53 protein-coding genes and 1 pseudogene (1 of these 54 running past the window's edge) are annotated in these 57,671 nt (G+C 36.6%); 29 read left to right on the top strand and 25 right to left on the bottom strand.

Going from position 1 to position 57,671, the window contains the following annotated elements; genetic code table 11:
* On the top strand, window positions 1-310 hold the 3' end of the coding sequence (locus tag BLW28_RS00270; RefSeq protein WP_073220279.1) for a glycosyltransferase family 2 protein. Its footprint begins 452 nt before the window's first position; only the last 310 of its 762 coding nucleotides appear in the window; its start codon lies beyond the left edge, outside the window; the stop codon is at window positions 308-310.
* 14 nt (window positions 311-324) lie between these two features.
* Here the strand turns inward: BLW28_RS00270 and BLW28_RS00265 are convergent, their stop codons facing one another.
* Complete coding sequence (locus tag BLW28_RS00265; RefSeq protein ID WP_073220280.1) at window positions 325-1,110, bottom strand: glycosyltransferase family 2 protein; 786 nt, start codon at window positions 1,108-1,110, stop codon at window positions 325-327.
* Between the two features lie 14 nt (window positions 1,111-1,124).
* Entirely contained in the window at window positions 1,125-2,228 is a 1,104-nt protein-coding gene (locus tag BLW28_RS00260) for a glycosyltransferase family 4 protein (protein WP_073220282.1), read from the bottom strand.
* Window positions 2,229-2,506: 278 nt separating this feature from the next.
* Here BLW28_RS00260 and BLW28_RS00255 point away from each other — a divergent pair, with 278 nt between their 5' ends.
* The 6 genes from BLW28_RS00255 (at window position 2,507) to BLW28_RS00230 (ending at window position 10,504) form a co-directional block, all read left to right on the top strand.
* The gene (locus BLW28_RS00255) at window positions 2,507-3,067 is read left to right on the top strand and encodes an L-threonylcarbamoyladenylate synthase (RefSeq protein ID WP_073220284.1); all 561 of its coding nucleotides are present in this window, start codon (window positions 2,507-2,509) and stop codon (window positions 3,065-3,067) included.
* 354 nt (window positions 3,068-3,421) lie between these two features.
* The gene (locus tag BLW28_RS00250; protein WP_073220286.1) at window positions 3,422-4,870 is read left to right on the top strand and encodes a CCA tRNA nucleotidyltransferase; all 1,449 of its coding nucleotides are present in this window, start codon (window positions 3,422-3,424) and stop codon (window positions 4,868-4,870) included.
* 60 nt (window positions 4,871-4,930) lie between these two features.
* Window positions 4,931-5,950, top strand: a complete 1,020-nt coding sequence (locus BLW28_RS00245; RefSeq protein WP_073220287.1) for a COX15/CtaA family protein — start codon at window positions 4,931-4,933, stop codon at window positions 5,948-5,950.
* Between the two features lie 167 nt (window positions 5,951-6,117).
* Entirely contained in the window at window positions 6,118-6,645 is a 528-nt protein-coding gene (locus BLW28_RS00240) for an IS1096 element passenger TnpR family protein (protein WP_073220289.1), read from the top strand.
* Window positions 6,646-6,778: 133 nt separating this feature from the next.
* Window positions 6,779-7,837: a nucleoid-associated protein gene (locus BLW28_RS00235; RefSeq protein ID WP_073220292.1), complete on the top strand. Its 1,059-nt coding sequence runs from the start codon at window positions 6,779-6,781 to the stop codon at window positions 7,835-7,837.
* Window positions 7,838-8,041: 204 nt separating this feature from the next.
* Window positions 8,042-10,504 carry a DUF5686 and carboxypeptidase regulatory-like domain-containing protein gene (locus BLW28_RS00230; RefSeq protein ID WP_317042253.1) on the top strand — a complete coding sequence of 821 codons (2,463 nt, stop codon included), beginning with the start codon at window positions 8,042-8,044 and terminating at the stop codon, window positions 10,502-10,504.
* Between the two features lie 228 nt (window positions 10,505-10,732).
* Here the strand turns inward: BLW28_RS00230 and lepB are convergent, their stop codons facing one another.
* The 6 genes from lepB to BLW28_RS00200 all read right to left on the bottom strand — a co-directional run bounded on the left by lepB (window position 10,733) and on the right by BLW28_RS00200 (window position 16,599).
* Complete coding sequence (gene lepB, locus BLW28_RS00225) at window positions 10,733-12,298, bottom strand: signal peptidase I (protein ID WP_073220297.1); 1,566 nt, start codon at window positions 12,296-12,298, stop codon at window positions 10,733-10,735.
* A 119-nt stretch (window positions 12,299-12,417) separates the two neighbouring features.
* On the bottom strand, window positions 12,418-13,122 hold the full coding sequence (gene dapB, locus BLW28_RS00220) for a 4-hydroxy-tetrahydrodipicolinate reductase (protein ID WP_073220301.1): 705 nt from the start codon (window positions 13,120-13,122) through the stop codon (window positions 12,418-12,420).
* 200 nt (window positions 13,123-13,322) lie between these two features.
* On the bottom strand, window positions 13,323-13,901 hold the full coding sequence (locus BLW28_RS00215) for a DUF5683 domain-containing protein (RefSeq protein ID WP_073220305.1): 579 nt from the start codon (window positions 13,899-13,901) through the stop codon (window positions 13,323-13,325).
* Entirely contained in the window at window positions 13,891-14,790 is a 900-nt protein-coding gene (locus BLW28_RS00210) for a ParB/RepB/Spo0J family partition protein (RefSeq protein ID WP_073220308.1), read from the bottom strand. Before BLW28_RS00210 ends, BLW28_RS00215 begins: the two co-directional genes overlap by 11 nt.
* Window positions 14,791-15,561: a ParA family protein gene (locus BLW28_RS00205; RefSeq protein ID WP_073220311.1), complete on the bottom strand. Its 771-nt coding sequence runs from the start codon at window positions 15,559-15,561 to the stop codon at window positions 14,791-14,793.
* 156 nt (window positions 15,562-15,717) lie between these two features.
* Window positions 15,718-16,599, bottom strand: a complete 882-nt coding sequence (locus tag BLW28_RS00200; RefSeq protein ID WP_073220313.1) for an SDR family oxidoreductase — start codon at window positions 16,597-16,599, stop codon at window positions 15,718-15,720.
* Window positions 16,600-16,938: 339 nt separating this feature from the next.
* Between BLW28_RS00200 and BLW28_RS00195 the strand changes: the two genes are divergently transcribed.
* From BLW28_RS00195 to BLW28_RS00185, 3 genes are all read left to right on the top strand, one after another.
* Window positions 16,939-17,571 carry a tetratricopeptide repeat protein gene (locus tag BLW28_RS00195; protein WP_159431775.1) on the top strand — a complete coding sequence of 211 codons (633 nt, stop codon included), beginning with the start codon at window positions 16,939-16,941 and terminating at the stop codon, window positions 17,569-17,571.
* 172 nt (window positions 17,572-17,743) lie between these two features.
* Window positions 17,744-18,124 (top strand): Rid family detoxifying hydrolase, encoded by a 381-nt coding sequence (locus BLW28_RS00190; protein ID WP_073220319.1) that lies wholly within the window; start codon window positions 17,744-17,746, stop codon window positions 18,122-18,124.
* 154 nt (window positions 18,125-18,278) lie between these two features.
* Complete coding sequence (locus tag BLW28_RS00185) at window positions 18,279-19,088, top strand: class I SAM-dependent methyltransferase (protein WP_073220322.1); 810 nt, start codon at window positions 18,279-18,281, stop codon at window positions 19,086-19,088.
* Here BLW28_RS00185 and prmC read toward each other — a convergent pair.
* Both prmC and BLW28_RS00175 read right to left on the bottom strand, forming a co-directional pair.
* Window positions 19,085-19,963, bottom strand: coding sequence for a peptide chain release factor N(5)-glutamine methyltransferase (gene prmC, locus BLW28_RS00180; RefSeq protein WP_073220325.1), 879 nt, complete (start codon window positions 19,961-19,963; stop codon window positions 19,085-19,087). The genes BLW28_RS00185 and prmC overlap by 4 nt on opposite strands.
* A gap of 36 nt (window positions 19,964-19,999) precedes the next feature.
* Window positions 20,000-20,486: pseudogene (locus BLW28_RS00175) on the bottom strand (GNAT family N-acetyltransferase).
* A gap of 27 nt (window positions 20,487-20,513) precedes the next feature.
* Here BLW28_RS00175 and ribD point away from each other — a divergent pair.
* The 3 genes from ribD to BLW28_RS00160 are packed head-to-tail and all read left to right on the top strand — an operon-like array spanning window position 20,514 to window position 23,099.
* The gene (gene ribD, locus BLW28_RS00170) at window positions 20,514-21,569 is read left to right on the top strand and encodes a bifunctional diaminohydroxyphosphoribosylaminopyrimidine deaminase/5-amino-6-(5-phosphoribosylamino)uracil reductase RibD (protein ID WP_073220327.1); all 1,056 of its coding nucleotides are present in this window, start codon (window positions 20,514-20,516) and stop codon (window positions 21,567-21,569) included.
* A complete protein-coding gene (locus BLW28_RS00165) occupies window positions 21,566-22,438 on the top strand; it encodes a DMT family transporter (RefSeq protein ID WP_073220330.1) in 873 nt (290 codons plus the stop codon). The genes ribD and BLW28_RS00165 overlap by 4 nt, the downstream gene beginning before the upstream one ends.
* Window positions 22,439-22,472: 34 nt before the next feature.
* Window positions 22,473-23,099, top strand: a complete 627-nt coding sequence (locus tag BLW28_RS00160) for an IMPACT family protein (RefSeq protein ID WP_073220333.1) — start codon at window positions 22,473-22,475, stop codon at window positions 23,097-23,099.
* 37 nt (window positions 23,100-23,136) lie between these two features.
* Here the strand turns inward: BLW28_RS00160 and BLW28_RS00155 are convergent, their stop codons facing one another.
* Window positions 23,137-23,535 carry an acyl-CoA thioesterase gene (locus BLW28_RS00155; protein ID WP_073220335.1) on the bottom strand — a complete coding sequence of 133 codons (399 nt, stop codon included), beginning with the start codon at window positions 23,533-23,535 and terminating at the stop codon, window positions 23,137-23,139.
* 204 nt (window positions 23,536-23,739) lie between these two features.
* On the opposite strand from BLW28_RS00155, the gene dnaA reads away from it, so the two are divergent.
* From dnaA to BLW28_RS00135, 4 genes are all read left to right on the top strand, one after another.
* The gene (gene dnaA, locus BLW28_RS00150) at window positions 23,740-25,167 is read left to right on the top strand and encodes a chromosomal replication initiator protein DnaA (RefSeq protein ID WP_073220338.1); all 1,428 of its coding nucleotides are present in this window, start codon (window positions 23,740-23,742) and stop codon (window positions 25,165-25,167) included.
* A gap of 95 nt (window positions 25,168-25,262) precedes the next feature.
* A complete protein-coding gene (locus tag BLW28_RS00145; protein WP_073220341.1) occupies window positions 25,263-25,697 on the top strand; it encodes a low molecular weight protein-tyrosine-phosphatase in 435 nt (144 codons plus the stop codon).
* 53 nt (window positions 25,698-25,750) lie between these two features.
* Window positions 25,751-27,133 (top strand): PQQ-dependent sugar dehydrogenase, encoded by a 1,383-nt coding sequence (locus tag BLW28_RS00140; protein WP_073220344.1) that lies wholly within the window; start codon window positions 25,751-25,753, stop codon window positions 27,131-27,133.
* A gap of 1 nt (window position 27,134) precedes the next feature.
* On the top strand, window positions 27,135-27,848 hold the full coding sequence (locus BLW28_RS00135; RefSeq protein ID WP_073220347.1) for an SAM-dependent methyltransferase: 714 nt from the start codon (window positions 27,135-27,137) through the stop codon (window positions 27,846-27,848).
* 4 nt (window positions 27,849-27,852) lie between these two features.
* On the opposite strand, the gene BLW28_RS00130 is transcribed toward BLW28_RS00135, so the two are convergent.
* The 4 genes from BLW28_RS00130 to dapF form a co-directional block, all read right to left on the bottom strand.
* On the bottom strand, window positions 27,853-28,515 hold the full coding sequence (locus BLW28_RS00130) for a peptidoglycan-binding protein LysM (protein ID WP_073220350.1): 663 nt from the start codon (window positions 28,513-28,515) through the stop codon (window positions 27,853-27,855).
* Window positions 28,516-28,740: 225 nt separating this feature from the next.
* Entirely contained in the window at window positions 28,741-29,784 is a 1,044-nt protein-coding gene (gene mltG, locus BLW28_RS00125; protein ID WP_073220353.1) for an endolytic transglycosylase MltG, read from the bottom strand.
* 23 nt (window positions 29,785-29,807) lie between these two features.
* On the bottom strand, window positions 29,808-30,341 hold the full coding sequence (locus tag BLW28_RS00120) for a GNAT family N-acetyltransferase (protein ID WP_073220356.1): 534 nt from the start codon (window positions 30,339-30,341) through the stop codon (window positions 29,808-29,810).
* Complete coding sequence (dapF, locus tag BLW28_RS00115) at window positions 30,338-31,111, bottom strand: diaminopimelate epimerase (protein WP_073220358.1); 774 nt, start codon at window positions 31,109-31,111, stop codon at window positions 30,338-30,340. Before dapF ends, BLW28_RS00120 begins: the two co-directional genes overlap by 4 nt.
* Before the next feature lie 246 nt (window positions 31,112-31,357).
* Between dapF and BLW28_RS00110 the strand changes: the two genes are divergently transcribed.
* Together BLW28_RS00110 and BLW28_RS00105 are read left to right on the top strand one after the other, a co-directional pair.
* Entirely contained in the window at window positions 31,358-32,746 is a 1,389-nt protein-coding gene (locus BLW28_RS00110) for a trypsin-like peptidase domain-containing protein (protein WP_073220361.1), read from the top strand.
* A 119-nt stretch (window positions 32,747-32,865) separates the two neighbouring features.
* A complete protein-coding gene (locus BLW28_RS00105; protein WP_073220364.1) occupies window positions 32,866-34,047 on the top strand; it encodes a DUF3095 domain-containing protein in 1,182 nt (393 codons plus the stop codon).
* Between the two features lie 15 nt (window positions 34,048-34,062).
* Here BLW28_RS00105 and BLW28_RS00100 read toward each other — a convergent pair whose 3' ends face one another.
* The 7 genes from BLW28_RS00100 to BLW28_RS00070 form a co-directional block, all read right to left on the bottom strand.
* Window positions 34,063-34,410, bottom strand: a complete 348-nt coding sequence (locus BLW28_RS00100; RefSeq protein ID WP_073220367.1) for an SdpI family protein — start codon at window positions 34,408-34,410, stop codon at window positions 34,063-34,065.
* Window positions 34,411-34,523: 113 nt separating this feature from the next.
* Window positions 34,524-35,006: a GNAT family N-acetyltransferase gene (locus BLW28_RS00095; RefSeq protein ID WP_073220404.1), complete on the bottom strand. Its 483-nt coding sequence runs from the start codon at window positions 35,004-35,006 to the stop codon at window positions 34,524-34,526.
* A 532-nt stretch (window positions 35,007-35,538) separates the two neighbouring features.
* The gene (locus BLW28_RS00090) at window positions 35,539-36,012 is read right to left on the bottom strand and encodes a hypothetical protein (RefSeq protein ID WP_143036804.1); all 474 of its coding nucleotides are present in this window, start codon (window positions 36,010-36,012) and stop codon (window positions 35,539-35,541) included.
* A gap of 267 nt (window positions 36,013-36,279) precedes the next feature.
* A complete protein-coding gene (locus tag BLW28_RS00085) occupies window positions 36,280-37,545 on the bottom strand; it encodes a cysteate-C-fatty acyltransferase (RefSeq protein ID WP_073220373.1) in 1,266 nt (421 codons plus the stop codon).
* A 180-nt stretch (window positions 37,546-37,725) separates the two neighbouring features.
* Window positions 37,726-38,949 (bottom strand): MFS transporter, encoded by a 1,224-nt coding sequence (locus tag BLW28_RS00080; RefSeq protein ID WP_073220376.1) that lies wholly within the window; start codon window positions 38,947-38,949, stop codon window positions 37,726-37,728.
* Between the two features lie 167 nt (window positions 38,950-39,116).
* Window positions 39,117-40,154: a cysteate synthase gene (locus BLW28_RS00075; protein ID WP_073220406.1), complete on the bottom strand. Its 1,038-nt coding sequence runs from the start codon at window positions 40,152-40,154 to the stop codon at window positions 39,117-39,119.
* A gap of 79 nt (window positions 40,155-40,233) precedes the next feature.
* A complete protein-coding gene (locus BLW28_RS00070) occupies window positions 40,234-42,369 on the bottom strand; it encodes a S9 family peptidase (protein ID WP_073220379.1) in 2,136 nt (711 codons plus the stop codon).
* 61 nt (window positions 42,370-42,430) lie between these two features.
* Between BLW28_RS00070 and BLW28_RS00065 the strand changes: the two genes are divergently transcribed.
* Complete coding sequence (locus tag BLW28_RS00065) at window positions 42,431-42,757, top strand: YbaB/EbfC family nucleoid-associated protein (protein WP_073220381.1); 327 nt, start codon at window positions 42,431-42,433, stop codon at window positions 42,755-42,757.
* A gap of 235 nt (window positions 42,758-42,992) precedes the next feature.
* Here BLW28_RS00065 and BLW28_RS00060 read toward each other — a convergent pair whose 3' ends face one another.
* On the bottom strand, window positions 42,993-43,979 hold the full coding sequence (locus BLW28_RS00060) for a stage II sporulation protein M (RefSeq protein ID WP_073220382.1): 987 nt from the start codon (window positions 43,977-43,979) through the stop codon (window positions 42,993-42,995).
* 35 nt (window positions 43,980-44,014) lie between these two features.
* Between BLW28_RS00060 and BLW28_RS00055 the strand changes: the two genes are divergently transcribed.
* On the top strand, window positions 44,015-44,743 hold the full coding sequence (locus BLW28_RS00055) for an RDD family protein (protein WP_073220384.1): 729 nt from the start codon (window positions 44,015-44,017) through the stop codon (window positions 44,741-44,743).
* Window positions 44,734-45,351, top strand: a complete 618-nt coding sequence (locus BLW28_RS00050) for a trimeric intracellular cation channel family protein (protein WP_073220386.1) — start codon at window positions 44,734-44,736, stop codon at window positions 45,349-45,351. The genes BLW28_RS00055 and BLW28_RS00050 overlap by 10 nt, the downstream gene beginning before the upstream one ends.
* 534 nt (window positions 45,352-45,885) lie before the next feature.
* Here the strand turns inward: BLW28_RS00050 and BLW28_RS00045 are convergent.
* Window positions 45,886-46,128 (bottom strand): hypothetical protein, encoded by a 243-nt coding sequence (locus BLW28_RS00045; protein WP_073220388.1) that lies wholly within the window; start codon window positions 46,126-46,128, stop codon window positions 45,886-45,888.
* Window positions 46,129-46,723: 595 nt separating this feature from the next.
* A complete protein-coding gene (locus BLW28_RS00040) occupies window positions 46,724-47,347 on the bottom strand; it encodes a hypothetical protein (RefSeq protein ID WP_143036803.1) in 624 nt (207 codons plus the stop codon).
* Window positions 47,348-47,711: 364 nt separating this feature from the next.
* On the opposite strand from BLW28_RS00040, the gene BLW28_RS00035 reads away from it, so the two are divergent.
* The 7 genes from BLW28_RS00035 (at window position 47,712) to BLW28_RS00005 (ending at window position 57,583) form a co-directional block, all read left to right on the top strand.
* Window positions 47,712-48,443 carry a LytR/AlgR family response regulator transcription factor gene (locus tag BLW28_RS00035; RefSeq protein WP_073220392.1) on the top strand — a complete coding sequence of 244 codons (732 nt, stop codon included), beginning with the start codon at window positions 47,712-47,714 and terminating at the stop codon, window positions 48,441-48,443.
* A gap of 1,992 nt (window positions 48,444-50,435) precedes the next feature.
* Window positions 50,436-50,600 (top strand): hypothetical protein, encoded by a 165-nt coding sequence (locus BLW28_RS15670; RefSeq protein ID WP_159431776.1) that lies wholly within the window; start codon window positions 50,436-50,438, stop codon window positions 50,598-50,600.
* 674 nt (window positions 50,601-51,274) lie between these two features.
* Complete coding sequence (locus BLW28_RS00030; RefSeq protein ID WP_083540776.1) at window positions 51,275-53,299, top strand: tetratricopeptide repeat-containing sensor histidine kinase; 2,025 nt, start codon at window positions 51,275-51,277, stop codon at window positions 53,297-53,299.
* 3 nt (window positions 53,300-53,302) lie between these two features.
* Window positions 53,303-53,983 carry a response regulator gene (locus tag BLW28_RS00025; protein ID WP_073220396.1) on the top strand — a complete coding sequence of 227 codons (681 nt, stop codon included), beginning with the start codon at window positions 53,303-53,305 and terminating at the stop codon, window positions 53,981-53,983.
* A gap of 732 nt (window positions 53,984-54,715) precedes the next feature.
* Entirely contained in the window at window positions 54,716-55,132 is a 417-nt protein-coding gene (locus tag BLW28_RS00015; RefSeq protein WP_234946496.1) for an endonuclease domain-containing protein, read from the top strand.
* Window positions 55,133-55,765: 633 nt separating this feature from the next.
* Window positions 55,766-57,256: a MauE/DoxX family redox-associated membrane protein gene (locus BLW28_RS00010; protein WP_083540779.1), complete on the top strand. Its 1,491-nt coding sequence runs from the start codon at window positions 55,766-55,768 to the stop codon at window positions 57,254-57,256.
* An 84-nt stretch (window positions 57,257-57,340) separates the two neighbouring features.
* Window positions 57,341-57,583 carry a DUF6520 family protein gene (locus tag BLW28_RS00005; RefSeq protein WP_073220400.1) on the top strand — a complete coding sequence of 81 codons (243 nt, stop codon included), beginning with the start codon at window positions 57,341-57,343 and terminating at the stop codon, window positions 57,581-57,583.
* Window positions 57,584-57,671: the final 88 nt, after the last annotated feature.

The raw sequence follows: 57,671 nt of genomic DNA, 5'->3' as shown, positions 1-57,671 counted from the left end.
TTTAATTGCTAATGGAAAAACGCTGAAACTAAAAAATCATTTACCACATCACACTTATAAATCTTTTGACGATTACACAGCTAAAATGCATCATTATAGCGAATTGCAAGCTGTTATGCTCTATGAAAAAGATAAGAAACCAACGCTTTATCACTTCTTTTTTAGACCATTCTACCGTTTTGGATATCAATTTTTCTTTAGGCTAGGTATTCTCGATGGAAAAGAAGGCTTTATACTTGCCTATTTAAGTGCGTTTTCAGTGTTTAAACGCTATGTAAATCTTTGGTTGATGTATAGAAAGATTGAATAGTCCAGGATGTTTATCTACAGATATTTATCAATCCCCTTTTCGCACCATTTGCTTTTTTCGATGAGAGTTTTCTCTTGTATCGTATCATTAATTTCGAAACGGCTTTGGTCCTTTACTTTGTGCCAAATATGATATACTATCCCACGATAGCGAAGTCTTCTTCCTAAAACACCATTATTCATCATTCGAATAACCAATTCAGAATCTTCCCTTCCCCAGCCTTCAAATTCTTCGTTATAACCATTTACGGCGATTACATCTTTTCTCCAAAACGATACATTACAACCTCTCATTTTATCTGAAAACTCATTCGTAGTTTGATAGAGATTACTGAATGCAGGAACACGAAGGTTACGGGTTCGTTTCTTAATTCCTTTGTTGAAAAAGCCAAACTTTATTTTTTGAGCGGCGAATAATTTTGGAAGAAACTCTTCCCGAATATTAACACGACTTCCAAAGAGATACACATTGGATTGTGCCAAAGCTTTATGGTCTCTTACAAAATCCTTATGTAGAATACAATCACCATCTACCTGAATCAAATAATCTCCCTCTGCAGCGGCGATTGCCGTATTCAATATTATCGACTTACGAAACCCTTTGTCTTCATGCCAAAAATGACGAATTGGAATTGTCAACTTCTTCTGAAAACTCGCTATACACTGTTTTGTTTCTTCCTTAGAACCATCATCGGCAATAAGTATTTCGTCAGGACTTTCGGTCTGATTATTAACACTCATTAAAACCAATTCCAGTGCCTCTGGCCAGTTATATGTTGAAATTAACAAAGACGTTTTCATGAAGCAATTTATATTTATTGTAAGTTTTTATAAAGATTTAAAGTGTGTTCGGCAGTTTTACTGGCATTAAACTTATCCATAAATAATTTATATGAATTCTTTCGAAACTGCTCTTGCAATGTTTGGTCTTCTAGAATCTGAATTGTTTTTTCGGCAAGCATTTTAAAGTCTCCCACCTCAGCAAGAAACCCGTTTTCTCCATCTACAATAACTTCTGGAATTCCACCCGATTTTGTGCTAGCAACAGGAACTCGCTTGTAAAAAGCTTCGTAAATGGTTAGTGGCAATCCTTCTCGTTCCGAACTCATTACGCATACATCAAACTGAGGTAAAAAGTCTGTCGCGTTGTTTTGAAAATCAGTAAACGTTACGTAATCCATTAAACCCAATTCATTTTGAAGCACTTTTATTTCCTCCGTCATTCCGGTAAACTCACCAATTTGAACCAAATGCACATTCGTTTTTTTAAGACTGTAAACCAAATGATGCATCATCCTTAAAAGTGTTGGTAAATCTTTGGCTGGCGCGTGGTTTGCGATGTTTCCTATTAATTGCTTTTCTGAAGGAATATTAAAAAGTGTTTTCAAGTTTTCTTCGCGAACAGGAACTAGTCTACTAACATTAATTCCGTCGTAAATAACAACAAGCTTTTCTCGGTTCTTCTTTTTCATTACCTCTTGCTCCATCGATTTTTTGACAGCCTCAGAAACACAAATAATACGATTGATGTTTTTATAATTGTATTTATAAATACTCAGCGTACTCATACTGCGCCCCATTCCTTTTTTAGAAAAAACGGTTGGAGTTTTTAAGTTATAAAGCAAGTCTGAAATCGTAAACAAAGTAACCGAATCGCTCGAATGAAGATGAAGCATATTGGGCTTTTCTGAATTCACTATTTCCTTCAAAAAACGAAAGTTTTTTTTCCGACTTAATTTTCCGTCCTTAGCTTCAATAAATGGAATGTTGTTTTCTAAACAGTATGCTTGCAAAGGCGCGTTCGGTCTTCCCATGACTATATTGGTTATGCCCAATTTCTCAAGTTCGGGTATTATATCCGCCATTTGCTGTTCATTGCCGCCCCAACTGCCAGAACCGTTAAGATGTATAACCTTCATTCAAATAAAATAATGATTGGTCTCGCAAATATATAGTAATTTTGTCGGCAAAGACTTCTGCAAGCATTCATCGTCGATGAGGAAATTTATTTTTTTCAAAATTTAGAATGTGAATTCAGAACTCGTCCTATCCAGATTCAACACAAAATATTGCTGAATCCTTTCTAATGAACCTAGAAATCAACTTTTATACGAAATGCCCTCGAACGTAAAAACTGTAGTATTTTCAGTAAACACAACAGTTGGGCATATTCCTATTTCTAAAATAGTTTATACCAATGAAAAATGAAATCGAAAATGCCCTAGCTGTCCTAAAAAAAGGCGGTATCATCCTCTATCCAACCGACACTGTTTGGGGTATTGGTTGTGACGCCACCAATTCGGAAGCTGTGGAAAAAATATTCAAACTTAAAAAACGCAGCGACAAGAAATCGATGATTTGTTTGGTCAACGATTACAAAATGTTGAACGAATACATTGAAGACGTCCCTGAAGTGGCTTATGATATTTTGAAATATGCTGCAAAACCAACGACAATTATTTATGATGACCCAATTAGAGTGGCAGAAAATATAATTGCTGAAGACAATTCACTCGCCGTTCGGGTAGCAAAAGATGATTTCTGTAAAAAGTTAATACGAAAGTTGCGCAGACCCCTTGTTTCAACCTCAGCAAACATTAGTGGATCAAACACCCCACAAAGCTTTGCCGAAATAGACCCTTTAATTTTGGAAGGCGTAGACTATGTTGTAAATTTGCACCGCGATAAAAAATCGGGGAAACCTTCGGCTATCATCAAGTTAAAAAACGATGGTTCGGTGACGGTGATTCGGAAGTAAGAATTGCCACGAACCCGCCTGCCGGACGGGCAGGTTCACGAATTTGAATGTGTTTTATTTGCGTAATATGAGCGAAATAATTTAGAAACAAGACTGAAGGGAAGCACGAAACACGACAGCCTGTCCTGCAAGGTTTTCAAAACCTTGTAGGTCTTTATCAGAAAAAGGAATTGCTTTTACCACGAATACACGAATTTGAATGTGTTTTATTTGCGTAATATGAGCGAAATTATTTAGAAACAAGACTGAAGGGAAGCACGAAATACAACGGCTTGTCCTGCAAGGTTTACAAAACCTCTTAGGCCTTTAATCTTAAAAACCTTTGCGCCTTGGCGTCTTTGCGAGAAAAATTAAATGACAAAACAAACCTATATATCGGCTTTAGAAAACCCAATATTCAGAACGGTTTCAGAAGCTTCAAAACATCTTAATCTAGAAAGTTATGTTATCGGTGGCTACGTTCGCGATTTTATCTTAAAACGAGGCGAAGCAAAAGACATAGATATTGTAGCAATTGGAAGCGGAATTGACCTTGCACAAGAAGTTTCAAAACTGCTGCCTGGAAAACCAAAGGTTTCAGTCTTTAAAACCTACGGCACCGCAATGCTTAAAACCGGTGGGATTGAACTAGAGTTTGTTGGGGCGAGAAAAGAATCATATTCTGAAGAAAGTAGAAATCCCGCCGTTGAAAATGGCACATTAGAAGACGACCAAAACCGTCGCGATTTCACAATAAATGCTCTGGCTTTAAGTCTTTCAAACGAAAATTTTGGAGCTCTTTTGGATCCTTTCAACGGCATTGAAGACTTACGAAACAAAATAATCCGTACTCCGCTAGATCCAGATATTACCTATAGTGACGATCCTTTACGGATGTTACGCGCTATCCGATTTGCTTCACAATTAGATTTCGTTATTGAAAAACAATCGCTTGATGCTATTTCAAGAAATGCTAATAGAATTAAAATAATTTCAAAAGAACGGGTTGTTGACGAAATTAACAAAATCCTACTTTCTGAAACGCCATCAAAAGGTTTTTCCCTTTTGCATAAAACTGGCTTACTACCCTTTATTTTACCCGAATTGGTTGCCTTACAAGGAATTGATGAAAAGGAAGGACAAACACATAAGGACAATTTTTGGCATACACTTGAAGTAGTAGACAATATTTCAAAAACCACAGATGACTTGTGGCTGCGTTGGGCTGCATTATTACACGACATTGGGAAAGCACCGACTAAAAAGTTTGATGAAAAATTAGGATGGACATTTCACGCTCACGAATTTGTAGGCGCCAAAATGGTTTATAAGCTTTTTAAACGCTTAAAAATGCCTTTAAACGACAAGATGAAGTTTGTCCAGAAAATGGTGTTGATGAGCTCCCGCCCTATTGCGCTTGCTTCCGAAGTTACTGATAGTGCGGTAAGAAGATTAATTTTTGATGCGGGAGATTATGTGGAAGATTTAATGACGCTTTGCGAAGCAGACATCACTACAAAAAACCCGAAAAAGTTTAAAAAATATCATAAGAACTTTCAGCTAGTTCGCAATAAACTTGTGGAAGTTGAAGAACGCGATCATATCCGGAATTTCCAGCCACCTGTAACGGGTGAGGAGATTATGGAAACGTTTAATCTAAAGCCATCTCGCGAAATTGGAATAATTAAAGACGCCATAAAAGAAGCGATTTTGGAAGGTGAGATCCCGAATGAATATGAAGCTGCTCGGGAATTTATGCTAAAAAAAGGAAAGGCTATTGGATTAGTCCCGTTAACCCCTGAGGGGGGAACGGAAAAAAAGTAATTCGTGTACTTGTGGTAAAAAACTCATAACTCATAACCCTGAACTCATAACCATAATTCCGTGGCAAACAAAGACAACAAAAAAGTAATCTACTGGCTCCTTACAGGATGCTTTTTGATTTTCGTAATGGTTGTAGTAGGAGGTATTACCCGTCTTACTCATTCTGGACTTTCAATTTCCAGTTACAATCTTATCTCAGGAACGATTCCGCCGTTGAACGAAGCGGAATGGGTTGCTGAATTTGAACATTATAAACAATTCCCTGAGTATCAAAAGAAACATTACCATTTTGAACTTGAAGATTTTAAACAAATCTATTTCTGGGAATACATTCACCGTGTTTTAGGAAGGTTATTAGGAATTGTATTCATCATTCCTTTCCTATATTTTCTAATTAGAAAACAGCTCACCACACCCACCATTAAAAAATCGCTTATTCTATTTTTCCTTGGTGGATTTCAAGGGTTTTTAGGCTGGTTTATGGTGAAAAGTGGGTTGATAGACCAGCCCGATGTTAGTCATTACCGATTAGCAATGCACCTTACTGCCGCTTTCATAACATTCGCATATACCTTTTGGGTGGCGATGGATCTGTGGTATCCGGTAAAAAAGCAAATTAACACTCACATCCGAAATCTAATTCGAATTGGACTAGCAATTTTGTTGATTCAAATAATTTGGGGAGCATTTGTTGCAGGATTGGGCGCAGGCTGGATTCACAACAATTGGCCAATGATGGCAGACGGAAAATGGATGCACGAAACCGTTTACATTGAGCAAACTCCCGTATGGAGAAACTTTGTTGAAGGTAAAAGCGGTGTGCAGTTTGTTCATAGATATTTAGCGTATATCGTGGTTGGCTTTATAGCTTATCTTTGGTACAAAACGCGTAATTTGGAACTAACAAAACCACAAAAAAATGGCATAAAACTATTGCTGGTTTTAGTGTTGGTGCAGTTTGTGTTAGGCGTTTTTACACTTTTATACCAAGTACCGGTTACTTTAGGAGTGTTGCATCAGGTTACAGCTTTCTTTTTACTAGCAAATATGACCTATGTACTTCACAGATTTACAAAATAAGAAACATTATAAGTGGTTGAATGAGGCCGATATTTTTATCCTAACCACTCAATACACAGTCAAATACTGCAATTTTTGACATTTTAAAAACTTAATCAAAACTAAAAACAGACGCACTTATCTGCTTACTTTTTAAGTAACTTTGCGCCCTAATAAAAGCTATACTCATGATTTACCGTTTCAGAATAATCCTCGATACAGACGAAGACGTTTTCCGCGACATCGAAATACAGGCATCTGCCACATTAGAAGATTTTCATAATGCCATTGTTCAAGCCTTTGGGTTTGACGGCCAAGAAATGGCGTCGTTTTATAAAAGCAACGAGTTATGGGAAGAAGGAGAAGAAATCTGTTTGTTCGATTTAGGCGAAGAACCAGGTAAAATTCGAATTATGAGTGATACTTTTTTAGATGAAGTGGTTTCAGAGGAAGAAACAAAATTAATCTACGTATACGACTTCTTAAGTATGTGGACATTTATGGTCGAATTGGCCGATATTGGCGAAGTTGAAGATGGCGTAATGTACCCGAACCTTATGTATGTTCACGGGCAAATTCCTGCAATAGCACCCGAAAAAGAATTCACTTCTGAAAAAATTGGTGGCGAAGACGATTTTGACAGCGATTTCGACGAAGAATTCGATCTAGACCCTGAAGACTATGACAGCCTAGGATTTGATGAAAACTGGAATTAGTAATTCAGTAGTCAGAACGCAGTGTTCTAAGAAATGGTTTTATAAATTAATTCGCCAATTGTTAATTCTTGAAAAAAACATTGCACTCATAACGCTGCACTCATAACTAAAACTAATAATTAGAAATTAAAAAATGATAAACCTATTCGGTACCCATATAGCATCTCTTTCTATTCATCGTGTTGGCAACAAGAGCCGAAACGAACCTATGTTTCTTTCATCAGACCCTTATAAGCTAGATGACGAGTTAACGCCGTTGATGAAAGAATTTTTTCTAAAGCCATTTCGTGAAAAAGAAGAAAACTATTTTCATTTTTCCCACGAGGCCGATTTAGAGTTTCACGAGCTTTACAATATTGTCTCTGCAATTTTTGAAAACCCGAACAGCGTTCACGAACTGTCTAAAAAAATCACTTCGCACTTATTTAACCAATCGGAGCATCCGCATATTAAAAATGGGGAGGTCTATGTTGCTTATCTTGAAAATGTTCAGCTAGACAACGTAAAAATGGACGCTATCGGAATTTTTAAAAGCGAATTAAAGCAGGATTTTTTACAGTTTTCAGAAAAAGAAAACCAATTGGATGCACTCCTTGAACAAGGCGTAAACCTCAACAAATTAGATAAAGGATGCCTTATTTTTAACGCTAATAAAGAAGAAGGGTATAAAGTGCTTTCGGTAGATAGCAATCGTTACGACACGCGCTATTGGATAGAGAACTTTCTTGCAGTAGAAGCCTTGGCCGATGACAACTTCTACACAAAGAAATACTTGAAATTTTGTCAGGATTTTGCGAAAGATATAGTGCTGCCCGCAGAAGACAAAAAACAAGAGGTTATGTTTATGAATAGAGCAGTTAACCATTTTGCGAAAAATGACAATTTTGAAGAGACTGCTTTTATGAATGAAGTTATCGACAATCCAGATTTGATTCCTGAATTCCAAAACTACAAAGCAGAAAAATCTCCTAAATATAGCATTGAAGATTTAACCACTTTTCCAATCGCCAATACCGCCGTAACTGCTGCGCGAAAAAAGATAAAAAACATAATCAACCTGGATACAAACATTCAGATAAAACTAGATTTTATCAACCCAGAAAGTGCCGATAAATTTGTTGAAAAAGGTTGGGATGAAGAAAAGCAAATGTATTATTATCTTGTGTACTTCAACAAAGAAGAGAAAAGCTAAACTTTAAATGATAGCGCAATTTAATTTGAACTCCAAGTGATTGCGCTATTTTTTTAGGCTAGTCTAAAACATAAACGTTGTGATTATTGATGAATTTGAAACGTAATTTTCGCTCCATTTTTTATTGATACTTTAAGAGCTGTTTCTTTGTATATTGCATTAACAAACCCACTATTAAATCTACATATGTTGCAAAAGTTTCTATTGTTGTTCATATTAATTTCAACCAACCTAACCGCACAAATTGCTGGAAAAGTAACCGACATTAATGGAGAACCGCTGCCGTATGTAAATATTTATCTTCAAGATAGCTATAAAGGAACCACATCAAACGACGATGGCAATTACTCCCTAAACATATCCGAAAAAGGGAAATATCAAATTACATTTCAGTTTTTAGGTTACAAATCGATTACCAAAACCGTTGCTCCTACTTCGTTTCCGCATATTTTAAATGTTACCCTCTTGGAAGAAACTACGAGTTTAGACGAAGTTGTTTTAAATACGCAAGAAGACCCTGCATACCGAATTATCCGAGAAACAATTGCGCGTAGAAAGCAAAATTTAGAGAAATTGAGTGAATACACCGCAGACTTTTACTCTCGCGGACTTTGGCGTGTAAAGGACATTCCTGAGAAAATTTTTGGACAGGAAGTCGGCGATTTCGACGGAGCGCTTGATTCCACACGCACAGGAATAGTCTATTTATCCGAAACCATTTCAGAAATAGCATATCAAAAACCAGATAATTTCACCGAGAAAATCATTGCTTCCAAAGTAAGCGGGAACGATAACGGGTTTAGCTTTAACAGTGCCCAAAGCGCCAATCTTTCGTATTACGAAAACACGATTGAAATGAACACCGCCCTAGTTTCGCCAATTGCATCAAATGCAATGAGTTATTACAATTACAAATTAGATGGTGTTTTTTACGAAGGCTCGAAACTTATCAATAAAATTAAAGTAATTCCTCGTCGCCCTAAAGATAGGGTTTGGCAAGGATATGTGTATATAGTTGAAGACGATTGGCAACTGTACGGTGTAGAACTTTCCACTACAGGCGCTGCGATACAAATACCCTTTGTTAGTGATTTAACAGTAAAACAAAACTACAAATACGATTCACAATACAATTTTTGGGTGAAAATTTCACAAACTATCGATTTTGGGTTTGGGATGTTAGGAATGAAGGGCGACGGGCAATTTATAGCTGTGTATTCCAATTATGACTTTCAACCTGAATTCACCAAAAAATCTTTTACCAATGAAGTGCTTTCATTTAAAGAAGGAGCAAATAAAAAAGATAGTCTATTTTGGAAAGGAATCCGCCCCGTTCCTCTAACTAACGAAGAATTAAAAGATTATGTAAGAAGAGACAGTCTTCAAGTAATTCGACGCTCAAAGCCGTACTTAGATTCTATCGATTCTAAATCGAATAAAGTGGGATTTTTATCGCCATTGACGGGTTACTCATTCAGAAATTCTTACGACAAATGGTCTGTTAATTACGACGGCCCAATAACTAAAATTAATTTCAACACCGTTCAAGGGTGGAATGCCAATGCAGGATTAAGTTATAGAAAGTGGTTCGACGATAACCAAACCAACGTGTTTATAGCTTCTGTAAAAGCCGATTACGGTCTCTCTGAAGACAGACTACGTTTTGATGGTTATATCCTTAGAAATTATAATTGGAAGGATAAATTACGCCTCTCACTAAGCGGCGGAAGTAAAGTTGCTCAATTTAACAGCACAGAGCCCATCTCTCCTATTATCAACACTGTCTCTACCCTATTCTTTGAAAGGAATTATATGAAGCTCTATGAGCTTAATTACGGACGGTTAGGATATAGTCAAGAAGTTTTCAACGGACTTCATATTTCGGCGAGTGCAGGTTACGAAAATAGAAAGCCCCTTTTCAACAATACGGACTATGTAATGATTCCGAATAACGATTTGAGTTATTCGAGCAATAACCCATTGGCTCCAACCAACTTTAACAATGCAGCTATTTCCGAACACAACATTGTGAAGTCTATAGTGAGTGCCCGAATCAATTTTGCTCAAAAATATTACTCCAATCCCGATATGAAATTCAATTTGGGAAGTAATAAATACCCTACGTTGAACCTTGCTATCGAAAACGGGATTGCAACTTCAGAAAGTCGTTATAATTTCACTCAGTTTGAGGCAGGATTACGACAATCCATTACTGTTGGAAACAAAGGCGAATTCAACTATAATTTAAAAGGAGGGGGATTTGCTAATGGCGACGGAATCTCTTTTGTAGACTACAAACATTTTAATGGAAATCAAACAAGAGTAGGAACTGCGCCAAATTATACCAATGTTTTCAATCTGATGCCTTATTACCAACTCAGCACGAACAAAAGTTATTTTGAAGGTCACCTAGAACACGATTTTAGAGGATGGGTTTTGGGCAAAATTCCAGGTATTAACCAGTTAAACTTTAATTTGATTGTTGGCGCGCACGTTCTTGGCACTGAACAACAAAAACCATATTCGGAATTTTCCGTAGGATTAGACAATGTTGGAATTGGAAACTTCAGATTCTTAAGAATCGATTATGTCCGTTCGTATTACAATGGCGAAAGTATGGGAGCAGTCGTTTTTGGTTTGAAGTTCTTGGAACTTGTTGGGCTATAGTACGTTTTCGCAGTAGCCCTATTTCCCATATTTTGATTAATTAGTTAAGTGGTATTTTCAACCACAATAACACATAACATTCTTAAAAAGGTTTCTCGATTGAATTTAAATACCATATAGTGCTACAAGCTAGGCACGTATAATTATTAATTAAGCTATACCAAGGTACTTCTCTCTAAACTTAACGCCGAAACACAAAAATGAAGTAAATTTAAGTCACTAGAAACCCTACTTTCCGGCCGCCTTCTTGCGTTTTCTGAAAAAGTCAAAAGCAAACCAAGCAATTACTAATCCAACAAAGTAAATAAAGTAAGAAACGGGCTTTCCACTTCCTCCAACGGTAGTGAAAACACGATCCCAACGCACTTTTTTATTGATGCCATCCCAACTCATCCATACAAACACAGGTTTTCCAACTACGTGATTAAATGGAACAAACCCCCAAGTCCGCGCATCTTCACTATTATTTCGGTTATCCCCCATCATCCAATAGTAGTCCATTTTAAAAGTATATTCAGTAATTGGTTTTCCGTTCAATAATATTTCTCCGGCACTTTGGGTTACTTTATTGTTAAGTCCAATTTCACTGCCTTCATAAACTTCTATAATTCTTTTATAAAGTGGAAGTGTTTCTGGGGTAATTGCCACCGTTGCGCCTTCTTTTGGAATATATAACGGTCCAAAGAAATCGTTATTCCAGGGATATGCTCCGTGATTTGGGAAAATTCCACGATCCCATTGTCCTTTCCTACTTTTTAATGGAATTACTTCTAAAACACTTGGGTTGTTTCTGATTTTATCTAGCGATTCGTCCGAAATAGCTCTAAAATAGTAAATGCTATTTTCTTGATCGTATTCATAACCATCAGTTATATCGTAACGATTTACAAGCAATTGCGGATTGATTTGCCCAGTGGTTTTAAGCGCATATCGAAATTGAAGTCGTGCCCTATCTGGCAATTCATTTTGTTTTCCGTTGATAAAAACGTAACCTTCGCGTACTTCCAAAGAATCTCCAGGCATTCCTACCGCACGCTTTACGTAGTTTGATTTTTTATCGATGGGTTTATAATAATACTTCCCATCACCGTACTGTTGGAAGGCATTTACCGTATCTACAGGCCAGTTAAAAACAACAATATCATTTCGTTTTATTTCTTGAAATCCAGGAAGTCTAAAATATGGGATTTGTGGCTTTGGTAAATACGATTTCTTACGGATTACAGGAATTGTATCGTGTACCATCGGAAACGACACAGCTGTCATTGGCGTTCGTGCGCCATAATGGAATTTACTTACAAAAAGGAAGTCCCCAACCAATAATGTTTTCTCTAACGAAGAAGTTGGAATAGTAAATGGCTGCATTACATACGTATGCACAATCGTAGCCGCAACAACAGCAAAAAGAATAGAACTCACCCATTCACCCGCAGAAGTACGAGGTTTTAAGCTTCTATTTTCGATTAAAGAAACATTTTGAGTGTAATTGACATAGTAAATATAAAGTCCGAAGGTCAACAAGACCAAAACAGTGTCTGCCGTAGAGTTACGCCCAAAACTACGAAGCGTTTCAACCCAGATTACTGGAAACATTATTAAATTTACAATTGGAACAAACAAAAGAATCGTCCACCACCAAGGTCTATTAATAATTTTCATCAAGACTATTGCGTTGTAAACAGGCACAGCTGCTTCCCAAGACTTTCTACCTGCAATTTGATACAACTTCCAAGTACCCGCAAAATGGACCAACTGAATTATTAAAAATACTGTAAACCAACCTATCCAACTCATAATTTGTTATTTGTTTTTCGACCCTTCGACTGCGCTCAGGGTGACAATTTATGGTAACTTTTTAATTTACCCTTCGACTGTGCTCAGGGCGACATATTTTGAGATTTGATATAAAGTCGTTAATCTTTAATCTTCAAAACATCTTTCATTGTAAATACTCCTTTTCTATCTTTCAACCACTCTGCGGCTATAATTGCACCTAACGCAAATCCATCACGGGAATGGGCTTCGTGCTTAAGCGAAATAGTATCAATGGTGGAATCGTACGAAACGGTATGCGTTCCTTTTACATCATCCTCCCTTTTGGCGGAAATCTTCAACTCGCCAGGTTTATCTCCATCCAGTTTCCATTCTTTTTTATCACTGTGATTCAGTATTCCCTCAGCAATCGTGATTGCTGTCCCGCTTGGTGCATCTTTCTTTTCAGTGTGATGAATTTCTTCAACAGAAACATTGTATTCTTTCCAAGGAGCGAGTAATTCTGCAACGTATTTGTTTATACTAAAAAACAAATTGACGCCAATACTGAAATTGGACGCATAAATGAAACTTCCGTTACGCTTTTCACATAAGTTTACCATTTCATCGTATTGCTTTAACCAACCTGTGGTACCAGAAACAACTGGTATTTCTGCTTCCAATGCTTTCGAAATGTTTCCAACAGCAGCTTCTGGCGAAGAAAACTCAATGGCTACTTCAGCATCTTCAAATTTACCTTCAGAAGATTCCTTGGTACTTTTGTAAACGATAGCATGACCTTTTTCCAACGCCAATTTTTCAATCGTTTTGCCCATTTTTCCGTATCCTAGGAGTGCTATTTTCATTGCAATGCCCGCGTGGGCGGGTATCTTTTGATTATTAGTAAATCTTGTGAGCTTGCTCTTTGCTCTTAATTCTTTATTCTTTGTTCTTTGTTCTTTACTCTTTATTCCTTCTTCCTTCTTCCTTCTTCCTTGTTCTTTCTTACAATCAACTTTTCATCCAAATCTATCAGAAGCCCCGTTCTTCAGGAACAACTTGCAGTTTATTTAAACCGATACGTCAACGACATTCCGTACTGCGCTTGCGAATTGAATGGATTTACTTCTAAATTAGGCTGAAGCGATAAATCTTCTCTTACTTCATATTGCCGCAAATGGGCATCCACATTTGCATCGATCACATTTAAAAGGTAAAATGCTAGTGTTACAATAATGCTGACACTCTTATTCTTCTGAGCAGATTTCTGGGCGTTTATTAAGCGATCGTTTGAAATTCCTTGAAATTCGTCATCTGTGTACCCTGCGAGTCTTCTTTTATATGCATCACGAAAACGGTGGTAATCATCGTTTTGTTTCTTATAGAAATAAACACCGGTAGCCATTCCTGCGTAGATAATAGGAATTTTCCAGTATTTCTTGTTGTATGCCTGCCCTAATCCTGGAAGTACTGCGGAATAGAATGCCGCTCTTGCCGGTGCCAATGGTTCGTATTCAACATCATTAAAAATAGAATCATTCATCACGATTGCCCTTTCTTCTTTAACTTTAAGGGTATCGGAAACCTGCGCCAATAAAGGAGTGGCGAAGATTAAAAAAAAAATATATAGGAATTTATTTCTCACTTTTAATGAGCTTCAAAATACGATCGAAGTCTTCTTGATTTTTAAACGGAACTACCAATTGACCTTTCCCCGACTTGGTTATCTTTACATCTACAGAAGTTTCAAACAAATCTGTCAATTCTTTTTTCGCTTTTTTAGCATACGGAGGAATCACCGTTTTTTGTGGAGCAGCTTTTTGTGTTGGGTTTTTATATTCACGCACCAAGGCTTCTGTCTCGCGAACAGAAAGGTTTTGGCTCAGGATTTTTTCATAAATATCCAACTGGTCGCTCAAATCGTCTATATTAATAAGTGCCCGGCCGTGACCCATGCTTATAAAACCGTCGCGAATTCCTGTTTGAATAATTGGATCCAGTTTTAACAGGCGTAGGTAATTTGCAATCGTAGATCGGTTCTTCCCTACTCTATCACTGAGTTCTTCTTGCGTAACGTTTACCTCCTCGATCAATCTTTGGTAGGAAAGTGCAATTTCGATAGGATCTAAATCCTGTCTTTGAATGTTTTCGACCAATGCCATTTCCAAAGATTCCTGGTCATTGGCAATTCGGATATAGGCTGGGATGGTAGCAAGTCCAACAAGTTTTGAAGCACGAAAACGACGTTCTCCACTTACCAATTGGTATTTGTTAAAATCTAATTTCCGAACGGTAATAGGCTGAATTACACCAAGTTCTTTAATAGACGAAGCAAGCTCCCGAAGTGATTCTTCATTGAAACTACTTCGTGGCTGAAAGGGGTTTACCTCAATACTACCCAATTCAAGCTCGACAATACTGCCAACTACTTTGTCTGCGTTTTTGTCTTCAACAGATTTTATATCGTTTGACGGATCTTTCAATAAAGCTGAAAGACCTCTACCAAGGGCTTGTTTTTTAGTTGCTTTCGCCATTTAAATCTTCTCGTTTTTCTTAATAAGTTCGTGTGCTAAACTTAAATAGTTCTCGGCTCCTTTACTAGAAGCGTCATAACTGATAATACTTTCGCCATAACTGGGCGCTTCACTTAAACGAACATTTCGCTGAATGATTGTCTCGAAAACCATTTCGTCAAAATGCTTCTTAACCTCGTCCACCACTTGGTTTGACAAACGAAGGCGGGAATCGTACATGGTTAGCAATAAACCTTCGATATCAAGATTTACGTTATGTATTTTTTGAACACTTTTAATGGTATTCAACAGTTTTCCCAATCCTTCTAAAGCAAAATATTCACATTGAATAGGAATAACAACAGAATCGGCTGCAGTTAAGGCATTCAATGTAAGTAATCCCAAGGATGGTGCGCAATCTATAAGGATATAGTCGTACTCTTCCCTTAGGCTTTCAATTGCCGTTTTCAGCATATACTCCCTGTTTTCAACATCCACCAATTCAATCTCAATCGCTACAAGATCTATATGCGAAGGGATTAGGTCTAGGTTTGGCGAATTTGTCTTAAGAATTGCATCTTTGGCGCTTGCGCTGTGTTCAAGCAATTGGTAAGTACCAAGCTCCACCGATTCAACATCAATACCCAATCCCGAAGTGGCATTCGCCTGTGGATCTGCATCGATAAGCAATACTTTTTTCTCAAGAACGCCCAATGATGCAGCTAAATTCACAGAGGTTGTAGTCTTGCCTACACCTCCTTTTTGGTTTGCAATTGCAATTATTTTACCCATTAATTTACTTGAAATTTTAGAGGTTAAAAGTACAATTAATTATGGGGATAGAAAATCATATTTGTTAACAGAAAGGGAACAATGAGAAGTTATGAATTCAGAGTTATGAGTTATGAATGTCCAATTTCATAACTCTTAACTCATAGCTCATAACTTTTATGATTTTTTCTGAGTGCGAATCATCGCCTCCAACATATCCCACATTTGCTGCGGAACTTGTTCTAGTTGATTCATTTGTCCTGCGCCTTGTAGCCACTCGCCGCCGTCTATAACCACAACCTCACCGTTGATATATGCTGAGAAGTCTGAAACTAGATATGCCGCTAAGTTTGCAAGTTCTTGGTGCTCCCCTACTCGCTGTACAGGAACCTTTTTCGCTGGATCAAACTTTTCTTTTAATTCACCAGGAAGCAATCTATCCCAAGCTCCCTTTGTTGGGAAAGGTCCTGGCGCAATTGCGTTAAAACGAATGCCGTATTTCGCCCATTCTACGGCCAATGAACGTGTCATTGCCAAGACACCTGCTTTTGCAGTAGCGCTCGGGACCACATAAGCAGAACCTGTAAAAGCATAGGTTGTAACAATATTTAAAACGGTTTTATTCGTTTCTTTTTTATCAATCCAATGTTTTCCGAAAGCAAGGGTGCAGTTTTTTGTTCCTTTCAATACGATATCGATGATGGTATCAAACGCATTAGCTGAAAGTCTTTCTGTTGGAGAAATAAAATTTCCTGCGGCGTTATTCAATAGCACGTCCACAGCGCCAAATTCCTTTACAGAAGCTTCGACCATTGCTTCAACTTCGTCATAATTTCGCACATCACATTGCACTGGCAATACTTTTCCGCCAGTTGCTTCTTCAAGTTCCTTTTTTACTGTTTGTAACTTTTCTATATTTCGGGAAGTGATTACCACATTGGCCCCCAATTCGAGGAAATAGGTTGTCATTGCTTTTCCAAGACCGCTTCCACCGCCTGTTACTACTATCGTTTTGCCCTTTAACGCATCGTCGCGGAGCATTTTTGCTGTATAGTCCATAATTTATTTTAAGACACAAAAATACGAATATTTAGTAATGATTGGGGGTGAATGAAAAATGAATACAAATTAAGACGATTGAACATTAACACTTATTTTCACATTACTCATTACTAAATGTTTTAGTCAACAAAATCAAGATTCAAGCTAACGAATTAACGGTTTAAATAAGACTAATACATTAGGGCTTAAATTTTAAGGCATAGAAGCGGACAAGGCGTGATGAGGAATAAGGGTTTTATGTTATATTTGAAGAGAAACAGCAAAATGAATAATGCGAATGGACGCTTTATGGGGTTTGTTTGGATGTTGACCACTAAACAATAAATGATTCTAACAATGAGAGTTCCTATTCTTTTCCTAATAATAATTGTTAACTGTGGGTGCAATAACCCCAAAGCCATTAGTAAAGCCGAAAAGTTTGAAATAATTCTAACAGAAAACAAAAAACTTGAAATTATTTATGGAGATTATGTTTTCAAAAATACAGAAGCCAACAGATTAAATAATGAAGGTATAGACGCTTTAAAAGAAGAAGACTACGACAATGCAGAAACTAAATTTATAGCGGCAATTAGACTCGAACCAGACAACCCCGCGATATTAAATAACCTAGGAAATATTTATAGAGAAAAGGGAACTCACAGAATGGCAATGGAGTATTATAAAGAATCCTTTATTTTTTCAGACTCTACCTACTTTCCATCTGCATTCAATATGGGTGTAATCAGAAACCTGATGGGAGAGTATGACAAAAGCTTTGAGATATTTGAATATATCCTTTCCCGAACAAAATCTGAGAATGAACGAACGACCGTTATGTATGAAATGGCACATGTTATGATAAAACAAAACAAATGTTCTGAAGCAATAAATTTGTATGATAGCATTAAAACTGACTTGTATAAATTTTCAGAATACAAAGAAGATATAGCCAAATTCGAGAAAAAAATCAAGAACTGCACAGAATAACAAACCAGGCGTTTAATCGGCAAAATCCAACCAAATCAACAAATAAAGAAGACTGCTTAATCCCTAAAAACCTCACAACTTAATTTCCATTCTTTATGCCTTAAAAAAGAAAACCGATGCCTATTTTTGACTATTAAAATTAATTGAAAACTCGTCAAAACCTATAAAAACTATGAAAAAAATAATTACCACCACCCACGCTCCTGCTCCTATCGGGCCTTACAATCAGGCAGTCCTTAAAAACGGCATGCTATTTACTTCGGGACAAATTGCGATAGACCCAAAAACAGGCGAATTAGTTTTAGACACCATAGAAACCGAAACAAAACTCGTAATGGAAAACGTAAAAGCAATCCTTACCGAAGCCGGAATGACCTTCGAAAACGTTTTAAAAAGCACCATTTTTATCAGCGACATGAACAACTTTGCCGCAATCAATAAAGTGTATGGAAGCTATTTTGAAGAAGCCACCGCTCCAGCTCGCGAAACAGTAGAAGTAGCCAAGTTGCCGAAGTCGGTAAATGTCGAGATTTCGGTGATAGCAGCGCTTTAAGAGAAATCTGTCAATGAGCTGAATCCACTAAAGTTTTGCTTTAGGCTGAAGATCTTAAATAGTCAGACAAAACCCATTAAATGTCCAGAAAAACAATGAAAAGGAATCCGTTTACTTTACTTAGGAAGTCAATCAAAATTCAAAAAGCTTTAAAATGAAGGAGTTAAATTATATCGAAACCAACAGAAACTCCTGGAACAGTCGTACCGAACATCACTATAATTCAGATTTTTACGATGTAGATAGCTTTATAAAGGGTAATACATCGTTGAATGAAATCGAATTGAGTTTACTAGGCGATATTTCAAATAAAACGGTTTTACACCTGCAATGCCACTTTGGGCAGGACACTTTATCATTAGCCAGATTAGGCGCCAAGGTCACGGGAGTTGACTTGTCTGACAAGGCAATCCTCAAAGCCAATGAACTTGCCAAAAAAACCGAGTTGGAAGCTACTTTTATATGTTCAGACATCTATGAACTTCATAAACATCTATCTGAAAAATTTGATATTGTTTTCACAAGTTATGGCACCATCGGCTGGCTTCCCGACCTTGATAAATGGGCGAAAATTGTTTCAACATTTTTAAAACCCAATGGGAAATTTGTCTTTGTGGAATTCCACCCTGTCGTGTGGATGTTTGATGATGATTTTAAAGAAATTAAATACAGCTATTTCAACAAAGAAGCTATTCAAGAAACTGAAGAAGGAACGTATGCCGAAAAAAATGCTGACATTTCAACTGAATTTATCTCGTGGAATCATAGTATGAGCGAAGTGATTACTAATTTGATAAAAAATGGCTTAGCAATAAACGCACTCCAAGAATTTGACTATTCGCCTTACAATTGCTTCAATAATACAGTAGAATTTGAGAAGAAAAAGTTTAGGATAAAAGGACTAGATGATAAAATCCCAATGGTTTACGCAATAGTGGCTACAAAAACTGCAACCAAGATTTAAAGAGTGCCCTTAACCATGCGGTCTTTACCGTAAATGTCTTGCTTTACTTTAATTTTGGTAAAACCTTCTTCTTTTAGTAATTCCGCTACTTCATTTCCGAAGTGCTCATTGATTTCAAAAAATAAAGTCCCTCCTGGTTTTAGAGAGGTTTTTGCCAATCGAGAAATAACGCGGTAAAAAAGCAACGGATCATTATCATGTACAAACAAGGCCGTTTCTGGCTCGTAATCCAAAACATTGGGCTGCATTTGTTTTTTTTCCAGTTCGCGAACGTATGGCGGATTGGAAACAATAATATCATAATGTTTCTCAGCTTGAACTTCACCTGTCGGAAGTGATTTCGTTTTTAAAATATCCGTTTGAAAAAAATCGACTTCAACTCTATTCTCTACAGCATTTTGTCGCGCCATCTTTATAGCTTCTGAAGAAATATCCACAGCGTGTACTTGTGAATTTGGAAGATTCTTAGCCAAGGAAATCGCAATACAACCCGAACCTGTTCCAATATCTAGAATCGTTACATGGCCAGCATTTTGGGTTGTTGAAGCTTGTTCAGAAACAACCCATTCAACTAGTTCTTCGGTTTCAGGACGCGGGATTAAAGTGTGTTGGTTCACTTTAAAAAGCAAACCGTAAAACTCCGTTTCACCTATTATATATTGTATAGGTTCTTGTTTTTTCAACCGAAGTATCGCTTTCTCGAATCGTTCAGAAGCTTCTTCCGAAACTTTACCATCAGCCTTTAAAGTAATTTGAATGCGGGATAAAGACAAGTATTTCTCAGCAAGCATATCTAAAAAGGATTGCACCTCTTCCGAAGGATACAAACCTTGCAAACTGCTTCTAAAACTGGATTTTAATTCTGAAATTTTCAAAAGATTGAATGTTTAAAGCACTTACAATTAATAGAATTACAGTTTTTTCAGCATTTGAACCGGACAGGCAAAATGCCCAGTATTCCCCAAAGGACCATCGAGATACTTAAACCCTGCTTTTTTTGTAAAGTTTTTGGGCTGATTTCATATATTCCATTGTTTCGAGATAGATATTTTCAAATTTAAACTCTTGTGCTTTGGCGACACAAAATTCCATTAGCTGAGCCCCAAGTCCCAATCCTCTAGCTTCGGGCAGGAAATACATTTTTTGCAACTCGCAAACGTTTCCATCATAATTATCAAGCTGCGCTATTCCGGCACCGCCTAAAACAATGCCATTACGTTCCACTACAAAATAGGCCGAGCGTGGTTTTTGATACGTTTCAAACATACAATCCAGTGCCGTATCGGCATAGGCAGTTCCCACTTTAGGAACACCTAAATCGATTAAAACCTTGCGAATAACTTGAGCTACAATTGGATTGTCCTTTCTTTCAATAAGTCGGATAATAGCTATGTTCATCTAATTAAATCCTTGTATTTTTACGCTGTGAAATTACATGAAAAATATATGTCGCGTTGTATTCAACTCGCCAAAAATGGATTGGGAACCACATATCCAAATCCGCTGGTGGGAAGCGTAATTGTACACAACGGTAAAATAATTGGCGAAGGTTGGCACTACAAAGCTGGACAGCCGCATGCCGAGGTAAACGCCATCGCTAGCGTTACTAGCAATTCACATTTATTAAAAGAAGCTACTATTTACGTAAGTTTAGAGCCTTGCAGCCACTTTGGAAAAACTCCGCCTTGTTCCGATTTAATAATTTCTAGAGGAATTAAGAAAGTCGTAATTGGCAGCACCGACCCAAATCCGCAAGTTGCGGGGCGTGGCATTAAAAAACTACAAGATGCAGGATGCGAAGTTGTTTCGGGAGTTTTGGAGCAGGAGTGCATCGAATTAAACAAACGTTTTTTTACATTTCACAGTAAAAAGAGACCTTATATTTTTCTAAAATGGGCTCAGACAGCCGATGGCTTTGTAGCCCCATTACAAGAAAGCAGAACCGAAACCAAACCCATCTGGATTACTAACGAATTTTCTCGACAACTCGTTCACAAAATACGCAGCGAGGAAATGGCGATTCTAGTTGGCACGAAGACAGTTATAGACGACAATCCATCCTTAACTGTTCGCGATTGGACCGGCAACAACCCAACGAGAGTTGTAATTGACAGGGAGTTAAAACTTCCATCCCACTCCTCTATCTTTGACCGAAGTGTGAAAACGTATGTATTTACAGAAAAAAATAAAGCTTCATTAAAAAATGAAACGCAGTTTGTTCAAATAGATTTTTCAAAAGAAATAGCCCCTCAAATTTGCGATGTTTTGTATGAAAAAGGAATACAATCCCTAATCGTTGAGGGTGGGCCAAAAACACTTCAAACATTTATTAACGTCCATCTTTGGGATGAAGCTCTTGTTTTTTCAGGACCTGCCAATTTTGAACAAGGAGTTTCTGCTCCCGTTTTTAAAGGAGTTTTGATTTCTGAAGAAAAAATAAAGAAAGATAGTTTGCAACGTTTTAAAAGTCAAAAATCTTGATAGCGCTTCTACTGAGTATTCTTTCATCTACTGCTATTTTTGTGGCTTTTAAGATGTTCCCAAAGTATAATGTAAATACCCTTCACGCCATTGTAATCAACTACTTTGTAGCCGCTATCTGCGGAATTATTTTGCAACCAACAGAAATTGAATTTACAAAAACGGTTGTTTACTCTTGGTTTCCATTCGCTATCGCACTTGGGGTACTGTTTATAACCGTTTTTCATTTAATGGGAGTCACAGCACAACGAAGCGGCCTTTCGGTTGTCTCTGTCGCTGCTAAAATGAGCGTGGTTATACCCATACTTTTCGGGTTAATTTATTACAACGAAAGTTTAGGAATTATAAAACTCGTGGGAATTTTATTGGCATTGGCTGCAGTTTATCTCGCCTCTATTAAAGCTAAAGACGGTTTAAAGATAAAAGCTTCGAATTTTGTTTTTCCACTTCTTGTTTTTTTAGGAACTGGGATTATCGACACAACAGTAAAATTTGTTGAAGGTGAATATTTGGGAAAAGAAGATATCGCCATTTTTTCTGCCACTATTTATGCCATGTCGGCTTTAATTGGCGTGGTTTTAATTGTTATCAAAGCATTTGGAGACAAGTTTCAATTTCAGTTTAAAAATATTCTAGGAGGCATTGCCTTAGGAATTCCAAATTACTTTTCCTTTTATTTCTTGGTACTCGCCTTGCGCAGTGGTATTTTTGAAAGTTCAGGGATTTTTACGCTTAACAATGTTTCAATTGTATTAATCTCTACATTGTTAGGTGTTATTTTATTCAAAGAAAAAATATTGCCTAAAAATTGGATTGGAATCGCGCTTGCTGTTTTGGCAATTTTACTGATAACCTTGGGAAGATTTTAATCCACACTTTTTTCAAATAGAAATAACACATATTTTGGATACAGAAAAAGACACGTATAAAACCATTTTAAAACCATCTGAAGAAGTACTTTATAAGGAAAAAGGAAGTAAATTTTTTGGTTACGCCTATCCCGTTTTTACTGAAGAAGAAGCTAAAGAATACATTGAAAGTTTAAAAAAACAGCATTACAACGCACGCCATTGGTGCTATGCTTGGCAACTAGGAAAACGATATGAGCAGTACCGGGCAAATGATGACGGCGAGCCTTCAAACAGTGCAGGAATGCCTATATACGGACAGTTGCAGTCATTTGATGTAACAAACATACTCGTAGTTGTTGTACGTTACTTTGGAGGAACAAAACTGGGCGTTGGTGGTTTGGTTCAAGCTTACAAAACAGCCGCATTAATGGCATTGGAATCTAGCAAAATTGTTGAAAAAACAATTAATGAAACCTTCATCTTAAAATTTGAATATCCCGAGATGAATACTGTTATGCGAATCATAAAAGACGAAAATCTATCTGTTGTAAATCAAAAAATGGAACTTAATTGTGAATTTGAAATTTCTGTTCGCAAAAAAGATGCAAGCCGAATTTTCGATTTATTTGAAAACATATATAAAGTAAATATTAAATCGCTTGAAGAACTTGAAAATTGAAAATTAAGACAATCAAAATTCAAGTTTCTAAGAAGTATCATTCTGCTAATTTTTCCAACAAATAATCAGGTGCCTTCATCAATTTTTTAGTCTCTGTGTTAATAAAAACAAGAACCGTTGTTGCACTAACCAAAAGCTGGTTTGATTCATTAAAAATTTCATAAAAAAATTCGATTTTTGCGGTTGGCATTTTCACCAAACTTGTGCGCACGGTTATCAAATCATCGTAACGGGCAGGGTGCTTATAATCAATACTTAAATGTACCACTGGAAGCTGCACATTATTAGCCTCCATCCATTTGTATGAGAAGCCGAGCTCCCGTAACCACTCGGTTCGTCCCTGTTCGAGATATTGGGCATAATTTCCATAATAGACCACGCCCATTTGATCTGTTTCGCCATATCTCACTCTAAATTGTATTGTAGTTATCTTCAAAATATAGTAGTTATTACAAAAGATTTTTTGTAGTTTTATCGAAAGTGAAGTATGGCGAAAACAATTGAATATTTCAAGCCCTAAAGGGTTTTTTTTATAACTTTTTTGTTCACATATTTGCACTGTTGAGAATAGCTAGGAAAACCTTCTTCCTTTTATTTTTAAACACAAACTTTATTAAAAAACAAAAGATAAATTTTAACTATGAACAAAACTGCGGAATCGGTTTGGAACAACTGTTTGGCTTTCATCGAAGATAATATTACTTCGCAAGCTTACAAAACATGGTTCGAACCCATTAAGGCGGTTAAGTTGGCTGATAGTGCACTCAGCATTCAAGTACCGAGTAAATTCTTTTACGAATGGCTTGAGGAGCATTACGTTAAAATTTTAAAAGTTGCACTTACTAAAGAATTAGGACCTAAGGCCAAGTTGGTTTACATAATCCGTATGGAAAACACCTACGGAAACAAACAACCATTCACTGAAAAAATCCCAAGTTCTAACAGGAGTAATATGCAATCACAGGAAGTGGATGTTCCCGTTAAAAATAAAAGCCCTGAACTAAAAAACCCTTTCGTTATTCCCGGTATTCGGAATGTAAAAATTGAATCACAATTAAACCCGAATTATAATTTTGAAAATTTCCTAGAAGGAGACTCTAACCGATTGGCTCGCTCAGCAGGTTTGGCAGTTGCAAATAAACCCGGAGGAACTTCTTTTAACCCCCTCCTCATATTTGGCGGTGTTGGTTTGGGAAAAACACATTTGGCTCATGCCATTGGGGTTGATATAAAAGACAAATATCCCGAAAAAACAGTACTATATATTTCTGCCGAAAAATTTACACAACAGTATATTGAATCAGTAAGAAAAAACAACCGAAACGATTTTATACATTTCTATCAAATTATAGATGTATTGATTGTTGATGATATTCAGTTATTCTCTGGAAAAGCGGGCACTCAAGATGTTTTCTTTCACGTATTCAATCACTTACACCAAAATGGAAAGCAAGTAATTCTTACAAGCGATAAAGCTCCTGTAGATATGATTGATATCGAGCAACGCTTGTTATCTCGTTTTAAATGGGGACTTTCGGCTGAATTGAATCATCCAGATTACGATACGCGTGTAGCTATTATTGAAAACAAATTGTATCGCGATGGTGTTGAAATGCCTGGCGAAATAATTGAATTTTTAGCTAATAACATTAAAACGAATATTCGCGAACTGGAAGGGGCTATAATTTCATTAATTGCACATTCCTCATTCAATAAAAAAGAAATTACCATTGAGCTTGCGCGGAAGATTGTTGAGAATTACGTAAAACACACCAAAAGAGAGGTTTCTATAGACTACATCCAAAAGGTTGTGAGTGATTATTTCCAAATGGACGTAGATACGCTTCAATCTAAAACTCGAAAAAGGCATATTGTACAAGCTAGACAGTTAGCCATGTTTTTCGCGAAAAAATATACTAAAGCTTCGTTAGCGTCTATTGGATCACAGATTGGGCAGCGCGACCATGCTACTGTACTACACGCCTGTAAAACGGTAGATAACCTATCTAGCACCGACAAGCAATTTCGCAAATATGTAGAAGACCTTAGTAAAAAACTTACCCTATAAAGGTTTTTTTATAATCGGCTTTCGAAAAAAGGTGTTAACTTGTATATTTACATTTTAACCTAATACCTAGCATTTTGGAAAAGAAAAGAATACTAATGGTTTGTCTAGGCAATATTTGCCGCTCCCCTCTTGCCGAAGGAATTTTAAAATCTAAGGTAAATCCTGAGGAGGTATTTGTAGATTCCGCAGGTACAGGACATTGGCATATTGGCAACCCGCCAGACGAACGAAGTATCGCTGTTGGCAGAAAGTATAATATAGACATCACAGACCAACTAGGAAGACAATTTTCTGCCAAAGACTTTGACGATTTTGACCTTATTTACGTAATGGACAATTCTAACAAAAGTGATGTTCTTGAGCTTGCGGAAAACGAAGAACAAAGGGCAAAGGTTAAACTTATACTGGATGAAGTGTTTCCTGGAGAAAATGTAGATGTCCCTGATCCTTATATGGGAGGCACTATGGGTTTTGAAAAAGTATATAGAATGCTAGATGAAGCTTGTAAGCTAATTGCAGCCAAGCTTTAACACGCTTATCGGAGTTAAATACTTATTTTAGTAGCTTCTTAAAAGAGCTCGCTATGAAAAAAATCTTTATTTCATCTCTATTTTTATTTCTATCAGCATTTAGTTATGCGCAAGAAATAACCCTAGAGCTTTTCAATAGCGGTTTTACGAGCCCACTAAGTTTACAGCACGCCAACGATGGTCGCCTTTTCGTTGTAGAAAAAGATGGAAAAATAAAAGTAATTCAGCCAACTGGAGCTGTGAACTCCACGCCTTTTCTAGATGTTTCCAACCAAATTTCGAACGTATTTGAACAAGGATTACTAGGCTTGGCTTTTCATCCAAATTACGAAAGCAACGGCTATTTCTACATTAATTATACCGACATTAATGGTAACACTCAAATTTCTAGATTTTCAGTAAGTTCTACAAATGCCGATCTTGCAGACAGCAATTCGGAATTTCCTATTTTAGCATACAATCAGCCGTCCGTTAATCACAATGGTGGCAATTTGGCATTTGGCCCCGACGGCTACCTATATATTTCTTCTGGTGATGGTGGCGGAGGAGGCGATTCTAACAACAATTCACAAAATCTAAATTCACTATTAGGGAAGTTATTGCGAATTGATGTTGATAACCCATCAGGAGGTAATAATTATGGTATTCCTCCCAATAATCCATTTATTGGAGTGCCAGGAATAAAAGAAGAAATTTATGCCTATGGCTTACGTAATCCGTGGCGATTTTCCATAGATTTTGCGGCAAATGAAATTTGGATTGCCGACGTTGGCCAAGAAAATATAGAAGAGATAAACCGAGCTCCATTGGCAAATGTCGGACTCAATTACGGCTGGCGTTGCTACGAAGGGTCTCTTCCTTTTAACACACAAGGGTGCCCTCCAGCATCCGAATTAGAGTTTCCCTTTGTAGAATATACCCACATAAATGGCAACTGCTCAATTACAGGTGGCTATGTATACAGAGGTTCGATATATTCTGATATCGCTGGACTCTACTTCTTTGCCGATTACTGCAGCGGATTAATTGGAACAGTGGACGATTCAGGGAATATACTTGAACACGGCTACTTTGCCGGAAGTTGGGCTTCTTTTGGAGAAGACGTCAACAAAGAGCTATACACAGTAGACATCTCCGGAGGAAATATTTATAAGGTTAAAGGAAGTGAACTTGTTAACACTGAAGACTATATTTTTGAAAAATCGCTCAGTATTCTTCCTAATCCTGCTTCCGAAAATATAACTTTTAGTTTAAAAAACGATACTTTTCAAGCAATTCAAATTTTTGATATTCAAGGTAGCTTAGTTTACTTGAATGAAAACATAGATAGCAAGGAGGTAACCGTTTCAGTAGAAAAATTGAATTCTGGAATTTACATTGCCAAAATAATTTCGGAGAAAGGGCAATCTACTATTAAAAAAATAATGGTTCAATAAAATGATAAAACCAAAAGGAAATTTATACCTAATCCCTTGCCCAATGGGCGATGTACCTCCCTTGGCTGTACTTCCAATTTCAGTAAAAACCACAATTGAAAGAATTGACCATTACATTGTTGAACACGAAAAAGATGCCCGTCGCTTTATTAAAAGTGTTGTTCCTGAGAAAAAACAATCCGAATTGAAATTTCAGCAAATAAATAAGTTTACAAATGCTGAAGAAATCCCACAGATGCTCGATCCTTGTTTGAATGGGTATGATGTTGGCGTAATTAGCGATGCTGGATGCCCTGGTATTGCGGACCCTGGAGCAAGAGCTGTGCATTATGCGCACGAAAAAGGAATAAGAGTGATCCCACTTGTTGGCCCATCTTCTATTCTTTTGGCCATGATGGCAAGTGGGTTTAACGGCCAGAATTTCGCTTTCAATGGTTATTTACCAATTGATAAAGGTGAAAGAAAAACCGAATTAAAGAGATTAGAAAAACTCTCAAAGGATTTTGACCAATCTCAGTTGTTTATTGAAACGCCATATCGAAATAACCAGATGTTACAGAGCTTAATGGAAACCTTAAATCCACAAACTCGAATTTGTGTGGCTTGCGATATTACCTTACCTACAGAATATATTAAGACAACCACAGTAGCACAATGGAAAAAAAGAAAGGTGGATCTTCATAAAAGACCCACCCTTTTCATTATTCAAGCTTAATAAATTAACCTACTAACTTGTGTTTCCTTTTCGCAACAATATGCGAAGTGTCATAGCCTGAGAATTTTTTCATATAATATCGAATGGAAGCTCCATTGGCATCTGAAAAACGGTTTTCTCCACTACTTCTAAGGAATTTTTTCACATTTCCAGGACCAGCTAAGTGTGCGGCTGCTAATATTCCTGATTCTGTTACTTTAACCCCCCCGATGGTTTTTCCTGCATAGTGCTTAATATCTTTGCGTAAAACCCACTTATTAAATGAAGTGTATGCCGAAAACGCCGCTTCTTGCTGCCGGGCATCATAAAGAAAATTCTCAGTATCTTTTAAACCCATCATATTCAAGGTAGACCTTGAAAACTGGTATTTACCCATATAGCCATAGTTATTTACTATATGGTAATCACCTCTAGACTCTTTGAAACCAAGGGCCTCTTTAAATCCAAGAAATGATTTACCCAAAAACAAATTAAATTTTCGGGTAGTAACAGGAACAAATTCTGTTTCTGTTGGCACATCAAAGTTTAACTCCAATCCTTCAGTGCTGTACAGTGATTTTTCAATACTGTAAGAAGAAAAATCGTAGTCCGTCTTTGCGTTAAATCCTGTCCCTACCAAGAGAGCAACAACAGGCAAGACTGCAATAAAATAGAATCTTTTTTTCATTAAAAATCAAATTCGAATGCGTGCTAGACATTCTCTTTCTAGGGTGCAAAGATAAGTTATTTTTTAAAAATCTGATTTATAAGACGTTAAATAACTCTAAAAATGAAAAATTAAGATGAGAAGCTACGTTATTCACATTTCTTCAAGATTCTGTAAGCTTACTGATACAAGTCGATTCGGTGATTTTTATATAAGAAATAACAAACTTATTTAAATAAAATTAATTTATCTTTTTAAGCCTTGACTATTCACCCAACGAACATATTCCGCTTTATTTACGTTGTGCTGCGATAGGCTTTTTGCAAATTTGTGATAACCGAAATTAGTAACGTCTGCTACAAAATAATAATAATCATGTTTTTCAGGATTTAAAACTGCATCGACTGAAGAAATATCTGGCATGGCAATAGGTCCAGGAGGAACTCCTGCATATTTATAAGTATTGTAAGGGGAATCTAGCTCCAAATCTTTGTATAAAACCCGTTTAATTACTTGATCATAGTCACCACTTTCCCGCTTTAGGGCATAAATAACAGTTGGATCTGCTTGTAGTAACATTCCAACTTTTAATCTGTTTAGATAAACGCCGGCCACTCTTGGACGCTCCTCTACTTTGGCAGTTTCTTTTTGAACAATTGCAGCCAACGAAATTACTTGTTCTCTGGTAAGGTTTAGTTTTTTTGCTTTAGCCAATCGCGACTCATTCCAAAATCTTTCGTATTCTTTTTTCATACGTTCCCTAAATTGATCGGCTGAAGTGTTCCAATAAAACTCATACGTATTGGGTATGTATAATGAAAGTGCAGTGTCTTCATTTAACCCAACTTCCTTAATAAATTCAGGGTCTCGCATGGCATTTATTAGTGAAACGCTGTCTGCTTCAATTTGGTTCGCTATATTGCCGGCAAGGTCTTCCAATCTTTCTTGATTATTGAACTTTACATCAATTGGAATATTACGACTGCGGAGGGTGTTTATAATTTCATTATTATCAAGCCCTTTAGCAATGATGTAATGACCAGCTTTAATATTTGTATTATACTTTTTTTGATTTGCAACCAAAACAAAAGATTCCTTATCTTTTAATAGTGGCCCCACTTCTTCCATAACCTCGTTCATACTGGCGTTTGTGGGAATAAATACGTGAGCGACTTCATTGTTAAATGCTGTATTTACCGAAAAAGCGGTATTATATATTTCCCAAGTAAAATATCCCATACCAAGGGCCCCGAGTATAACAATAATTAGCAGTATTTTTTTGATGTACATTTTTTGAGAGATTAAAGTTTGACCTATTGAGTTGCTCGGATTAATTGATAAATATATTCACTTTTAAATTTTCCCTCCGAATAGATCCAATCCTTTTTAAAACCATTTCTTTCGAAGCCTGCGCTTTCAAAAAGAGAGACGCTTCCTTCATTTCCTTCAGTAATTCCAGCAAAAACTTGATGCACGTTTAAATGTGCAAAGGCATAGTTACACGTAAGGGCTAAAGCTTCAGAGGCAAATCCGTTTCTTCTATCGTTGTTATTAAAAATAACGATGCCGATTCCAACTTTAAAGTGTTTTGGGGCAAAATCGTATAAGTCGATAAAGCCTATTGGCGCTGTATTAGTATTTTTACATATTACCAAACGTAACTGTTTTACGTCGTAAATATCGCGATGACTATTCTCTAAGTATTCATTCAATATAAATCGAGAATATGGAACGGAGGTATTACTCACTTCCCAAAGCGATTCGTCATTTTCCAAATAATAGAGGAAATCTAAATCTGAAGGTTCTAAAGCCCGAAGATATATTTTTTCACCTTTTAACGTTTTCATTTCCAAACACCTTTAAACACTTGTTTTGCAGGACCTTCTAAGTAGATATTCTTAAACCTACCGTCGTGTTCTTCAAAACGCACTTGCAACTGACCCCCAGGAGTTTCTAAAACAACTTTGTTTTCAAGTGTTTTTTTAGTGGCAAACATGGCCAAGGCTACGGCTGTAACCCCTGTACCGCAACTTAGTGTTTCTTCTTCTACACCACGTTCATAAGTTCGTACTGAAAAAATGGCATCATCTCGCTGTTCAACAAAGTTGACGTTCGCACCTTCCTTACCATAAATTTTATTGCGAATATCTTTACCTGTCAAAAAAACGTCGTGATCTTGAAGCCCTTCCACTAGCTGTACATGATGTGGTGAACCTGTGTTCAAAAAAACAGCGTTATCTAAAATATTGACAGTTTCGACATTGGTCATTTTTAATGAAACTATGTCATTTTTAAGGGTTGCTTCGTGCAATCCATCTACCGCATTAAAAGTGGTTTTTTTAGTAATAATTCCAAGAAACCTGGCAAAATGTACAATACACCTACCCCCGTTACCACACATTGTGCTTAGGTTTCCGTCGCTATTGTAGTATACCATTTTAAAATCTGATGTCGTGTCGTTTTCAAGCAGTATCAATCCATCTGCTCCAACCCCAAAACGGCGATGGCAGATTTCAGCCACGAGGTTTGTATTTTCTTTTGGGAAAATTTCTTGTCTATTGTCGATAATAACAAAATCATTTCCAGTGCCCTGATATTTATAAAAAGTAAATTCCATATTGGCGCAAAGATATAAAAAGCCGCTTCGAGTTATGTCTGCGAAAGGACGTTAAATCAAAGTTAACATCCATTTTTGGCATACTTTTTTCGCATTAGCTTAGTTAAATTTGTGAAGGTGCTTAAAATGTTATTTTTCTTCTTACAATAAATCTAGAATCTTTTATTAATGATGGATTTTTAAAATGATTTAAAAAAAGCAGTTCTTTTACAATACAATGCTATTAACCATAAAATTGAATCTAAAATGAAACAAACAGTCCGTTTATTTTTAGTGGCACTCTTTGCTGGTGCAATAACGCTTGGTGGGTATAAAATGTTAGAAAAAGAGTCCCCGATTTCTATTACTCAAGAACCTACATCTAAATTTATTCCAACTAATTTTTCTGCTGTAGGAGCCGAAATGAATACTGATTTTACCGAAGCTGCCGAAAAAACTGTTCACGCCGTAGTTCACGTAAAAAATATTACCGTTAGCCGACAGCCTACAAATATTTTCGAGTATTTTCAAGGCGGTGGGCAGCCACGAGCCAGAGTTGGAAGTGGTAGTGGAGTAATTGTGTCACCAGATGGATATATTGTAACCAATAATCACGTTATCGCAAATGCTTCAAATTTGGAAGTAACGCTAAACAACAATAGAACTTACAGCGCAAAATTAATTGGTACCGACCCAGGGACAGATATAGCCCTTATTAAAATTGAAGGTGAGGATAACTTCCCTTTCGTACCTTTTGGAGATTCGAATAACGTAAAATTAGGTGAATGGGTTTTAGCTGTAGGCAATCCGTTTAATCTTACATCTACCGTAACTGCAGGTATTATTAGTGCAAAGGCTAGAGATTTGAATCAGTTTGATGGCAATCCGCAATCGTTTATTCAAACAGATGCCGCAGTAAATCGTGGTAATAGCGGAGGAGCCTTGGTAAACACAAGAGGAGAACTCATAGGTATTAATACTGCAATCACGTCTGAAACTGGAAGTTATGTAGGTTATTCATTTGCCGTCCCTTCAAACAATGCCCGAAAAGTAATTGAAGATATTTTGGAATATGGAAACGTACAACGTGGAATTTTAGGCATTCAAGTAGGAAGTTTAAATACCGATTTGGCAAATAAATTGGGCGTGGACGAAACTCAAGGCGTTATTATTGGCGGAATTGAAAAAGGTGGAGGTGCCGATATGAGCGGATTAAAAGAGGGTGATATTATTAAACAAATCGATGGCGTTCAGGTTAATAAATTCGCCGATATGGCAGGATATCTTGGTTCTAAACGACCGAATGATGTAGTGCAAGTAACTATTTTGCGGGATGGAAAAGAAAAAACACTTCCAGTTACATTAGAAAAACTTGAAACAACGTCTATAGATGACCTAGGAATTGAAGTGAAAAACCTTAAAAAAGCAGAACTGAAAGATAGAGGTCTTAAAAACGGTGTAATGGTTACTCGAGCCCTAACTCCTGAAATTGCTCAATATAAGTTGGAAGGTATAATAATTACTCAACTAAATGATGAAACCGTAAACGACATCACCGATGTAACTAGAATTATGTCGCGACGCAATCACCGGTCACCCATAAAAATGACATTTATGGACACCAAAGGACAAATGAATACTTTTATATTTAGGTAAGCCCAAACAAAACCTAATTAAAGTTTTTAAAGCCGTCTCAAGAATCTTGTTTGAGATGGCTTTTTTTATTCAGCTTAAACAGTACCTTTAAATCCGGCTAGCTCTTGAATATATCTGATATGTCAATTAAAAAACAATCAAATTTTTATAAAAACATTCCTAAAAGCAACTTGCCACTTACGGAACTTTTAAAGAATGAAACATTATTTTTTAAAGTACCGAAGAGCTGGTCTATTATTGTAACGGACATTGAAAATTCTACCTATGCAGTAGCTCGTGGTGTACATAACGACGTTAACCTAAGCGCGACCGGAAGTATTGTAACCGTTCTAAACACCTTAAAAAGATTGGACAAAAAAATTAAAATTCCATATTTCTTTGGTGGCGATGGCTCAACTTTTATCATTCCGAATACTGTTTTAAATCCTGTTATAAAAGCTTTAAATAATTATAGTGAGCATATTGAAAAAACGGCTCAGCTAATTTTAAGAGTAGGCCATATTAAGGTTGAAGAAGTCTATGCCCACAATGTATCGCTAAGAATTACAAAACTTAAACATAATAATATTTTCACAACTCCAGTGGTTTTAGGAAATGGACTAAAATATGCGGAACAACGCATTAAAGAAAATTTTAAAACCGCCAAATCTAATAGCGAAAAAAATACAGAGCCCGATTTACAAGGGATGGAATGCAGATGGGATGAAATTTACCCTAACGAATCAAATAAAAAGGTTATTTGTCTTTTGGTAGATTGTGATGACGAGCGGAAACAAGCTGAAGTTTACGGCGCAATTATGGAAAATATAGACTTGATTTTTGGCGATTTAGAAAAACGAAATCCAATTTCTGCTCTTAAATTGAAATTAAATATGTCTTTAGCCAATATTAGAAAAGAGATGTATATGCGAATCGGGAAATACGAAATCACATATTTAATCACAAATTGGATAGTTACACTTATAGGAAAGTTATACTTCAAGTTTTTTAAAACAGGGAAATTATACAAACAAAGAATAACACAATTGTCAGATACCATTATGTTGGATGGCTTTCTAAATACCGTCATTACTGGCACCGACAACCAAATAAATAGATTGAAAGTAACACTCGACGAATTAGAATCTAAAAACAAGATAATTTACGGTATGCATATTACTCATGCATCAATAATGTCATGCTATATAGAGGATAGAGATAAAAAACACGTGCATTTTGTAGATGGAACGGAAGGTGGCTACACAAGTGCAGCTATAATGTTCAAGGAGAAATTGAAAAAGCTACAATTAAAAAAACTCTGATTTTCACTGTTTCACCTATTCAGGAAATCGTTTTTTTAAGGCTTTCTCAACCCGAATTAATAAAACAATAACCATGGCTATCATAAGGCCTAAGCCAATAACCATTGGAGTATCACCATTAGGTTCTATTATGAATCCTAAAATTGAAGTTAACATTAAAATTCCGCCAAACTTCATCATTTCTAAAGAAGAATACTTTTGTGCAAACTCCCATCTTTCCTGACTTTTCATAGAGTTTGAAGTTCTATAACCATATAAGCCATTTATATTCTTTGGTGGGAATACGAACATTATGAGCCCTGCTAAAATAAAAATTGCTCCAGAAAGAAGCGGAACAACCAAAAGTGTCTTTAAAGTTTCCATAATTTTTAATTTACTATAAGGATGATTGAAGAATATAGTAGATAATACCATATAATCCTTCAAGTATTTTTATCCTTTTTTTTCGTTATTAACTTGCCTGTTGAAGAGCCTTTTTATTGTAATAAGTAAATATATTCTTCTATTTCGGATTCACGTGCATTGGCAAAATTTGTTTCAGTTCCAATTTTTGTAAATCCGCAACGCTCCAACACTTTTATTGAACCAAAATTAACAAAAGCCACTCGACCATATATTGGTCTCCGCTTTTCTATTTTAAGAAACTGACTAAGCGCCAGGGTTGCAATTCCTTTTCCCCAAGATGCTTTATCAATCCAGTAGGTGATTTCAGTATTTCCTTCCATTTCAAATTTCGCAATATTTCCAACAATTTCAGAATTTAAAAATATAGTTTTCATGTTTACAGTATGGTCAGAAAGCAAATTAGTATACTTTTCAAAATATGTTTGTTTATCGGAAGGATTTTTAGAAGTGAAGCCTGCCAAATAGTTTGAGTCCTCATCAAGTTGAAAACCGAACAAAGTTTCTAAATCTGCTGTATTCGTTTTCTTAAGTAAGATGTCATTGACCTTATTCATACGTATTTTCAATATCTCGGCCGTCTCGCCTTTCCTCAAAATGGTGATGTTTTCTTATTGTATATCCGCTTTTTGCCATACAAGTAAAAAAGTCTGCGAGTATCTGCGAGATCAGCGGGAACCAAAAATCTGAGAATGCAAAAGATATCCCACAGATTACAGTGATTAACGCAGAATAAAAAAGTATTTACTATTTGAGACTACATATAAAAGTTGTTATAATGTCACAATTCACAGTATTATGATGTGTTGCGGACAATCAATTTTCTTATAAGAAATTTCAATTATCTTAAATGAAGAAGAGCCATTATCGTTCTATATAAAGTTTAGTATTTGTCCTTTAGGTTATATACTCGGGTTCAGATTATACGAAAATAGTGGCTAATCAAAAGAACTTAGATTTATGTCAATAATATCATTGCTTCACTAAGGTCCGAACATCTCTTGTACATTTGTTTTAATCGACAAAAGTATTTCTTTTTAAAATCATACATCATTTTCTAATTTCCGCCAAACAGTAAATTTAAGGTGCTCATATTGTATTCGAAACCTTACTTAAGAGCTTGTAGTTTTTCGCCATATCTGGAATAAAATTAAAATATTTCCGTCTTATATTGAGCCTTATTTTATCATTAACTATTTCTATCCTTAGAATCGAATCAGTAATTCTCTGGTAAATTTGATATTCAATAAGGTTTTCAGTTTCTTTAGTTTTCTTAACATTCGCAATCTGTAAATTAAACACCTCTTTTAATCGATTCCAATTATCTGCATTGTTTTCGACGAAAATAACATGTTGAGATTCAAGAAAGTCAATAGCTTTTATATCCTTAAATTTCTCATATTCGAATATATTCCAAAATACAACAAACAACGAAACGATAATTCCAGCCACTATTGATACTCTAACTTCGCTACTATCAAATCGGCTAAAAAGCATCCAGAAAAGAAATCCGAATGGAACTAGATATATTGATTTTAATATGATTTTTTTTGTTTTGGTCATCGCCATAGTGTCTATAAAGTGTCACTAACCTACCTCGTCTCCTCTTTTTTTAATTAATACTCACAAAAAGTAGAATTCCACCGAAGTCTTCCAAATATAATACAAAAAAACCCTGTTTTCGAAATACTTCCTAATGTTCTAGTTATTCAAAAAAGGAACCGATATTTCATCAAGATTAAACCATAAAAAAACCGCCTCAATATTGCTATTGAAACGGTTGGTATTCTTAAATTCTATTACAATCCCTAATTTATCTGGGACACTTTGTTAAATTTTATCGCCCATCGCTTCAGCTACAGCGGCAGAAAGACGTTTGTAAGTTCCGTTTTCCAATCGCTCGCGGATTGCCGAGAACGCCTCTAAAGTTTCGTCTATATCTTTCATATCGTGCGTAGCCGTAGGGATCATTCTTAAAAGAATCAAACCTTTTGGAATTACAGGATAAACTACTATTGAACAGAATATTCCGTGATTTTCACGAAGGTCTTTCACCAAAGCCATTGCTTCGGGAATGCTTCCTTTTAAATAAACTGGAGTTACACAACTTTGTGTTGTACCAATATCAAAACCTCGCTCTCGAAGACCTCCTTGAAGGGCGTTCACATTTTCCCAAAGATTATCTTTTAATTCCGGCATCGTGCGGATCATATCCAAACGCTTCAAAGCACCTTCTACCAATTGCATTTGTAGCGATTTAGCAAACATTTGAGATCTTAAATTGTATTTTAGGTAATTGATTATTTCTTCGTCTGCCGCAATAAATGCTCCAGTACTCGCCATAGCTTTAGCGAAAGTTGCGAAATAAACGTCAATTCCGTCTTGCACTCCTTGCTCCTCACCTGCTCCTGCTCCTGTTTTACCTAATGTTCCAAAGCCGTGAGCATCATCAACAAAAAAGCGGAAATTATATTTTTTCTTAAGCTCGATTATCTCTTTCAACTTACCTTGCTCGCCACGCATCCCGAAAACTCCTTCAGAAATAAGAAGAATTCCACCACCCGTTTTTTCAGCCACTTTAGTAGCGCGTTGCAAGTTCTTTTCGATACTTTCCATATCGTTGTGCTTATACGTAAAGCGCTGCCCTAAGTGAAGACGAACACCATCAATAATACAAGCGTGTGCATCAACATCGTACACAATTACATCATCTTTTGCCACTAAGGCATCGATGGTCGATACCATACCTTGATATCCAAAGTTTAAAAGATACGCTGCTTCTTTAGAAACAAACTCAGCCAATTCTCGTTGTAGCTGTTCGTGTAGTTCTGTGTGACCGCTCATCATTCGCGCACCCATTGGGTATGCAGATCCCCACTTAACACCTGCCTCAGCATCTACTTTACGAACTTCAGGATGATTTGCAAGACCCAGATAATCGTTGATACTCCAAGTAACTACATCCTTCCCTTTAAATTTCATTCTATTGGAGATGGGACCTTCTAGTTTAGGAAAAACAAAATAGCCTTCCGCTTGCTCTGCCCATTTTCCTAATGGACCCTTATCTTTATAGATTTTTTCGAATAAGTCTTTCATCAAATATTTTGTATTTTTTTAGCGCGACAAATTTAACGAATTATTAGTGACTTGCATAATTTATTTGCAGAGAAGCACTAAGGTTAACAAGGATTTAGAAGTAGCTTAGGAAGTTACAAAATGTAGTGTGGAAGCTACAAAATGTAGTGTGGAAGCTATTATTTTTCTATATCGTTTTAGCTATTTCAACTTAGCTGGTTTTGAACGTAAATTGGGTAAAAAATATGCTACACCGCCGATTAAAGGAAGGAAAGAACACAGTTTATAAACGAATGTTATGCTGGTATGGTCTGCCAAATAACCTAAAGCTGCCGAGCCTAACCCTGCGATTCCGAAGGCAAAACCAAAGAACAACCCCGAAATCATTCCTACTTTACCAGGTAGTAATTCTTGAGCAAAAACCAAGATTGCCGAAAATGCCGACGATAAAACCAATCCGACCATAATAACGAGCGTTCCCGTCCAAAATAAATCTACGTAGGGCAGTAATAGTGCGAAAGGTGCCGAGCCTAAAATTGAAAACCAAATTACATACTTCCTTCCAAAACGATCGCCCAAAGGCCCACCAAGAAAAGTCCCCAAAGCAACAGACCCAAAAAACAAGAACAGATAAAATTGAGATTCCGGTATACTAACTCCAAATTTATCAATTAGGTAAAAGGTGAAATAGCTACTTATACTCGTCATGTAGATATATTTTGAAAATATAAGAACTAGTAAAATTCCTATGGCTCCCTTGACTTGTTTTTTACGCAAGCGAGGTGGATATTCAAGAACTTTAATTTTATTTGCCTTTCTAAAGATTAAATGCTTTTTGTACCAACGTGCAATTTGAGACAACACAAAAATCCCCAACAAAGCAAAAAGCAAAAACCACAATATGTGAGTTTGCCCGTATGGAATCACTAATAAAATTACTAACAACGGCCCGATTGCCGTTCCCGAATTCCCTCCTACTTGAAAAATTGACTGCGCTAACCCTCGTTTCCCTCCAGACGCCAAATATGCGACCCTAGAAGCTTCTGGATGAAATATGGAAGACCCTACACCTACAAGGGCGACAGATACTAAAATTAGAAAATAATTGGAGGCAAAAGCCAAAAGCGTAAGTCCTAACATTGTGAAACCCATACCGAATGCTAACGAATACGGCATTGGTTTTTTATCGGTATGAAAACCAACAACGGGTTGTAATAGGGAGGCCGTTAGCTGATATACAAATGTTATAAACCCAATTTGTGTGAAGCTCAAAGAAAAATTTTCTTTCAATAATGGATAAATTGAAGGAATAACTATTTGAAGAAGATCATTCAGAAAGTGAGAAAAAGCAATCGCAAACAGTATGGGATAGACCGTTTTCTGAACCAGTTTAGAATCTATTGTATTTAATGCTTTATCAGACATAAATTATTTTGAATTGAATGCAATTGCGAGGTTTTAGACTGAATAAAAGTTGAATTAATTATAAAAAGACAAAAAACCAAACACTCTCCAAAAATTCAGGAGTGCCTGGTTTAACTTTCTAGGTATGAAAACCTATATAATTTTATCTCACTTTAAGTTATATATTATTACTTAATGTATTCAATTGTTTGTATTTCAGCGGTCTCAGCATCAAAAAAGCCTTGATCGTTCATCCACTTATCGTTATAAATTTTACTCATATAACGAGAACCATGATCAGGAAATATTACAACTATATTGCTGTCCTCTGTAAACTCTCCTTCTTCCTCCAATTGTTTAAGTCCTTGCATTGCAGCACCACTTGTATAACCCACAAAGAGTCCTTCAGTTTTAGCTAATTCGCGCGCTGAATGGGCACTACTTTCGTCAGTCACTTTCTCGAATTTATCGATAATATCAAAATCTGTAGCGGTTGGAATCAGGTTTTTCCCTAAACCTTCAATTCGGTATGGGTAAATTTCATCTTTATCAAACTCTTTTGTTTGATGATATTTTTGAAGAACTGAGCCATAAGCATCAATTCCAATAACTTTAATATTTGGATTTTGTTCTTTTAAGAAACGAGCTGTCCCAGAAATAGTTCCTCCGGTTCCGCTACAAGCTACTAAGTGCGTAATTTTTCCGGTTGTTTGTTCCCAGATTTCAGGACCTGTTGTATAGTAATGAGCTTCAATATTTAAATCATTAAAATATTGATTGATGTAGACTGAACCTTTAACTTCATTATGAAGTCGCTTAGCCACTTCGTAATAAGAGCGAGGATCGTCTGCGCTCACGTGTGCTGGGCAAACGTAAACCTTCGCGCCCATGGTTTTTAACATGTCTATTTTATCGGGAGATGATTTTGAACTTACAGCCAAAATACACTCATAACCCTTGATTATACTAACCATTGCCAAACTAAAACCAGTATTGCCACTAGTAGTTTCAATAATGGTGTCGCCAGGTTTTAGAATACCTTTTTTCTCGGCTTGTTCAATTATATATAATGCTATACGATCTTTTGTAGAGTGTCCTGGGTTGAACGCTTCTACCTTTGCGAAATAATTACCCTTCATATTTTGGGTAATTTTTTTAAGCTTCACCAATGGCGTGTTGCCAATAAGTTCTAACACGCTATCGTAGGCTTTAATTTCTTCTTTCATAAAACGGGGGTTTGTTGCGCAAAACATTCAGCTTTGAAACCAAATATTCTAACCGTGCAAAGGTACGGAAATATTTTTATTACTTCTTTATACCTTCCAAATCCAATAAAAATGCATAATCCATGGCAACTTCTTTTAAAGACTCAAAACGCCCAGAAGCTCCGCCGTGCCCTGCATCCATATTGGTGTGAAATAACAAAATGTTGTTATCTGTTTTCATATCTCGAAGTTTGGCAACCCATTTTGCCGGCTCATAATACTGCACTTGGCTGTCGTGTAAACCTGTTGTTACAAGCATATTTGGATAGTTTTTCGCTTCTACATTATCATAGGGCGAATAACTTTTAATGTAGTTGTAATACTCAAGAATGTTTGGATTCCCCCATTCGTCATATTCCCCTGTGGTTAATGGAATAGAGTCGTCAAGCATAGTTGTTACTACATCCACAAAGGGAACGGAAGCAATAATTCCGTTATATAAATTTGGGGCTATATTGGCGATGGCACCCATTAAAAGTCCACCAGCAGAGCCACCAGAAGCATACAAGTGTTTAGGTGAAGTGTACCCTTGATCTACCAAATATTGTGAAGCAGCAACAAAGTCTGTAAATGTATTTTTCTTTGTCAATAGTTTTCCGTCTTCATACCATTGTCTTCCCAAGTATTCCCCTCCACGTACGTGAGCTATCACGAAAATAAAACCGCGATCTAATAAACTCAATCTAACGGAAGAGAAATAAGGGTCTATAGTAGAACCGTACGAACCGTAACCATAGATTAACAAGGGATTGCTACCATCTTTTTTAATTCCTTTACGGTAAATAACAGACATCGGAATTTTAACTCCATCGGAAGCTGTAGCCCAAAGTCGCTCAGATTCGTAATTGTTTTTATCAAACTTTCCACCCAAGACTTCTGTTTCTTTTAAAACAGTTTTCTCCTTAGTTTCCATATTGAAATCAATTAAGGAAGCTGGTGTGTTTAACGAGTTATACCCATATCGAAGAATTTTAGTGTCAAATTCTGGGTTTTGGGTGGCATAGGCAGTGTATGTTTCATTGTCAAAAGGCAAATAATAATCCGCATTATTATCCCACCCTTTTATGCGAAGTTGAGTCAGACCATTACTCCGCTCGCTAACAACCAAGTAATCCTTAAAAATATCGATATCCTCCAATAAAACATCAGTCCGATGTGGAATCATATCTACCCAATGTTCCTTAGCTGTTTTGTCATTAGGAGTTTTCATTAATTTAAAGTTTAGCGACTTGTCTTTATTTGTCAAAACGTACCAACTATCACCATAATGCGAAATGCTGTATTCTAAACCTCTTTCGCGCGGTTGAAAGACTTTAAATTCACCTAATGGGTCATCTGCTTTCAATATTCTAAATTCGGAAGTGAGCGTGCTGTATGAACCAATTATAATGTACTCACGCGATTTTGATTTGTACACATAAGTTCCAAAAGTGTCGTCTTTCTCGGTAAATACAAGTTCATCTTTACTTGGGTCTGTTCCTAAGGTATGTCTATATATTCTATCGGCGCGGAGTGTTTTTTCGTCTTTCCGCGTGTAGAAAAGCGTTTTGTTATCGCTTCCCCAAGTGGAACTTCCAGTAGTTAAAGGAATAGACTCTGGGTAGATTTCACCAGTTTCCAGATTTTTTATATAAATATCATATTTTCTTCTGCTCAAGGTATCCACCCCAAATGATACTAATTTGTTGTCTTCTGAAACGCTTAATCCAGAAAGATTGTAGTACGAATACCCCTTAGCCATTTCATTTACATTAAAGAGAACTTCCTCTTTCGCATCCAACGAGCCTTTTTTACGTGTGAAAATTGGATAGTCCTGTCCTTTTTCAAAACGGGTGATGTAGTAATAACCGTTCAATTTATACGGGACAGACTCGTCATCTTCCTTAATTCGTGCTTTCATTTCCTCAAAAAGATCTTCTTTGAACTTTTTGGTATGCGCCGTCATTTTTTCGTAATATTCGTTTTCAGCATTTAGATAATCTATTACTTTAGAATCTTCTGGATTGTTGAGCCAGTAATAGTTATCCTGTCGCACATCGCCGTGTGCTTCAAGATTTGTTAAAATTTTCGCTGCTTTTGGAGGATTCATTTTCATATTCGTTTCTATAGGTTTTTGAGCCGTTACCGAAATGGCAAAAGTAAGAGAAGCAAATGAAAGGAAGACTAATTTTATCATTATAGAAGGTTTTTAAAACCCCACAATGTAGTAAATTTGCTCCAAACAAAAACAAAAAATTATGTTTGGAGATATAATGGGAATGATGGGAAAACTTAAAGAAACCCAAGAAAAAGTTGAAGCCACTAAAAAACGTTTAGACTCAGTATTAATAGATGAAGCCAGCAGTGATGGATTGCTAAAAATCACCCTTACTGCAAACAGAAAAATCAAAAACCTTGAAATTGATGACAGCTTGCTTGAAGACAAGGAACAATTAGAAGATTATTTGGTACTGACATTGAACAAAGCAATCGAAAAAGCAACAGGAGTTCACGAAGCTGAATTAGCAGCTGTTGCCAAAGAAGGAATGCCGAATATTCCTGGAATGGACGGAATGTTTAAATAAAGAATTGCGGAAATTGGTGCAAATTATTTCCGATTGGCACCGAATCTTCGGAAGGAAATGCGTTACACAAAGCTCGTAAAATAGATTTTACAACGGTAAATCGCTTTACGGGCTTTCCGTTTTTTTCGTTGTGTGATTTTGCATGAAATTATATGAATATATTTATAATTAGGTTGAGTTTTCTGGATTTCAACTATAAGATTGGTTCTTAGAATTAGGAGAAACCTCAATTCTCCTACCCTTCTCCGACTTCTAGATTGATAGACTTCTCTATTCTTTTCTTCAATTTTAAAGGATATAAAACGTAATAATATAGAATTAAGAAAAGTGAGCTCGCTATTATAAGTATCGCTAACCAATCTGGCATTTCTGTATGTCGTGTTACAAAACCTTCCAAAAAGCCCGCAATTATAAAAAATGGAACGGTACTCAGCATTATTTTCAACCCATCTTTTGCCCCTCGTACAAAAGATTGCAAACGCGTATAGGTTCCCGGGAACAATAGACTATTTCCAAAGACAATTCCAGCACAACCAGCAATTATAATTACGGAAATTTCAATAGTTCCGTGAATCCATATAGTTCGCGCGGATTCCCACAGTAAACCTTGTTCATAAAAGAAATACTGAAAAGAGCCAAGCATTATTGCATTCTTCATTAAAATGTAAACGGTTCCTACACTGAGAAATAGTCCGAATGAAAATGCCATTAATGCGACTCTGATGTTATTAATTGTAATTCCTAAGAACATATTTAAAGCTCCCATTTCTTTATAAACAGCCATTGGATCGCCTTTTTCGATGTTTGCCATAGTCATATTCACGTATCCGTCGCCTAGTATAAGTCGGACGAAACTTCCGTCTGAAGCAGCAGAATATGCGCCAATGACAGAAAACAGTATGAAGACAAGAAATGAAAGCAGTAATTGTTTGTGGTATTGCGAAAAGAACAACGGGAATTCTTTTGTATAAAAAGTGATAAAACGTTTTCGGGATTCGCGTTTTGTTCTGTAAATCTTTTGATGTGCCAGTGCTGAAAGTCCGTTTAAATACTTTAACGTATTACTGTTTGGATAAAACGTCTGGGCGTAGCTTAGATGGTCGGTAACTTCAACATATAGCGCACTTAGCTCGTCTGGATCTATGGATACATTATTCCGGAGAACACTTTCGAATTTTAACCATTTATCTTTATTTTGCTTCGCAAAGGCGGCTTCACGCATATAACGGTGTAGTTTTGCTCAAAGGAACATATTTAATGGATAATTTTCAAATAGAAACAGCTCAAAATGTTAACATTGCTCAGCATGTTGCAGGGATAGGCGAACGGATTCTCGCATATCTCATTGATGGGTTACTTATGGGGGCTTATATTTTTGCGGTTATCTATATTTTTTCGAATCTTGAGCTCGGCGGCGATTATATGATGGTACTAAGCATGACCATTGGGTTGCCAATATTTTTATACCATCTATTATGGGAAATGTTATGGAACGGACGAAGCCCTGGTAAAGCTGCTATGGGGCTACGTGTGGTAAAACTAGACGGAACGCAACCTTCATTTTCAAATTATTTAATTAGGTGGCTGCTACGAATAATCGATATTACAGCGACAAGTGGATCGTTGGCTTTGGTTAGTATTCTTTTAAACGGAAAAGGACAACGCGTGGGCGATATTGCGGCTGCTACGACAGTAATAAGCGAAAAACAAACAACTCACTTTTCGGAAACTGTATTGATAGATATTCCTGAAGATTACGTTCCTAAATATCCACAGGTCACTATCTTTAGCGATACTGAAATGCAGACCATTAAAAATATATTTCGTGAAGCTCAAGTAAACAGACATCACAATATAATACTTAAACTTGCAAAGCGCGTAGCCACAGTGATGGAAATTCAATTGGAAGAAACAGAAAAACCAATAACTTTTATAGATCGAGTTATAAAAGACTATAACTATTATACCCAGAATACATGGACTTAATTTTACTTATAGATATTTTAGGAACAATTGCATTTGCTATTTCTGGAGTATTAATGGCTATGAATAAAAGGCTCGATCCTTTTGGAATATTAATCATAGCGTTTGTTGCGGCAATAGGTGGAGGAACTTTACGGGATATTTTAATAAATGCTCCCGTAGTATGGATGCTTAATTTAACGTATGTTTATGTTGTTTTTGGTACAACGATTTTAGCGGTAGTTTTTAGAAAACGACTAACTTATATAAAGCGTTCTTTATTTTTATTTGATACTATTGGTATTGCATTTTATACAATTGTGGGTGTTGAGAAAGGAATTGCGGCAGGTTTCCCTCCGCTAATATGTATTGCTTTAGGAACAATAAATGCGTGTTTTGGAGGTGTAATACGTGATATACTATGTAATGAAATTCCTATTATTTTTAGAAAAGAAATATATGCCACGGCTTGTATTGTTGGTGGATCTGCATATTTTATCTTATTACAAACCCCGCTTCAGTCAGATTTTGTAGTGGTTATTTCATTTGTTTCGGTTATGATTGTAAGGTTATTAGCTATTTATTTTAATCTTTCATTGCCAAGTGTTTATTCGAAGAAAGAGATTGAGTGAGGTTCGGGCTTCGATACTAATTTCAGCTTTGCTGCGCACGCTGAAATTCACTCAGCCACCTTTGGGTTGTTAGTTTTATTAACTATTGGATTCGGTACTAATTTCAGCGTTGCTGCGCATGCTGAAATTCACTCAGCCACCTTTGGGTTGTTAGTTTTATTAATTATTGGATTCGGTACAAGTTTCTGCTTGCTGCGCACGCTGAAATTCACTCAGCCACCTTTGGGTTGATAGTTGGGGGTTTGTTGCATTTAAATTTGATAGGCCTCGTGATTGTCTTGGGGTGTGGGGGGACTTGGGGGACGGTGGTGACTTGTGGAGACGATAACAACCGTCTCTTTTTGATGCTAATCTAACTGAGACACAAGCGAGACGCTTGCGCTAGCGGGGGACGATAACAACTGCCTATTTTTTATGCTAAGCTAGCGGAGACACAAGCGAGAATCTTGCGCTAGCGAGGGACGATAACAACCATCTCTTTTTATGCTAAGCTAGCGGAGACACAAGCGAGACGCTTGCGCTAGCAGGGGATGTTTATTTAAGGTGGGTGATTATTATTTCGGGGTTTATGCCTGTGTAGTCGGCGAATTCGTAGATTGTGAGTAAGTGGTGTTTCTTTTTACGAAAGTACTTCCTGATTTCTTTGTTTAGTTCTAAGGCGTAACGATATGACTTTCCTGTTAGTTGTTGTATATCTTTTGGATAGATAACAACTCTGGAAGGGAGCGACCGTTTTTGAGGAAACGAATCTTCTCTATTTTCTTCATCGCTTTGCATCGTGATGGGGAATGGTTGGATTGTTGATTTGTCAATTGGTTGATTGGTGAATTTGTTAATTGGTGGATTTGTTAATTGGTGGATTGGTGCTTCGACTGCCCTTCGACAGGCTCAGGACAAGCTGCTCAGGACGGGCTGCTCAGCATGACAAATTTATTGATCGTTTTGATTTTTACCTCAACATAAAGGAGGTAGGTTTGGCTATTGATTAAGTTTTGGGACTGGGTGTTTTTAGTTTATGATCTTTTTGTGATAGTAGTATGATAATCCGTTATGTACAAAGTAAGTATGACAGTGGCTTACCCCCCGCCCTCAAGGGAGCTGAATACGTTGTTGAATTATGTTTTTTGACTTGGAATTAACATTCTATGCTTTTTTGTGATAGTAGTATGATACTAGGGGTTTAGTAGGGTTATACTAGCTTAAACGTAGCATTCGAGTAGCATTCGAGTAGCATTCGAGTTGTAGTAACCATACATAAACTTAGCATGAAAGGTGCTTGCTTACACGTCTAAACATACATACAAATTTTCCAAGACTACTTAACGACGGTTGAACTAAGTATTGATACTGTCAAATTTTTCTTGTTTTTAACTCAATTGAGGGCTTTATACTGGATAATATTTTTAAGTTCATCCAAAGGGATAAAGTTAATTTTTGAATATTTACGACGAATAATTTTAAATCTGCTGATATGTCTGTAGTAAAAAGCATCGCCTAAAAACCAAATAAGAATACTATCCATAGCTTGGTGGAGTTCTGCTTTTGAATGTTGCTTGTTCATTTCTAAATATATCAACAGATGCAGTTTATTTGAGGTTATATAAATTTTTTTAACGGCAAAGTAAATCTGATAAACGATAGTGTTGGAATCAATGAAGTTATTTTCTGCACAGAGGCTGATTACGGAATGATTATAGGGCTTAATACCTATTTCGTATTGCCAAGGCTCTATATTTGGCGCCGCAGCAATTACTCTGGCCGCTATTGCTTTTAATTTATAATTAGCTCTAGGAAGGAATATCAATTTTATTGCTTCATCACCATTATTTAAGAAATGAATAATAATACTCATTTCGGGGTGGATTTTGACTGCTTTTGAAAACAGCCTATGAAAGAGATTTTCCCGTAATTCTAGATTACGAACGCTATTTGCATTTATTATATCCATTTGAATGGAGAGAAAGCAATTCCAGAATTTGATTATGTGTGTTTTCATTTTTTTTGATAATTGGTTAATATTGAGATTCGTGCTTCAGCTTCGCTAGCAATGAGGGTTGGAAATTGGCAGTAAGGCACTTTGATTGGGTATTAGGGAGATCTATTTTGAAATTTATGATTTTGACCTGTGTTTAAATTCATTTTGATTTTTGGAAATAGATAGCTTCCTTTATTATTGAACCTCATCTTGCTGCTTTCCAATAGCTCTAGTTCGTTTAGAAAGTAATTCATACTAAGTGAGTTGACAGATTAATACATCAAAGTAATGGGGATTAATTTTTAAATAGCTACGACTTCCCCATAATAAAACTATGGTTGAACCATAGATTCAAACTATAATATTCAGGTAATATTAGGTCTCAATGACTATAGACGTGATATATTATTCCATTATAGATAACCAACAAAAAACCATTACTAATCTGCATTCTAGTCTGATTGAGTTTAAACAATTTGAGTGTATTGGGATATTTAGTTGTTTTTCAGATTATTTAAAGGTTAGGCATAAATATGCGACTAGATTGATTTTCATCAATATAGATTCTATTGCTGAAAACTATATTCAAAGTATGGCTAGGTTGAATAAGAGTGTAGGAATTCCGCCAAGTTATATAGGCATTACATCATGCTCAAAAAAGGGTTTTATGGCTTTTAAAAATGGGTTTTTAGATGTTATTTTCGAACCCGAACATCTTGAAAACTGTCGTGAGGTTTTAATACGTTACTTAGAAAATAGGATAAAACCTAGTATTCTTTGCGTACAATATTATTACGACTTCCAGTTTGTACGCATAGAGAATCTTGTGTTTATGAGCGCTGATAATTATACTACTGAGTTGTATTTAAAGGATGGCACCGTAATTAATAGCTTTAAAACTTTAAAATTTTGCCACGCTCAGCTTCCTTCTAATTTTCAAAGAATCCATAAAAGTCACGTCATCAACACCTTATACGTTCGGAGGATTAATTATGGTAAAATGAAAATACATCTTCGTTGCGTAGAGCAAATACTACCATTTTCACGGACTTATGTATCAAATGTTGATAAGGTAAAATTGATGCTTGCTAGACCTGAGAATTCTTATTTTTTATGACGATGAGTGTTCTTTGATTCTGATTGGGATATGGAGTTATGGTGTTTGGTATTACCTAATTTACCCCAACCCTAGAGGGGCTACCCCAGCCGTAACACGAATTACCCCAACCCTAAAGGGAGTTTTTGGATTGTTCTAGGGGTTGAGTAATGTATTATGCAGGAATTACCCCAGCCCTAACGGGAAATACCCCAGCCGTAACACGAATTACTCCAACCCTAAAGGGAGCTTTTAGATTGCTCTAATGATTAAGTAAAAGTCTTGAACAGGAATTGCTCTAGCCCTAACGGGAAATACCCAAGCCGTAACACGAATTACCCCAGCCCTAAAGGGAGCGATGAAACGATTTAGAAGTAAATAGGTGAATTTGATTACTTAGTGTTTGACCTAATTATCAGTTTGTTTCTTCGTTTGCCCCAGCCCTAAAGGGAGCTTTTGGATTGTTCTAATGATTAAGTAAAAGGCTTGAACAGGAATTACCCTAGCTCTAACCAAGAAATACCCCAGCCTTAAAGGGTGCGATGAAACGATTTGGAAGTAAATAAGTGGAATTGAATTTAATTACTTAATGTTTGACCTAATTATCAGTTTATTTCTTGGTTTGCCCCAGCCCTAAAGGGAGCTTTTGGATTGTTCTAATGATTAAGTAAAAGGCTTGAACAGGAATTACCCTAGCTCTAACCAAGAAATACCCCAGCCTTAAAGGGTGCGATGAAACGATTTGGAAGTAAATAAGTGGAATTGAATTTAATTACTTAATGTTTGACCTAATTATCAGTTTATTTCTTGGTTTGCCCCAGCCCTAAAGGGAGCTTTTGGATTGTTCTAATGATTAAATAAAAGTCTTGAACAGGAAATACCCTAGCCCTAACGGGAAATACCCCAGCCCTAAAGGGAGCTTTTGGATTGTTCTGGGGGTTGAGTAATGTATTATGTAGGAATTACCCCAGCCCAAACAGGAAATACCCCAGCCCGAAAGGGAGCGATGAAACGATTTAGAAGTAAATAGGTGAATTTGATTACTTAGTGTTTGACCTAATTATCAGTTTGTTTCTTGGTTTGCCCCAGCCCTAAAGGGAGTTTTTGGATTGTTCTAATGATTAAGTAAAAGTCTTGAACAGGAAATACCTCAACCCAAACGGGAAATACCCCAGCCCTAAAGGGAGCTATGAAACGATTTGGAAGTAAATAAGTGGAATTGAATTTAATTACTTAATGTTTGACCTAATTATCAGTTTGTTTCTTCGTTTGCCCCAGCCCTAAAGGGTGCTTTTGGATTGTTCTAATGATTATGTAAAAGTCTAGAATAGGGAATACCCTAGCCGTAACAGGAATTACCCCAGCCCTAAAGGGAGTTTTTGGATTGTTCTAATGATTAAGTCAAAGGCTTGAACAGGAATTACCCTAGCTCTAACAGGAAATACCCCAGCCGTAAAGGGGGCTTTTGGATTGTTCTAATGATTAAATAACAGTCTTGAACAAGGAAATACTCTAGCTCTAACCAAGAATTACCCCCAGCCCTAAAGGGAGCGATGAAACGATTTAGAAGTAAATAGGTGAATTTGATTACTTAGTGTTTGACCTAATTATCAGTTTATTTCTTGGTTTGCCCCAGCCCTAAAGGGAGCTTTTGGATTGTTCTGGGGTTGAGTAAAAGTCTTGAACAGGAAATACCCCAGCCTTAAAGGGGGCTGGATTGGGCTTTTGAAAATTACAAAGAACAGCGGAAGGATTTATTGCATGTATCTCATTTTTCTGATTGGAAATTGGTTATGGAATTTGTGTTTTTATCACAAATCCATCACTTTACTGTTGCTGATATACACTTCACTTGCACAATCCTATTAATAACTGAATGAGACTTATAATTTCCAAAATTAATTTATACTTCCTATATCTTAGTCGTGAGGAAGTTGCTCTCCTTGAGACCTTTTGGTCTGTTTCATTGTGCACAATGATCTAAATGAATTTTTAATTTAAAAATATCACACAATGAAAAACACAAGATTATTTAGTTGGCTAATGGTATTATTGATATTAGCCATAGGGTGCACTCCTGCCTCACTACCAAAAGAAACTGACGACCAAGGTGCGCCCCAATACTTTGGCACGGGAGGAGAACACAGCGTACGACCAGATGATGAAAAAGATGGTTGATATGGAATCCTTCCAGAGAAAAGGCCTTTTTGGATAAAAAAGGCTTTTTTTGCTTAAATTTAACTTCTGGAGTTTTTGGGTTTCAGGTTTAGGGATGTGTAAGATATGATTTTAAAACACTATTGGCCGACAAAAGACTTACGACCGCTGCGCTAAAAAACTTAAGACCTAAGGCTTTATTTGTAATAGCCTGAAAAAAAGAGACATAATCAGATGTTTTATAAACATCTATTTTTTTAGTGAAATATTTGACAACAAGGTGTCGCGTTATAAAAATGCTCTAAAAGCCTACTACTGTTGAACTAATCTGATTTTGAAATATTTTAATCGGACAGCAATGATTTTATTTCAATACTGTCCTAAGTAAATTTTGTTATCCATTTGAAAAAACTTAGCCTTTTTTCTTTTTTGCATCACCCAAAACCCTTCGACTCCCCTTCGACAGGCTCAGAACAAGCTGCTCAGGGCAGGTTTAAGCAAAAAGTCTAGGCTGACGAAACTTTATCAAAACCTGCCTGACAGACCATTCATGCGGGTTTTACGATAAATTTTCGATAGGTTGATTTGACATTTAATTTTTAAACCTTAAAATATTAAGCGCCCTGAAATATTAATAAGTATGAGGTGTTTTGCAGAGATTAGCAAAAAGGTTTTGGACGCTATTGATTATAAAAATGAAAATAACTGTTGTAACATATTGTTTGAGACTGCTGTTTTTATTGTGCGCAGGGAATATGATGGGACAAAGTTTAGAAAAACTAAAAAGCAATCAACCCTCTTTTGAACATTTGTATGCGATGGCAACTCATGATTCTACATCTACCATCAAGAAACAAAAGCTTTTGCGTCGTGCATTTGAACAAAACAAAGCTACCCAAAACGATAGTATACGATTTTGGAACTTTAGCAAATTAGCGGTACTATCTACTTCTCTTTCCGATACTCTTCTATTTAAAACTATAGGGATTGAAAGCTTAAAGCTTGCACAGCTAGAGGGCAACTATATTTTTTTAGGAGATGTTTATTGGAATTATGGCTCCTTTTACAGAATAAATAAAAGGTATGATAGTGCTTATTACTATTATCATCAGGCTCATAAAAGTTTCGCCGAAGCTCCGCATCCGTATTATGAAGCTAAAATGTTATATAACTTGGCTTATATAAATGCCCATATAAAAGACTTTACTAAGGCTGAACGACAGCTTTTTCAGGCTATCAAAATTTTTAGAGCTGAAGGTCGATTTAAACAATTATACTTATCGTTTAATCTTTTGGGTGCTATATCGGATGATTTAGGAGAATACTCACAAGCTTTAGGCTATTATTCTGAAGCATTGAAAACCCTTAAAAAATTTACAGATAAGGATTATTTTCACCAGGAATTATATAATAACATTGGGGTGGTTTATCAAAAGTTAGGTAATCATAAAAAAGCATTGGCTTGCTTTAAAAAAGGCCTTGTGCTTTCGAATATTTTCAAAGAAAATCCTCTTTTATATGCTAAACTGGTTGACAATAATGCATATAGTGCTTACCTGAGTTTTACTGGGAATGATGTTGAAGATGATTTTGTTACTGCGCTCAAAATTCGTGATAGTCTTGGAGACGATGCAGGTTCGGTAATTAGCAGAATTCATCTCGCTCATTTTTTCTCAGAAACAGGAGATACCCTAATGGGAATAGCATATGCGAAAGAAGCTTTTGATATTGCTGTTGAAAGTAAGTTGAACCGTGATGTATTAAAGACTCTGGAGCTTTTAGCAGATTTGGATCAAGATAACTCAAACCAATATTTGCGGCAACATATATCCTTGGATAAAAAATTGTATAAGCGGGAACGTAAAGTGCGGGATAAATTTATGCGGATTCGTTTTGAAACGGACAATTATATTACGGAAAATGAACGGTTATTCCGAGAAAGAATTTGGATTGTTTGCGTAGCCACCGCCATAGGTTTGGTGTTGTTACTACTATATTTAAACAGTCGACAACGCGCAAAAAACAAAGCCCTTCGTTTTGAGCGAGAACAGCAACAACACAATGAAGATTTATTTTTACTGACTTTGGAAAACAAAAATACTCTGGAAAAGGGAAGGAATTTGGAGCGTCTCCGCATCTCGGAAGAATTGCATGACGGAATTTTGGCTAGGTTATTTTCCGTACGTTTTAAGTGGCCTTTTATTAATCTTTCTGGAACTTCGGAAAATTTAATACAACATAAAAAATCGATTGACCAACTCACTGCTATAGAAACAGAGATACGTAATATTTCCCACGATCTTAGGAATGAGCTAATTTGGAATGAAATGACGTTTATAGATGAAGTTGAGAATACCATCAAGGAAAAAAGTGAGTTGGGGGGCTTGAAGTACAGCTTTACTTGTGAAAACATAGGTGACTGGGAAGCTCTGGGCTATTTGAAGAAAATAAACTGCTCTCGCATACTTGATGAAATTCTTCAAAATATAATCAAACATGCATCAGCCACTAAAGTCGATATTCTTTTAAAAGCGGAAGGGAGTAGTATGATAATTAGGGTTGAAGATAATGGAAAAGGATTTAGAACCTACGTCTCAAAAAGAGGGATTGGACTAAAAAATCTTAAAGCACGTGCTAAAAAAATTAATGGTAACATAAGCATTACATCACAATTAGGTTATGGAACATTGGTTGTATTACAATTTTATAAAAAATCATAAACAATGGAAACTAATAATATAAACGTTTTAATGGTTGATGACCACAAAATGACTTTAGTGGGTTATTCTAGTGCTTTAGAAGGAATAAATAGGACATCCAATATATATCAATTTACTGTTACGCATTCCACTACTATCGATGCTGCTTTAAGGGAGTTGAACGAGTGGTTTAATTATAGGCTATTGCATTTGGTTTTTCTCGATATTCAATTACCAAAGGATTCGAATAACCAGTACCAATCGGGTGAGGATTTGGGGATAGTCATTAGAAAAAAGTTTCCACAAACAAAAATCATTATAATTACCACTTTCGACAACAATTTACTGATTCAAAATTTATTGGAAAGTATAAACCCAGAAGGTTTAATAATAAAGAGCGATTTAGTACCTGAAAATTTTATGGACGCAGTTTTGGACGTATTAGAAGACCCTCCCTATTATAGTAAAACCGTTATCAAGTTTCTTCGAAAACAACATGGGTTTAATTATCATTTGGACAGACTGGATAGACTTATTATCTATTATATTTCGGCTGGAAAGCAGACTAAGGACTTGCCAAATTATGTACCTCTTTCTCTTCCTGGAATTGAAAGAAGGAAAAAACGCTTAAAGGAAATTTTTGAGGTTGAAGACGGTAATGATATTCATCTTATTACTCGAGCTCGGGAGGAGGGGTTTCTTTGATGCTCTCAGGATGTTACCCCCCGCCCTAAAGGGAGCTTTGTTCGTTATGTTGCTGGAAGTGATGGCTTTTACCCTCCGCCCTAAAGGGGACTGGATTCGGCTGTTGATTGAAATGAAGGACACTACCCTCCGCCCTAAAGGGGACTGGATTCGGCTGTTGATTGAAATGAAGGCCAGTACCCCCCGCCCTAAAGGGAGCTGGATTCGGCTGTTGATTTGAATATGATGAGTTTTTATTCTCCCCTTTAGGGGTTGGGGGTTGCTCCAAAGGTTACCCTCCGCCCTAAAGGGGACTGGATTCGGCTGTTGATTGAAATGAAGGCCAGTACCCCCCGCCCTAAAGGGAGCTGGATTCGGCTGTTGATTTGAATATGATGAGTTTTTATTCTCCCCTTTAGGGGTTGGGGGTTGCTCCAAAGGTTACCCTCCGCCCTAAAGGGGACTGGATTCGTTAAGTTGCTGGAATTGACGGCTTTTACTCTCCGCCCTAAAGGGAACTGGATTCGGCTGTTGATTTGAATATGATGAGTTTTTATTCTCTCTTTAGGGGTTGGGGTCTTCTCAGGATGGTACCCTCCGCCCTAAAGGGGACTGGATTCGTTAAGTTGATTATCGTATTGTGACCAGCTCAAACCTTAAGAATTAGAGGCTAAACGGAAAAGAATTATACACATACGAAATGATTATTACTATTATAAATCTTCCTTGCAAGAAGCTTTTTAATTTCTCATAATGAAAAATGACAAAAATCCATATCACAACCAAGGAATGCATAAGGGAGCACCTCCAAGTTCCTTTATTAAAGCTAAGATTCTTCGCCAAAACATGACAGAGGCTGAAAAGAGACTATGGCAGTTTTTAAAGAATAAGCAACTACAAGACTATAAGTTTAGACGACAACATCCTATCCATATTTATATCGTAGATTTTTATTGTCATGAATTAAGATTGATAATTGAAATCGATGGAGAATATCACAATAGAGCAGATCAAATTAGTAAGGATATTGAAAGGAGTGAGCTTTTAAAGTTACAAGGTCTTCATATAATTCGCTTTAGTAATAAGGAAGTAATCAACTCAATTGGAAAAGTATTGACTGATTTAGAAAAATATATCTCAGGAATTTCCCCGAAACCTAAAGAAAGCTAGTTTATTATGCTGATTGATGTGATTCACGCTCTGGCTTGCCTCCACCCCTAAAGGTTGCTTGGTTCGGTTGTTTATTGAAATGAAGGCCAGTACCCCCCGCCCTAAAGGGAGCTGGATGCGGCTGTTGATTTGAGTATGATGAGTTTTTATTCTCCCCTTTAGGGGTTGGGGGTTGCTCCAAAGGTTACCCCCCCGCCCTAAAGGGAGCTAGATTCGGCTTTTGATTTGAGTGTAATGAGTTTTTATTCTCCCCTTTAGGGGTTGGGGGTTGCTCCAAAGGTTACCCTCCGCCCTAAAGGGGACTTTGTTCGTTTTGTTGATTGAGTATGATGAGTTTCTTTTCTCCCCTTTAGGGGTTGGGGGTCTTATCAGGATGTTACCCCCCCGCCCTAAAGGGAGCTGGATGCGGCTGTTGATTTGAGTATGATGAGTTTCTATTCTCCCCTTTAGGGGTTGGGGGTTGCTCCAAAGGTTACCCTCCGCCCTAAAGGGGAGTGGATGCGGCTGTTGATTATAAAAATAGTTTTGATGCGCTCTAAATATATGGTTTTGACCATACTGATTCTAAGTGTGAGCCATAGGGTTGTGCCTTTATCTAAGTTTAATTTTATAATAAATTTAATACAGGCAAAGATGAATTCGAGAAAAATTTTATACGGCTTAGGAATCGAGGGGTTGATAAAGAGTATAGCCTATGTTTTTGCATTATTATTTATTTACGCGGCTACGAGTAAGCTCTTAGATTTTGAAACTTTTACTGTGCAACTGGCGCAGTCTCCCCTACTCAGTGCTTATGCGGGGATTGTTGCTTGGTTGGTTCCGGGAATTGAAATATTGATTGCTGGAATTTTGGTGTTTCCACGATTTAGAAATCTTGCACTCTACGCTGCCTTTACCCTTATGGTCATGTTTACGGCCTATATCTATATCATTTTAAATTTCTCTGATTTTATTCCCTGCTCTTGTGGTGGGGTTTTGGAGAAATTGAGTTGGACGGAGCACCTCATCTTTAATGTTGTTTTTATTGTTTTGGGTGCTGTGGCAATCTTAGTCTCCACGAATGGCTACTGGAAAAAGAAATTGATTTTACTTGCTAGCCTTTGCGTTTTGGGAATTGGTATTGTGACTTTGCTGTTTGTGTTTTCGGAGAAGAAGATGCAGCGGAATAATGCATTTCAGCGTAGGTATATGCCGCATCCCATCGAGATAGTACACAGTTTGGATCTGGAATATAGCTCGTATTATTTCGCAGGGATTGGAAATGGAAACGTCTATTTAGGAAATACTACCGCTCCCCTACTCATGACTGTGATTGATAGTAGTTTTACAGTTGCAACAGCAACAATGATACAGTTGGATCAAATGGATTTGCCTTATCGTGCTGTGCAAATACGTGTAGTGCCTCCTACTTTTTATGTAGTTGATGGTACTGTACCGATTATTCTTCAAGGTACAACGGCTAATTGGCTAGCAAAAACCAAGATGGAAGGAGACTATTATTTCAACCACATTTATGCTATTGACTCCTCAACGATTGCCGTAAAATCTCACAGCAGCGAAACGATGGAGAACATTATTGGGATTATTGAAATAGGAAGTCATATAAAAGGAAATTTTAGTGATAAACTTTTGGAAAAGCAGATTGACGGGATATTTGATACGGATGGGAAATTAATTTATAACGATTCATTAAGGCGAATAATTCACACTTACACCTTTCGAAACGAATACCTGATTATAGATGAAGACTTAGGGTTGGATTTTCGTGGAAAGACAATCGATACTGTTAGCACTGCGCAGGTTCATATAGAGGAAGACATTTCTCGCAATCAAAAAAAGCTGGGGAGTAATACTGTATTGATAAATAATAGTACTGCAACGGCTGGTAAGTATTTATTTATCAATTCTCCACGACTTGGCAAGCTAGAGCCAGATGATATGCTTGACGAAGCGTCTATTATCGATGTTTATGACCTAACGGACCAAAGCTACAGTTTTAGCTTCTATTTATATAGTTATAAAAGAAGTAAGGTGCGTGAGTTTAGAATATCAAATGGTATTCTGTACGCTCTTCAAGGCAATTATTTGGTAGCGTACAGTATGAACACTAAATTTTTTAAGTAAACATTATTTCTGTGCAGAGACAGGGGTGAGACTGAAAACCTGTAGAAAAGAGTAGGTCAAAATAGTAATTTAAATATCGAGAATATGAAAACTATTAAATTCAAGTTTTTATTACCTGTGGTGGCGTTTATGATAGCCATAGCGGCAGCATTTGCCACACAGACTGACGGACAAGAGGATTTTGCTCTTGAGCAAGGATATATTTACGTGGATGGGGTTTGCCAGCCCCACGGTAAATGTTCAGGTATTGTTGACCTTCCTTGTACACATAATGGATTGCAGGTTTTTGGTCGTAGTGGACCAACTAGCTGTTTAAAAACATTATAGACACTATCCCGCTAAGTGTGTAAGTTTAAAATAACAGGGGTTAGACTTTTTAAAGTCTGACCCTTTTTTCATAGATCGTTAGGAACTG

Source organism: Aequorivita viscosa (assembly GCF_900106795.1).
In the GTDB taxonomy this organism is placed as follows: domain Bacteria; phylum Bacteroidota; class Bacteroidia; order Flavobacteriales; family Flavobacteriaceae; genus Aequorivita; species Aequorivita viscosa.
The sequence above is the reverse complement of the archived record's forward strand: the minus strand, read 5'-3'. Positions and strand labels throughout refer to the sequence as shown.

Coding starts and splice junctions, on each gene's coding strand:
- BLW28_RS00195 (WP_159431775.1), top strand. CDS start 16,939: ATGAGAGTTCCTATTCTTTTCCTAATAATAATTGTTAACTGTGGGTGC.
- BLW28_RS00010 (WP_083540779.1), top strand. CDS start 55,766: ATGAATTCGAGAAAAATTTTATACGGCTTAGGAATCGAGGGGTTGATA.
- BLW28_RS00025 (WP_073220396.1), top strand. CDS start 53,303: ATGGAAACTAATAATATAAACGTTTTAATGGTTGATGACCACAAAATG.
- BLW28_RS00200 (WP_073220313.1), bottom strand. CDS start 16,599: ATGGACTATACAGCAAAAATGCTCCGCGACGATGCGTTAAAGGGCAAA.
- BLW28_RS00050 (WP_073220386.1), top strand. CDS start 44,734: ATGGACTTAATTTTACTTATAGATATTTTAGGAACAATTGCATTTGCT.
- dapF (WP_073220358.1), bottom strand. CDS start 31,111: ATGGAATTTACTTTTTATAAATATCAGGGCACTGGAAATGATTTTGTT.
- BLW28_RS00075 (WP_073220406.1), bottom strand. CDS start 40,154: ATGAAAGAAGAAATTAAAGCCTACGATAGCGTGTTAGAACTTATTGGC.
- BLW28_RS00030 (WP_083540776.1), top strand. CDS start 51,275: ATGAAAATAACTGTTGTAACATATTGTTTGAGACTGCTGTTTTTATTG.
- BLW28_RS00090 (WP_143036804.1), bottom strand. CDS start 36,012: ATGACCAAAACAAAAAAAATCATATTAAAATCAATATATCTAGTTCCA.
- BLW28_RS15670 (WP_159431776.1), top strand. CDS start 50,436: ATGAAAAACACAAGATTATTTAGTTGGCTAATGGTATTATTGATATTA.
- BLW28_RS00190 (WP_073220319.1), top strand. CDS start 17,744: ATGAAAAAAATAATTACCACCACCCACGCTCCTGCTCCTATCGGGCCT.
- BLW28_RS00085 (WP_073220373.1), bottom strand. CDS start 37,545: ATGAAAGACTTATTCGAAAAAATCTATAAAGATAAGGGTCCATTAGGA.
- BLW28_RS00250 (WP_073220286.1), top strand. CDS start 3,422: ATGACAAAACAAACCTATATATCGGCTTTAGAAAACCCAATATTCAGA.
- BLW28_RS00135 (WP_073220347.1), top strand. CDS start 27,135: ATGATAAAACCAAAAGGAAATTTATACCTAATCCCTTGCCCAATGGGC.
- BLW28_RS00095 (WP_073220404.1), bottom strand. CDS start 35,006: ATGAATAAGGTCAATGACATCTTACTTAAGAAAACGAATACAGCAGAT.
- BLW28_RS00260 (WP_073220282.1), bottom strand. CDS start 2,228: ATGAAGGTTATACATCTTAACGGTTCTGGCAGTTGGGGCGGCAATGAA.
- BLW28_RS00005 (WP_073220400.1), top strand. CDS start 57,341: ATGAAAACTATTAAATTCAAGTTTTTATTACCTGTGGTGGCGTTTATG.
- BLW28_RS00065 (WP_073220381.1), top strand. CDS start 42,431: ATGTTTGGAGATATAATGGGAATGATGGGAAAACTTAAAGAAACCCAA.
- BLW28_RS00040 (WP_143036803.1), bottom strand. CDS start 47,347: ATGAAAACACACATAATCAAATTCTGGAATTGCTTTCTCTCCATTCAA.
- BLW28_RS00185 (WP_073220322.1), top strand. CDS start 18,279: ATGAAGGAGTTAAATTATATCGAAACCAACAGAAACTCCTGGAACAGT.
- BLW28_RS00070 (WP_073220379.1), bottom strand. CDS start 42,369: ATGATAAAATTAGTCTTCCTTTCATTTGCTTCTCTTACTTTTGCCATT.
- BLW28_RS00035 (WP_073220392.1), top strand. CDS start 47,712: ATGACTATAGACGTGATATATTATTCCATTATAGATAACCAACAAAAA.
- BLW28_RS00210 (WP_073220308.1), bottom strand. CDS start 14,790: ATGGCGAAAGCAACTAAAAAACAAGCCCTTGGTAGAGGTCTTTCAGCT.
- mltG (WP_073220353.1), bottom strand. CDS start 29,784: ATGTACATCAAAAAAATACTGCTAATTATTGTTATACTCGGGGCCCTT.
- lepB (WP_073220297.1), bottom strand. CDS start 12,298: ATGAGTTGGATAGGTTGGTTTACAGTATTTTTAATAATTCAGTTGGTC.
- BLW28_RS00235 (WP_073220292.1), top strand. CDS start 6,779: ATGATAAACCTATTCGGTACCCATATAGCATCTCTTTCTATTCATCGT.
- BLW28_RS00255 (WP_073220284.1), top strand. CDS start 2,507: ATGAAAAATGAAATCGAAAATGCCCTAGCTGTCCTAAAAAAAGGCGGT.
- dnaA (WP_073220338.1), top strand. CDS start 23,740: ATGAACAAAACTGCGGAATCGGTTTGGAACAACTGTTTGGCTTTCATC.
- BLW28_RS00060 (WP_073220382.1), bottom strand. CDS start 43,979: ATGCGTGAAGCCGCCTTTGCGAAGCAAAATAAAGATAAATGGTTAAAA.
- BLW28_RS00080 (WP_073220376.1), bottom strand. CDS start 38,949: ATGTCTGATAAAGCATTAAATACAATAGATTCTAAACTGGTTCAGAAA.
- BLW28_RS00105 (WP_073220364.1), top strand. CDS start 32,866: ATGTCAATTAAAAAACAATCAAATTTTTATAAAAACATTCCTAAAAGC.
- BLW28_RS00100 (WP_073220367.1), bottom strand. CDS start 34,410: ATGGAAACTTTAAAGACACTTTTGGTTGTTCCGCTTCTTTCTGGAGCA.
- BLW28_RS00110 (WP_073220361.1), top strand. CDS start 31,358: ATGAAACAAACAGTCCGTTTATTTTTAGTGGCACTCTTTGCTGGTGCA.
- BLW28_RS00145 (WP_073220341.1), top strand. CDS start 25,263: ATGGTTTGTCTAGGCAATATTTGCCGCTCCCCTCTTGCCGAAGGAATT.
- BLW28_RS00045 (WP_073220388.1), bottom strand. CDS start 46,128: ATGCAAAGCGATGAAGAAAATAGAGAAGATTCGTTTCCTCAAAAACGG.
- BLW28_RS00120 (WP_073220356.1), bottom strand. CDS start 30,341: ATGAAAACGTTAAAAGGTGAAAAAATATATCTTCGGGCTTTAGAACCT.
- BLW28_RS00240 (WP_073220289.1), top strand. CDS start 6,118: ATGATTTACCGTTTCAGAATAATCCTCGATACAGACGAAGACGTTTTC.
- BLW28_RS00140 (WP_073220344.1), top strand. CDS start 25,751: ATGAAAAAAATCTTTATTTCATCTCTATTTTTATTTCTATCAGCATTT.
- BLW28_RS00130 (WP_073220350.1), bottom strand. CDS start 28,515: ATGAAAAAAAGATTCTATTTTATTGCAGTCTTGCCTGTTGTTGCTCTC.
- BLW28_RS00015 (WP_234946496.1), top strand. CDS start 54,716: ATGAAAAATGACAAAAATCCATATCACAACCAAGGAATGCATAAGGGA.
- BLW28_RS00055 (WP_073220384.1), top strand. CDS start 44,015: ATGGATAATTTTCAAATAGAAACAGCTCAAAATGTTAACATTGCTCAG.
- dapB (WP_073220301.1), bottom strand. CDS start 13,122: ATGAAAATAGCACTCCTAGGATACGGAAAAATGGGCAAAACGATTGAA.
- BLW28_RS00265 (WP_073220280.1), bottom strand. CDS start 1,110: ATGAAAACGTCTTTGTTAATTTCAACATATAACTGGCCAGAGGCACTG.
- BLW28_RS00205 (WP_073220311.1), bottom strand. CDS start 15,561: ATGGGTAAAATAATTGCAATTGCAAACCAAAAAGGAGGTGTAGGCAAG.